Annotated in this window: 52 protein-coding genes and 1 tRNA gene (1 of these 53 only partly in view); 22 read left to right on the top strand and 31 right to left on the bottom strand. The window is 65.5% G+C overall.

Going from position 1 to position 56,859, the window contains the following annotated elements:
• From mlaE to VJ673_RS06670, 3 genes are all read right to left on the bottom strand, one after another.
• Positions 1-733, bottom strand: the 5' portion of a protein-coding gene (mlaE, locus tag VJ673_RS06680; RefSeq protein ID WP_324125274.1) for a lipid asymmetry maintenance ABC transporter permease subunit MlaE. 62 nt of this gene lie to the left of the window's left edge; only the first 733 of its 795 coding nucleotides appear in the window; the start codon lies at positions 731-733; its stop codon lies beyond the left edge, outside the window.
• The gene (locus VJ673_RS06675) at positions 730-1,548 is read right to left on the bottom strand and encodes an ABC transporter ATP-binding protein (protein WP_324125273.1); all 819 of its coding nucleotides are present in this window, start codon (positions 1,546-1,548) and stop codon (positions 730-732) included. Before VJ673_RS06675 ends, mlaE begins: the two co-directional genes overlap by 4 nt.
• 131 nt (positions 1,549-1,679) lie before the next feature.
• Positions 1,680-3,644, bottom strand: a complete 1,965-nt coding sequence (locus VJ673_RS06670) for a monovalent cation:proton antiporter-2 (CPA2) family protein (protein ID WP_324125272.1) — start codon at positions 3,642-3,644, stop codon at positions 1,680-1,682.
• Between the two features lie 152 nt (positions 3,645-3,796).
• Between VJ673_RS06670 and VJ673_RS06665 the strand changes: the two genes are divergently transcribed.
• The 5 genes from VJ673_RS06665 (at position 3,797) to VJ673_RS06645 (ending at position 7,818) form a co-directional block, all read left to right on the top strand.
• Positions 3,797-4,792 carry a KpsF/GutQ family sugar-phosphate isomerase gene (locus VJ673_RS06665; RefSeq protein ID WP_324125271.1) on the top strand — a complete coding sequence of 332 codons (996 nt, stop codon included), beginning with the start codon at positions 3,797-3,799 and terminating at the stop codon, positions 4,790-4,792.
• A gap of 79 nt (positions 4,793-4,871) precedes the next feature.
• On the top strand, positions 4,872-5,453 hold the full coding sequence (gene lptC / locus VJ673_RS06660) for an LPS export ABC transporter periplasmic protein LptC (RefSeq protein WP_324125270.1): 582 nt from the start codon (positions 4,872-4,874) through the stop codon (positions 5,451-5,453).
• Positions 5,450-6,043: a lipopolysaccharide transport periplasmic protein LptA gene (gene lptA, locus VJ673_RS06655; RefSeq protein WP_414635636.1), complete on the top strand. Its 594-nt coding sequence runs from the start codon at positions 5,450-5,452 to the stop codon at positions 6,041-6,043. Before lptC ends, lptA begins: the two co-directional genes overlap by 4 nt.
• A 24-nt stretch (positions 6,044-6,067) precedes the next feature.
• Positions 6,068-6,844 carry an enoyl-CoA hydratase gene (locus VJ673_RS06650; protein ID WP_324125269.1) on the top strand — a complete coding sequence of 259 codons (777 nt, stop codon included), beginning with the start codon at positions 6,068-6,070 and terminating at the stop codon, positions 6,842-6,844.
• Between the two features lie 410 nt (positions 6,845-7,254).
• Positions 7,255-7,818, top strand: a complete 564-nt coding sequence (locus VJ673_RS06645) for a phasin family protein (protein WP_324125268.1) — start codon at positions 7,255-7,257, stop codon at positions 7,816-7,818.
• A gap of 147 nt (positions 7,819-7,965) precedes the next feature.
• Here the strand turns inward: VJ673_RS06645 and VJ673_RS06640 are convergent, their stop codons facing one another.
• The 11 genes from VJ673_RS06640 to miaB all read right to left on the bottom strand — a co-directional run bounded on the left by VJ673_RS06640 (position 7,966) and on the right by miaB (position 20,683).
• Positions 7,966-9,165 carry a PilT/PilU family type 4a pilus ATPase gene (locus VJ673_RS06640; protein WP_324125267.1) on the bottom strand — a complete coding sequence of 400 codons (1,200 nt, stop codon included), beginning with the start codon at positions 9,163-9,165 and terminating at the stop codon, positions 7,966-7,968.
• A gap of 107 nt (positions 9,166-9,272) precedes the next feature.
• A complete protein-coding gene (locus tag VJ673_RS06635; protein WP_324125266.1) occupies positions 9,273-10,961 on the bottom strand; it encodes a sensor histidine kinase in 1,689 nt (562 codons plus the stop codon).
• Positions 10,962-11,016: 55 nt separating this feature from the next.
• A complete protein-coding gene (locus VJ673_RS06630) occupies positions 11,017-11,784 on the bottom strand; it encodes a lysophospholipid acyltransferase family protein (protein WP_324125265.1) in 768 nt (255 codons plus the stop codon).
• Positions 11,785-11,792: 8 nt separating this feature from the next.
• Positions 11,793-12,332, bottom strand: a complete 540-nt coding sequence (gmhB, locus tag VJ673_RS06625; RefSeq protein WP_324125264.1) for a D-glycero-beta-D-manno-heptose 1,7-bisphosphate 7-phosphatase — start codon at positions 12,330-12,332, stop codon at positions 11,793-11,795.
• A 12-nt stretch (positions 12,333-12,344) separates the two neighbouring features.
• Entirely contained in the window at positions 12,345-14,429 is a 2,085-nt protein-coding gene (gene glyS, locus VJ673_RS06620; protein WP_324125263.1) for a glycine--tRNA ligase subunit beta, read from the bottom strand.
• A complete protein-coding gene (gene glyQ, locus VJ673_RS06615; protein ID WP_324125261.1) occupies positions 14,429-15,352 on the bottom strand; it encodes a glycine--tRNA ligase subunit alpha in 924 nt (307 codons plus the stop codon). The genes glyS and glyQ overlap by 1 nt, the downstream gene beginning before the upstream one ends.
• A 133-nt stretch (positions 15,353-15,485) precedes the next feature.
• Positions 15,486-16,943: an apolipoprotein N-acyltransferase gene (lnt, locus tag VJ673_RS06610; RefSeq protein WP_324125315.1), complete on the bottom strand. Its 1,458-nt coding sequence runs from the start codon at positions 16,941-16,943 to the stop codon at positions 15,486-15,488.
• Between the two features lie 74 nt (positions 16,944-17,017).
• Positions 17,018-17,863: a CorC family transporter gene (locus VJ673_RS06605; RefSeq protein WP_324125260.1), complete on the bottom strand. Its 846-nt coding sequence runs from the start codon at positions 17,861-17,863 to the stop codon at positions 17,018-17,020.
• 25 nt (positions 17,864-17,888) lie between these two features.
• On the bottom strand, positions 17,889-18,368 hold the full coding sequence (ybeY, locus tag VJ673_RS06600) for an rRNA maturation RNase YbeY (RefSeq protein WP_324125259.1): 480 nt from the start codon (positions 18,366-18,368) through the stop codon (positions 17,889-17,891).
• Positions 18,365-19,345: a PhoH family protein gene (locus VJ673_RS06595; RefSeq protein ID WP_324125258.1), complete on the bottom strand. Its 981-nt coding sequence runs from the start codon at positions 19,343-19,345 to the stop codon at positions 18,365-18,367. The genes ybeY and VJ673_RS06595 overlap by 4 nt, the downstream gene beginning before the upstream one ends.
• Positions 19,346-20,683: a tRNA (N6-isopentenyl adenosine(37)-C2)-methylthiotransferase MiaB gene (miaB, locus tag VJ673_RS06590; protein ID WP_324125257.1), complete on the bottom strand. Its 1,338-nt coding sequence runs from the start codon at positions 20,681-20,683 to the stop codon at positions 19,346-19,348.
• Between the two features lie 53 nt (positions 20,684-20,736).
• Between miaB and VJ673_RS06585 the strand changes: the two genes are divergently transcribed.
• The 3 genes from VJ673_RS06585 (at position 20,737) to VJ673_RS06575 (ending at position 22,110) form a co-directional block, all read left to right on the top strand.
• A tRNA-Met gene (locus tag VJ673_RS06585) sits at positions 20,737-20,813 on the top strand.
• 260 nt (positions 20,814-21,073) lie between these two features.
• On the top strand, positions 21,074-21,661 hold the full coding sequence (locus VJ673_RS06580; RefSeq protein ID WP_324125256.1) for a Panacea domain-containing protein: 588 nt from the start codon (positions 21,074-21,076) through the stop codon (positions 21,659-21,661).
• Entirely contained in the window at positions 21,661-22,110 is a 450-nt protein-coding gene (locus VJ673_RS06575; protein WP_324125255.1) for a hypothetical protein, read from the top strand. Before VJ673_RS06580 ends, VJ673_RS06575 begins: the two co-directional genes overlap by 1 nt.
• A gap of 185 nt (positions 22,111-22,295) precedes the next feature.
• Here VJ673_RS06575 and VJ673_RS06570 read toward each other — a convergent pair whose 3' ends face one another.
• Positions 22,296-25,739 carry a class I SAM-dependent DNA methyltransferase gene (locus tag VJ673_RS06570; protein WP_324125254.1) on the bottom strand — a complete coding sequence of 1,148 codons (3,444 nt, stop codon included), beginning with the start codon at positions 25,737-25,739 and terminating at the stop codon, positions 22,296-22,298.
• Between the two features lie 571 nt (positions 25,740-26,310).
• Between VJ673_RS06570 and VJ673_RS06565 the strand changes: the two genes are divergently transcribed.
• Positions 26,311-26,676 (top strand): hypothetical protein, encoded by a 366-nt coding sequence (locus tag VJ673_RS06565; RefSeq protein WP_324125253.1) that lies wholly within the window; start codon positions 26,311-26,313, stop codon positions 26,674-26,676.
• Positions 26,677-27,355: 679 nt separating this feature from the next.
• Here VJ673_RS06565 and VJ673_RS06560 read toward each other — a convergent pair.
• From VJ673_RS06560 to VJ673_RS06540, 5 genes are all read right to left on the bottom strand, one after another.
• Positions 27,356-27,640 carry a hypothetical protein gene (locus tag VJ673_RS06560; RefSeq protein ID WP_324125252.1) on the bottom strand — a complete coding sequence of 95 codons (285 nt, stop codon included), beginning with the start codon at positions 27,638-27,640 and terminating at the stop codon, positions 27,356-27,358.
• Positions 27,640-30,381: a hypothetical protein gene (locus VJ673_RS06555; protein ID WP_324125251.1), complete on the bottom strand. Its 2,742-nt coding sequence runs from the start codon at positions 30,379-30,381 to the stop codon at positions 27,640-27,642. The genes VJ673_RS06560 and VJ673_RS06555 overlap by 1 nt, the downstream gene beginning before the upstream one ends.
• Before the next feature lie 15 nt (positions 30,382-30,396).
• Positions 30,397-30,624: a helix-turn-helix domain-containing protein gene (locus tag VJ673_RS06550; RefSeq protein ID WP_324125250.1), complete on the bottom strand. Its 228-nt coding sequence runs from the start codon at positions 30,622-30,624 to the stop codon at positions 30,397-30,399.
• A gap of 102 nt (positions 30,625-30,726) precedes the next feature.
• Entirely contained in the window at positions 30,727-31,668 is a 942-nt protein-coding gene (locus VJ673_RS06545) for a hypothetical protein (protein WP_324125249.1), read from the bottom strand.
• A complete protein-coding gene (locus VJ673_RS06540; RefSeq protein WP_324125248.1) occupies positions 31,665-32,891 on the bottom strand; it encodes a tyrosine-type recombinase/integrase in 1,227 nt (408 codons plus the stop codon). The genes VJ673_RS06545 and VJ673_RS06540 overlap by 4 nt, the downstream gene beginning before the upstream one ends.
• Before the next feature lie 343 nt (positions 32,892-33,234).
• On the opposite strand from VJ673_RS06540, the gene VJ673_RS06535 reads away from it, so the two are divergent.
• From VJ673_RS06535 to VJ673_RS06515, 5 genes are all read left to right on the top strand, one after another.
• Entirely contained in the window at positions 33,235-34,440 is a 1,206-nt protein-coding gene (locus VJ673_RS06535; protein WP_324125247.1) for a CaiB/BaiF CoA transferase family protein, read from the top strand.
• Positions 34,441-34,977 (top strand): peptide deformylase, encoded by a 537-nt coding sequence (gene def, locus VJ673_RS06530; RefSeq protein ID WP_324125246.1) that lies wholly within the window; start codon positions 34,441-34,443, stop codon positions 34,975-34,977.
• Between the two features lie 119 nt (positions 34,978-35,096).
• Positions 35,097-35,792: a translesion DNA synthesis-associated protein ImuA gene (gene imuA, locus VJ673_RS06525; protein WP_324125245.1), complete on the top strand. Its 696-nt coding sequence runs from the start codon at positions 35,097-35,099 to the stop codon at positions 35,790-35,792.
• A 2-nt stretch (positions 35,793-35,794) separates the two neighbouring features.
• A complete protein-coding gene (locus VJ673_RS06520) occupies positions 35,795-37,222 on the top strand; it encodes a Y-family DNA polymerase (protein ID WP_324125244.1) in 1,428 nt (475 codons plus the stop codon).
• A gap of 2 nt (positions 37,223-37,224) precedes the next feature.
• On the top strand, positions 37,225-40,389 hold the full coding sequence (locus VJ673_RS06515) for an error-prone DNA polymerase (protein WP_324125314.1): 3,165 nt from the start codon (positions 37,225-37,227) through the stop codon (positions 40,387-40,389).
• 49 nt (positions 40,390-40,438) lie between these two features.
• Here the strand turns inward: VJ673_RS06515 and otnI are convergent, their stop codons facing one another.
• Complete coding sequence (otnI, locus tag VJ673_RS06510; protein WP_324125243.1) at positions 40,439-41,218, bottom strand: 2-oxo-tetronate isomerase; 780 nt, start codon at positions 41,216-41,218, stop codon at positions 40,439-40,441.
• Positions 41,219-41,427: 209 nt separating this feature from the next.
• Between otnI and VJ673_RS06505 the strand changes: the two genes are divergently transcribed.
• The 3 genes from VJ673_RS06505 to VJ673_RS06495 all read left to right on the top strand — a co-directional run bounded on the left by VJ673_RS06505 (position 41,428) and on the right by VJ673_RS06495 (position 43,774).
• Positions 41,428-41,913: a bacteriohemerythrin gene (locus VJ673_RS06505; protein WP_324125242.1), complete on the top strand. Its 486-nt coding sequence runs from the start codon at positions 41,428-41,430 to the stop codon at positions 41,911-41,913.
• Positions 41,914-42,036: 123 nt separating this feature from the next.
• Positions 42,037-42,528: an acyl-CoA thioesterase gene (locus tag VJ673_RS06500; protein ID WP_324125241.1), complete on the top strand. Its 492-nt coding sequence runs from the start codon at positions 42,037-42,039 to the stop codon at positions 42,526-42,528.
• 94 nt (positions 42,529-42,622) lie between these two features.
• Positions 42,623-43,774 (top strand): class I SAM-dependent methyltransferase, encoded by a 1,152-nt coding sequence (locus tag VJ673_RS06495; protein ID WP_324125240.1) that lies wholly within the window; start codon positions 42,623-42,625, stop codon positions 43,772-43,774.
• Positions 43,775-43,853: 79 nt separating this feature from the next.
• On the opposite strand, the gene VJ673_RS06490 is transcribed toward VJ673_RS06495, so the two are convergent.
• The 5 genes from VJ673_RS06490 to VJ673_RS06470 form a co-directional block, all read right to left on the bottom strand.
• Positions 43,854-44,276, bottom strand: coding sequence for a VOC family protein (locus VJ673_RS06490; RefSeq protein ID WP_324125239.1), 423 nt, complete (start codon positions 44,274-44,276; stop codon positions 43,854-43,856).
• Between the two features lie 82 nt (positions 44,277-44,358).
• Positions 44,359-44,733: a hypothetical protein gene (locus VJ673_RS06485; protein ID WP_324125238.1), complete on the bottom strand. Its 375-nt coding sequence runs from the start codon at positions 44,731-44,733 to the stop codon at positions 44,359-44,361.
• Between the two features lie 47 nt (positions 44,734-44,780).
• Entirely contained in the window at positions 44,781-45,008 is a 228-nt protein-coding gene (locus VJ673_RS06480; protein ID WP_324125237.1) for a hypothetical protein, read from the bottom strand.
• A gap of 88 nt (positions 45,009-45,096) precedes the next feature.
• The gene (locus VJ673_RS06475; RefSeq protein WP_324125236.1) at positions 45,097-45,396 is read right to left on the bottom strand and encodes a hypothetical protein; all 300 of its coding nucleotides are present in this window, start codon (positions 45,394-45,396) and stop codon (positions 45,097-45,099) included.
• A 416-nt stretch (positions 45,397-45,812) separates the two neighbouring features.
• Positions 45,813-46,820, bottom strand: coding sequence for a nucleoid-associated protein (locus VJ673_RS06470; protein WP_324125235.1), 1,008 nt, complete (start codon positions 46,818-46,820; stop codon positions 45,813-45,815).
• A gap of 283 nt (positions 46,821-47,103) precedes the next feature.
• On the opposite strand from VJ673_RS06470, the gene VJ673_RS06465 reads away from it, so the two are divergent.
• A complete protein-coding gene (locus VJ673_RS06465; protein WP_324125234.1) occupies positions 47,104-48,810 on the top strand; it encodes a PAS domain-containing hybrid sensor histidine kinase/response regulator in 1,707 nt (568 codons plus the stop codon).
• A gap of 7 nt (positions 48,811-48,817) precedes the next feature.
• Here VJ673_RS06465 and VJ673_RS06460 read toward each other — a convergent pair whose 3' ends face one another.
• From VJ673_RS06460 to VJ673_RS06440, 5 genes are all read right to left on the bottom strand, one after another.
• The gene (locus VJ673_RS06460) at positions 48,818-49,948 is read right to left on the bottom strand and encodes a radical SAM/SPASM domain-containing protein (protein ID WP_324125233.1); all 1,131 of its coding nucleotides are present in this window, start codon (positions 49,946-49,948) and stop codon (positions 48,818-48,820) included.
• Positions 49,949-50,281: 333 nt separating this feature from the next.
• Positions 50,282-51,184 (bottom strand): permease-like cell division protein FtsX, encoded by a 903-nt coding sequence (ftsX, locus tag VJ673_RS06455; protein ID WP_324125232.1) that lies wholly within the window; start codon positions 51,182-51,184, stop codon positions 50,282-50,284.
• Positions 51,181-51,843, bottom strand: coding sequence for a cell division ATP-binding protein FtsE (locus VJ673_RS06450; RefSeq protein WP_324125231.1), 663 nt, complete (start codon positions 51,841-51,843; stop codon positions 51,181-51,183). Before VJ673_RS06450 ends, ftsX begins: the two co-directional genes overlap by 4 nt.
• On the bottom strand, positions 51,840-52,934 hold the full coding sequence (gene ftsY / locus VJ673_RS06445) for a signal recognition particle-docking protein FtsY (protein WP_324125230.1): 1,095 nt from the start codon (positions 52,932-52,934) through the stop codon (positions 51,840-51,842). Before ftsY ends, VJ673_RS06450 begins: the two co-directional genes overlap by 4 nt.
• Positions 52,876-53,091, bottom strand: coding sequence for a hypothetical protein (locus VJ673_RS06440; RefSeq protein WP_324125318.1), 216 nt, complete (start codon positions 53,089-53,091; stop codon positions 52,876-52,878). The genes ftsY and VJ673_RS06440 overlap by 59 nt, the downstream gene beginning before the upstream one ends.
• On the opposite strand from VJ673_RS06440, the gene VJ673_RS06435 reads away from it, so the two are divergent.
• The 4 genes from VJ673_RS06435 to coaD all read left to right on the top strand — a co-directional run.
• Positions 53,080-54,453 carry a M16 family metallopeptidase gene (locus VJ673_RS06435; RefSeq protein WP_324125229.1) on the top strand — a complete coding sequence of 458 codons (1,374 nt, stop codon included), beginning with the start codon at positions 53,080-53,082 and terminating at the stop codon, positions 54,451-54,453. The two genes, VJ673_RS06440 and VJ673_RS06435, sit on opposite strands and share 12 nt — an antisense overlap.
• A gap of 84 nt (positions 54,454-54,537) precedes the next feature.
• Positions 54,538-55,938: a M16 family metallopeptidase gene (locus VJ673_RS06430; protein ID WP_324125228.1), complete on the top strand. Its 1,401-nt coding sequence runs from the start codon at positions 54,538-54,540 to the stop codon at positions 55,936-55,938.
• Positions 55,935-56,474: a 16S rRNA (guanine(966)-N(2))-methyltransferase RsmD gene (gene rsmD, locus VJ673_RS06425; RefSeq protein WP_324125227.1), complete on the top strand. Its 540-nt coding sequence runs from the start codon at positions 55,935-55,937 to the stop codon at positions 56,472-56,474. The genes VJ673_RS06430 and rsmD overlap by 4 nt, the downstream gene beginning before the upstream one ends.
• On the top strand, positions 56,471-56,859 hold a 389-nt coding region (coaD, locus tag VJ673_RS06420), incomplete at its 3' end, for a pantetheine-phosphate adenylyltransferase (protein ID WP_324125226.1). The genes rsmD and coaD, both read left to right, overlap by 4 nt.

Raw genomic sequence — 56,859 nt, 5'->3', positions numbered from 1 at the left:
CGGAACTCACGACGGTACGGGTGATCGCGCGCGAGACGCCTTCCGCGGTCGGCGCGCAGTCGTAGCCCTCGAACACGGAAATCAGCGCGACGGCGACGCCGAAGACGACGCTCTTGATCACGCCGTTCATCACGTCGAAGCGGAAGTCGACGGCCGCCTGCATCTGCGACCAGAAGGAACCCTCATCGACACCGATGAACACGACACCGATGAGCCAACCGCCGAGCACACCCATCGTCGAGAACAGCGCCGCCAGGAAAGGCATCGAGATGACACCGCCCCAGAAGCGCGGCGCGACGACGCGGGCGATCGGATTGACTGCCATCATGTCCATCGCCTTGAGCTGCTCGGTGGCCTTCATCAGGCCGATCTCGGCGGTGACGGCAGAACCTGCACGGCTCGCAAACAGCAGCGCCGCGACGACGGGGCCCAATTCGCGCGTCAGCGACAGTGCGACGAGCACGCCCAGCGCATCGCCGGAGCCGAAACGTTGCAGCGTCTCATAGCCCTGGAGCCCAAGCACCATGCCGACGAAGAGGCCGGACACGATGATGATCAGCAGCGACAGGACGCCGCTGAAGTAGATCTCGCGGATGGTCAGGTGCAAGCGACGCACCGACTGGCCGGAATAGGCTAGCAGCAACATGAAGAAGCGGGCCGCGAAACCGAGGCGCCACACGCCTTCGACGACCGCACTGCCGAGGCGGCGTACGAGGCTCAGGACGGCGTTCATGTGCGCTCCTGCCCGAGCAGGCTCTCGCCAATTGGCGGCGCGGGATAATGGAAAGGCACCGGACCGTCCGCTTCGGCGTTGATGAACTGATGCACGAAGGGATCCTTGGAGGCGCGGATTTGGTCCGGCGTCCCCTGCGCGACGATCCGCCCCTCGGAAACGAAATAGACGTAATCGACGATCAGCAACGACTCCATGACGTCGTGCGTCACCATGATCGTGCTCGCCCCCAGCGCGTCGTTGAGCCGACGGATCAACTGCCCGATCACCCCCAGTGAGATCGGATCGAGGCCCGCGAAGGGCTCGTCGTACATGATCAGCATCGGATCGAGGGCGACCGCGCGCGCGAGCGCCACGCGCCGCGCCATGCCGCCGGACAGCTCGGATGGCTTCAGCTTCGCAGCGCCGCGCAGACCGACGGCGTTGAGCTTCATCAGCACCAGGTCGTGGACCAGCTCAGGCGGCAGCCGGGTATGCTCGCGCAAGGGGAAGGCCACGTTATCGAACACCGACATGTCGGTGAACAAGGCGCCGAACTGGAACAGCATGCCCATGCGCCGTCGCAGCGCATACATCTCGGCCGTCGTGAGGCGCGACAGATCCTGACCGGCGACGTCGACGGTGCCCGAGCTCGCCTGCAGCTGACCGCCGATCAGGCGCAGCAGCGTGGTCTTGCCGGAGCCGCTGCCGCCCATGATTCCGATCACCTTGCCACGCGGCACCTCCAGGTCGACGCCGCTCAGGATTTCCCGTTCGCCGTACGCGAAGCGGACATCCTTGAGGCTGACGAGCGGTTTGTCGGTTCCGGAAGCCAAAGCGGCGCCCTCTCTTGTGAAAATTCAAAAGTGAAGGATTTTAGCAGACGCGGTGCAGCATACCGTCACGCATCGACGAATGTCGCCGAACCGGTATGCAAGACACGCAATCGATCACGGTCGATGCGGTGCTAGCCTTTCAGCAGCCTCGCCTCGGCCCGCTCCAGATTTTCCGGCACGCCCAGCAGCACCACGACGTCGCCTTCCATCATCTGCGTCTCATGGCCGGGCGAAACACCGCGGATGTTGCGCCGCCGCACGGCAGATACTGCGACCTCGAACTCGTCGAATGCGAGCATGCCGATGGTCTTTCCGACAGCATACGCGCCGGCGGGCAAGGTCACCGTATGCAGTCGCATCTGGCCGGAATCCGGTTCGTCGGCATCGGAAGCACCGTGGAAGAAGCCACGCATTAGTGCGTAGCGCTGGTTTCTGACGTCGCGGATTCGGCGTACCACGCGATTGAGCGGAACACCGATCAGCGCCAACGCGTGCGAGGCGAGCATGATGCTCCCTTCAAAAGCCTCTGGCACAACTTCGGCCGCCCCGCCCTGCTCTAGGCGCGCCATGTCCTTCTCGTCGCCGGCACGTGCGACGATCGGCAGGTCCGGTCGCAGGGAAAGCGCGCGGTGGAGCACCCGCAGCGCTGCGTCGACGTCGGAAAACGAAATTACGAGCGCACTGGCACGCATGATGCCTGCCGCCATCAAGGTTTCGTGGCGCGACGCGTCACCGTAGACGACCGTATCGCCCGCCGCCCCCGCCTCTGACACGCGTTCCGGATCGAGGTCGAGCGCAACGTAGCCGATGCCTTCCTGCTCGAGGAAGCGCGCCATGTACTGTCCGCTGCGCCCGTAGCCGCAGACGATAATATGGCGCGACGTATTCATCGACTGCGCAGCAACGCGCGTCAGTTCCATCGAGCGCAAAAGCCACTCGGACGCAACGAAGCGCATCACGATGCGATCGCTCGCCTGCACGACGAAGGGCGCGAGCAGCATCGACAGTACCAGCGTCGCGACAGTGACCTGTAGCAATTCGGGCGGCAGCAGCGCGAGGCCATCGACATACGACACCAGCACGAAGCCGAATTCCCCGCCGGCGCACAGCCACAGCCCGGTGCGGAGCGCGGTTCCGGCCGAGGAGCCGAACGCCCGCGAGGCCGCGACCACGATGGCACACTTGACTAGCAGCAGGCCCGCGACCATGCCGAGTACCGCCGGCAGGTTGGCGACGATGAGCCGAAAATCGAGAAACATGCCGACGGTGACAAAAAAGAGGCCGAGCAATACGTCGCGGAACGGCTTGATATCCTCTTCCACCTGATAGCGGAATTCCGTCTCGGAGATCAACATGCCCGCGAGAAACGCGCCGAGCGCGAGCGACAGTCCCACCTCCTCGGACAGCCACGCGAGCCCGAGGGTAATGAGCAGCACGTTCAGCATGAAGAGTTCGCCGGAACGACGCCGTGCAACGACCGTCACCCATATCCGCATCAGGCGCTGCCCGAAGACCAGCACGAGAGTCAGCAAGCCTGCCGCTTTCAGGCCGGCCAGCCCGAGGGTACTCGCCATCTCCTGCGCGGGACGCGACAAGGCGGGGATCAGGATGAGCAGCGGCACCACCGCGATGTCCTGGAACAGCAGCACGCCGATGGTCTCGCGGCCGTGCCGGCTATCGAGTTCCATGCGATCCGCGAGCAGCTTCGACAGAATCGCCGTCGACGACATCGCAAGGGCGCCGCCGAGCGCGAGACTTCCGCCCCACCCTAGCCCGAAGGTCCTGCCCACCAGCATCACCAGTCCGATGCAGCCCAGCACCTGAACCGATCCGAGCCCGAACACGATCCGCTTCATCGCGATCAAACGTGGCAGCGAGAACTCCAAGCCGATCGAGAACATCAGGAAGACGACGCCAAATTCGGCGAGATGCCTTGCCCCTTCCGATGCCGGCACGAGGCCGAGCGCATGGGGGCCGACGACGGCACCGACCAGCAGGTAACCGATCACCGGCGGCAGGTTCAAGCTGCGGAAGATCGCCACTATGACGACCGCCGCCGCCAGCAACAGGAGGACCAATTCCAGGGTATTCGGCATGAGGCTCCGGGCGTGGGTTGCGGCGCGCTCAGAACCGGGCGGGCGCACCCGTCTGATATACTCGTCCGACTTCGCCGGCGGCATTATCCCTGCCATATTCAGGGTTCATGGCGCACGGCACGACACCGCACAGTTTAACCGCATCGAACGCCATGAACGCATCGCAGCCGAAACCTGCATCCAAGACCGACGCCGTCGCGATGGCGCGTCGGGTGCTCCGCATCGAGGCCGACGCCGTCGCCGCCCTCGCCGAGCGCATCGGCGGCGAATTCGAAGCTGCGGTGGGTATGATCCTCGGACGACACGGACGCGTCATCGTCACTGGCATCGGGAAAACCGGTCACATCGGACGCAAACTCGCCGCAACGCTCGCGAGCACCGGCACCCCGGCCTATTTCGTGCACGCGGCCGAAGCGGCCCACGGCGACCTTGGCATGATCACGCCCGAAGACGTCGTGATCGCGGTGTCGAACTCTGGCGCGAGCGAGGAACTGCTCACCATCGTCCCGCTCGTGAAGCGCCAAGGCGCAAAGCTGATCGCGATGACGGGCAATCCAGAGTCCCCGCTCGGACGCGAAGCGGACCTCCACCTCGACTCCGGCGTCAGCGAGGAAGCCTGCCCGCTCAACTTGGCGCCCACCGCGAGCACTACTGCCGCCCTCGCCCTCGGCGACGCGCTCGCCGTCGCGCTGCTCGACGCCCGCGGCTTCGGCGCCGAGGACTTCGCTCGCTCACACCCTGGCGGCAGCCTGGGTCGCCGCCTGCTCACCCACGTCAGCGACGTCATGCGCGCCGCCGGCCGCGTGCCTCGCATCCGCGAAGACGCGCCCCTCACGGGTGGCCTGCTCGAAATGTCGCGCGGCGGCATGGGCATGACCGCTGTCGTCGACGCCGCGGACCGGCTCGTTGGCATCTTCACCGACGGCGACCTGCGGCGCGCACTGGAGCGCGGATGCGACGCCCGCACGGCGAAGCTGGGCGAAGTGATGACGCGCGGCCCGCGCAGCATCGGACCCGACGCGCTCGCCGTCGAGGCGGCCGAAGTGATGGAGCGCCAGCGCATCAGCCAGTTGCTCGTGATCGACGACGAAGGCAGGCTGGTCGGCGCCCTGACCACGCACGATCTGATGCTCGCGAAGGTGATCTGATGCCCAAACTGCCGGCATTCGCTGTGGCACCCGATCGCCTGCAGCGCCTATTGAACCTCCAGCCCGCCTAAGCTGCGCCGTGCGACAGTCATTCCACAAGCTCTATCCGATCATCGCCCTGCTCGTCGTTGCCGGGGCGACCCTGTGGCTCGAACGCATCACCGGTGGCGACGAGACGCGTTCCGCCGCCCAGGTGCGCACCCAACCCGACTTCACGGCCGAGCAGGTGCGAATGGTCAACTTCGACAAGACCGGCCGCCAGCATTTCGAACTCTTCGCCGATCGCGTCATCCATCATCCGCAGACGAGCGTGACCGAACTCGACAACCCGCGCCTGCGCTACGATGTATCGGGCCGCGAGTTGAACATCGCCGCGCAACATGCGGACGTGCTCAATGAAGGCAACGAAGTGCGGATGTCCGGCAATGTCCGTGCGCGCCGCGCCGCCATCCCCGGCAGTCCCGAACTCACGCTCGCCTCGTCCACGCTCACCGTTTGGCCCGACGACGAGAAAGCACAGACCAACGACCCGGTCACCCTCACCCAAGGCAACAGCACCGCCCAGGGCGACGCGATGAAGGCCGATAACCTCTATGGCACCCTGAATCTGATCGGCAACGCCCGCATGAACATCGCACGCTCAACCCGGACCACACCATGAAGCGCACTCTTCTCCTGAACCTTCCGCTACTGGCTGTCTTCGGTTTCGCCATGCAGACGGCGCACGCTGAACGGGCCGATCGCCAACAACCCGTCAATATCGAAGCCAGCCGCGGGTCGGTCGACGATCGCAACAAGGTCCACGTCTTCGAAGGCAATGTAGTCCTGACCCAAGGCACGCTCGTCATCAAGGGCCAGAAGCTCGTCGTGACGCAAGGCGCCGACGGCTTCCAGTCCGGGGTGGCGACGGGGACGGAGAAACAGCCGGCGACCTTCCGGCAGAAACGCGACAACAGCGACGAATACATCGAAGGCGAAGCCGAACGCATCGAGTACGACAGTCGCGCCGAGCGTGCGCGGCTGTACAACCGTGCCTGGGTCAAGTCGGGTGGCGACGAGGTCCGCGGTCAATACATCGAATACGACTCGATGACCGAGAACTACTTCGTGACGAACCAGCCCGGCACCGCGACAAACGCGCGCGGCGCGTCGCCCGAGGGCCGCGTGCGCGCCGTGATCCAGCCGAAGAACTCGGGTGACGACAAGAACGAAGCCAGCGGCGAGAAATCGAAGAATCCCGGCAAGCAATAGCCGGTCACTGCAAGAGGAGAACGCATGGAATACTCAAACATCCTGGTCGAGACGCGTGGACGGGTCGGTCTGATCACCCTCAACCGGCCCAAGGCGTTGAACGCGCTGAACGACCAGCTGGTGGACGAACTCTGGGATGCACTCGATCACTTCGAGGCCGACGAAAACGTTGGCGCGATCGTCATCACCGGCTCAGAGAAGGCCTTTGCCGCAGGTGCCGACATTGGCGCGATGGCCAATTTCTCCCACATGGACGCCTACAAGGGCGACTACATCACGCGCAACTGGGAACGGATCAAGACCTGCCGCAAGCCGGTGATCGCAGCGGTCGCCGGGTTCGCGCTGGGCGGTGGCTGTGAGCTGGCGATGATGTGCGACATGATCTTCGCTGCCGACACGGCGAAATTCGGCCAGCCCGAAGTCAAGCTCGGCATTCTTCCCGGCGCCGGCGGCACCCAGCGCCTGCCGCGCGCCGTCGGCAAGGCCAAGGCGATGGACATGTGTCTCACCGCGCGCATGATGGACGCCACCGAAGCGGAACGCGCCGGCCTGGTCGCGCGCGTCGTCCCGGCCGAGCGCCTGCTGGACGAGGCCATCGAGGCCGCGGCGGCAATCGCCAGCTACTCCCTGCCGGTCGTCATGATGATCAAGGAATCGGTCAGTCGCGCGTTCGAAGGCAGCCTCAACGAGGGCCTGCTTTTCGAGCGCCGCGTCTTCCACTCGGCCTTCGGCCTTGAAGACCAGCGCGAAGGCATGGCAGCCTTCGTCGAGAAGCGCAAGCCGCAATTCAAGCACCGCTGACCCGCGCCGCGCCATCCCCGAGGCGGCTGCGGACCGCCTCGGCGCCGCCGCCCCAATAGGCGCAGCAACATTCTGCTGCAGAGCCGCAAAATGGGGATCGAAGTCCTTCCCGTTGTAATTCTCGCGTAATCAGCGTCTGGCAGCATGACGGCCGCTGAACATGCATTTCGCAAAATCCACCCGGTCCCGAATCGCATTTCGTTGCATTCGGAAACACAACAAAAACAGGCCGGTAAGGAATACTTCACGGCACTACTCCGTTTGGGCAATCGGATTGCTGCAGCGCACAAGGATAGGCCTTGACAAGCAGTCCGGCCCACCTATAATCGAGCTCATGTTGCGACGCATCATGCAAGATGAGCATAGCGAAGCAAAGCATCTTTGCCACACCATTCATCAGGAGATGAAATATGTTTGCTACCCCTGAGCAGTTCGCCGCAGCCAACAAGACCAATGTCGAAACCCTGCTGACCCTGGCCAACAACGCTTTCGCCAGCGCCGAGCGTTTTGCTGCCCTGAACCTGAACACGGCCCGTTCGCTGCTGGAAGACGGCCTGGCCAACTCCAAGGCCCTGCTGGGTGCCAAGGACGTCCAGGAACTGCTGAGCCTCCAGACCGCGCTGGTCCAGCCGCTGGTCGAGAAGGCCGTTGCCTACAACCGCAGCGTCTACGAAATCGCTTCGCAGAGCCAGGAAGAAGTGTCGAAGGTTGTTGAAGCTCAAGTCGCTGAGCTGAACAAGGCCGTCGCCTCCGCTCTCGACAAGGCTGCCAAGTCGGCTCCCGCCGGGTCGGACGTCGCCGTCGCTGCCGTCAAGTCGGCCATCGCCGCCGCCAACAGCGCCTACGACAGCGTCAGCAAGGCTGCCAAGCAAGTCGCCGAAATTGCCGAAGCCAACGTCGCTGCCGCGACCAACGCGACCGTCAAGGCCGTGACCGCGTCGACCAAGGCTGCTGGTGGCAAGAAGGCTGCCTAATTGATGTGACCTGCCGGTTCCCGTAACCGGCGGCCGCAGCAATAAAAAGCCCCACAGGATCACCTGTGGGGCTTTTTGATTTTGCGGGGGCCGAATGGCGCATGCAGTCCCCTTTTTCGTCTCCTCGCGCCCTTATTTCCTCATATTCTAGACCGTCGCCTTGCCCGGCGCACCCTCCTCGTCTTCGTCCGGCTTCTCTTCCTCGATCGAAAGACTCAGCCCCCCGGACGACTCGAGGCCCGGTTGCGCGCGGTCGGCCTTGAGCTTGATCTGCAGTCGCAGCTCGTTGGCCGAATCGGCATTGCGGATCGCCTCCTCGTAGCTGATGAATCCCGCGTTGTAGAGGTCGAAGAGCGCCTGATCGAAGGTGCACATGCCAAGTTCGCGCGACTTGGCCATGATCTCCTTGATCGACTGGAACTGGCCCTTGAAGATCATCTCGGAGATCGTCGGGGTATTGAGCAGCACCTCGATCGCGGCCTTGCGGCCGTTGCCGTCCTCGGTCCGGATCAGGCGCTGCGACACGATCGCCCGCAGGTTGGAGGAGAGGTCCATCAGCAGCTGGTTACGGCGCTCCTCGGGGAAGAAATTGACGATGCGGTCGATCGTCTGATTGGCGTTGTTGGCATGTAGCGTCCCGAGGCACAGGTGACCGGTTTCGGCGAAGGCGATCGCGTGCTCCATCGTTTCGCGGTCGCGGATCTCGCCGATCAGGATCACGTCCGGCGCCTGGCGCAACGTGTTCTTCAGCGCATGCTCCCACGAGTGCGTGTCGACGCCGACTTCGCGGTGGGTGATCAGGCACTGCTTGTTCTTGTGCACGTACTCGACGGGATCCTCGACCGTGATGATGTGGCCGGGCGAGCTGCTGTTGCGGTGATCGATCATCGCCGCGAGCGTCGTCGACTTGCCCGAGCCGGTGCCACCGACCACCAACACCAGCCCGCGCTTGGTCATGATGATCTCGCGCAGCACGTTCGGCAGGGCGAGCTTGTCGATGCTCGGAATCTCCGAAGCGATCGTGCGGATCACCATGCCCACGTTCTGTTGCTGGACGAACACATTGACGCGAAAGCGACAGACATCCGGGAGCGAGATCGCGAAGTTGCATTCGAACTCCGCGTCGAATTCGGTGCGCTGACGTTCGTTCATCAGGCTGTAGGCGAGCGAGCGCGTCACGTCGGACGTCAGGCGTTGCTGACTGAGTGCCTTCATGGTGCCATGCGCCTTCATGCTGGGCGGGAAATCGACCGAGATGAAGAGGTCCGAACCGCCCATCTGGTGCATCGCCTTGAGCAGTTTGTGCATGTAGTTGCGAGCGTCTTCGTTGCTCAGTCCGGACGACATCTCTCAGTTCCTTGATCACAGACGCGCTGGGTGGAAAAGCCCAGCGCTAACGGCAAAACGGTGATTTTACGGCAGGCGCGGCGGCGCGCGGAAACCGGGCGCCGCGATCAGGTCGGCGCCGTGCAGGATGAGGCGAAGGGAAGCGTGATTTCGACCGAGGCGCCGACTTGCGCGACGCTGCCCCCCATTCCCCCGACGCGCCGACGCACGATCTCGAAGCGCGTGTCCTGGAAGGGATCGTGTTCGGCGCACACGCCGGGCTGCGTGCATTCGCAGCTGATGCGGATCACGGCGGAGTCGTTCCGCGCCAAGGTTTCGACCAGTATTCGGCCAGCGCGTGCGGTGGGACCGGCCGGACATTCAGTGCAGGCCTGCAGCACATTCATGAGGACTTCGTTGAGATAGTCGGGAATGACGCTCAGCGCCGGAAGGTCCTCGGCGGCACGGAATTCGACCTCGATCGAGCGGAAGCGGCGGTCGAAGCTGAGGAAGTCCAGGACCGCCTTGACCATCTGGTTGATGTCGACGAGCTCGCGGTTTTCGCGATGGGCGGCGGCGAAATCGGAGATATGGCGCGTCATGCCGGCAATGCGGCGTGTCTGTTCGAGAATCTCCGCCGGCTTGCATGTCACGCACTCGTTCTTGTCCCTCTGCCGCTGAATCTCCTGGGCCATCATCGAGATCGTCGCGAGTGGGTTGCCGACTTCATGTGACACGTTGGCCGCCATCGTCGCGAGCGCAGCCATCTTCTCGCGGTGCCACCGATCCTCGCGTTCGGTCGCGCGTTCTTGCGCATGCACCTGCAGGTCGATGACGCGCTGACCGTAGCGCACGATCAGCAGCAGAGCGGCGTAAAGCAGTACGAGCAGGCCGCCGACGATCACCAGGAAGCGATCGGAACTCGTCGAAACCTTCTCCTCGTTCTCGGCCGCTTGCGCGGCAAGATTCTTCTGGTTGTCGGCGGCGAGCTGGGCGATCTCGCCGGACGCGGTCTTGATCCGGTCGAGGAAGGCGGTGGCGTCCGAGTAGATCTCGAAGACGCCGACGACCTTGTGGCTGTCCGCCTCGCGCACGGGGACGTAGCTGGAGATCAGGTCGCGGTTCTCGACCACGCCTTCGAAAGAACTGAAGCGGTCGCGGTGCGTGAGCTCACTGGCCGGCTGACCGGACATTGCGAGCTGCCAGCCACGGTTGTCGGCCTTGTCTTCGCCGACCTGGGCGCGTTCGGACGAATAGATCGTGATGCCGCGCAGGTCGAAGACCTTGATCTTGAAGACGTTGCTCGCGTGCATTGCCACGAAGGCCTTGGTATCGAGTTCGGCAAAGCCGGGCAAGGCGGCGATCCGTTGGCCGAGCTCGACGAAGCATTGGCGGCGTGCGACGCCATCACCTTCCGCACCGGCCTGAGGCTGGCTGCGGCAGCCGTCGATCGGAAGTTCCCGGACCCGCGCCATGAGTGGCCCGATGTCGGACTTCCAGAGCACGTTGGCGACGATGCGCGTCAGCGCAACGTGGCTCCCTTCATGCACTGCAAGCAGGTTCTCGCGCGCGCTCCGCTCCTGCTTGTCGGCGAGATCGGTCTGCGCATGGGCAAGGAAAACAGCCTGCTCGCGCTGGACGTCGGCGAAGAACGATTCCTCGCCCCGCTGAAGGAAGAACAGGACGAGGCCGACGATGGCGAAGGCGACGAGGCTCGCCAGCGTGAAGTAGCGCAGCAGGCGAAAGCGGCCGGCGCGGGAAGCCTGTATCTGGGCTTCCTGCGCCTGCCGTGAAATCCTGCCCCTGCGGTCCATCATCTGCGAGCCCTCCGATGACACGTTCCTTTCGCCGACCGGCCCGCAGGGCGGGCCGTCAGACGCTTTCCTGGCTACCGTTCGGCGCCTCGGCGACGTCCGGCGCTCCGACATAATGCTGCGGGAAGAGCCGGCGCATCTCGCCTTCGATCCACTGCGACGCCTGCGAATTGATCGCGCTGGAGCTCAGGCCCGCGGTGTCGATCGCCGGCCCGATGCTTACTGTAATCTCGCCGGGATACTTCAGGAAGGCATTGCGGCGCCAGAATTCGCCGGCGTTGTGGGCGACGGGCACGGCCGGCACGCCGGCCTGCTTGGCGAGCACCGCACCGCCGGGCTTGTAGCGCCGCGAGGTGCCCGGCGCCGTCCGTGTCCCTTCGGGGAACACGACGACCCAGAAGCCTTCGGACAGGCGCGCCTTGCCCTGCTTGACCACCGTCGACAGGGCATCCTTGCCGGCAGTGCGATCGATCGCGATACCGGGGATCTGGGCCAGCGCCCAGCCGAAGAACGGCACTCGCAGCAGTTCGCGCTTGAGCACGAAACACAGCGGCGGAAAGATGACCTGCAGCGCCATGGTTTCCCACGCCGACTGGTGCTTGGAGAGGATCACCGAGGGCACGGCGGGAATGTTCTCGCGTCCGATAACCTTGAAGCGGATACCGAGCAGGTGCCACACGAACCACATCACGAGCGGCACCCAGGAGGTGATGATCCGGTGGCGCACACGGGGCGGGAACGGGAAGGCGAGCCAGCCGAAGATCGCGTAGGGCGGCGTGACGATCGCGAGGACGATCGCGAACAGCAGGGAACGCAGGAGGACCACGATATCCTTCAGGCAGTGAGATCGGCGACAACGGCCGCGAGATCGGGATAGATGAGCGTACCTTCGGGCAGCGCTGGGTCATCGCGGGTCTTCTGCCCCTTGCCGGTGAGGACCAGATAAGGCTTGCAGCCGACTGCGACACCCGCCTGCAAGTCACGCAGGCTGTCGCCGACGCAGGGGACGTTCTCGAGCACGACGTTGAAACGCTCGGCGATCTGCAGGAACAGCCCCGGCTTGGGCTTGCGGCAGTCGCAGGTCGAGTCCGCGGCGTGCGGGCAGAAGAAGATCGCGTCGAGCCGGCCGCCGACCTGGGCGAGGCTTTTCACCATCTTCTCGTTGATGGCGTTGAGGGTGTCCATGCCGAAGAGGCCGCGACCGACGCCCGATTGGTTCGATGCGACGACGACGCGCCAGCCCCACTGGTTGAGGCGAGCGATCGCTTCGAGCGAGCCGGGGATCGGCTTCCACTCGTCGGGCGACTTGATGAACTGGTCGGAGTCCAGGTTGATGACTCCGTCGCGGTCCAGGATGATCAGCTTCTGCGGCATGGGACGGCTCCGTCAGGCGGACAGGCGCGAGAGGTCCGCGACCTGGTTCATCAGGCCGGCGAGCTGGCGCAGCAGCGCCAGGCGGTTCTGACGCGTCAGCGGTTCCTCGGCCATCACCATCACGCCGTCGAAGAAGGCATCGACCTCGGCACGCAGACCGGCGAGCACACACAGCGCGTCGGTGTAATCCTCGTTCGCGGTGTGCGAGCGCACGAGCGGCGCGACCTCGACAACGCGGTGGAACAGCGCCTTCTCGGCGTCTTCCTGGAGCAGCGCGACATCCGGTTCGGGCAGTTCGCCTTCGACCTTTTTGAGGATGTTGACGATGCGCTTGTTGGCGGCGGCAAGCGCTTCGGCTTCGGGCAGCGCGCGGAAAGTGCGCACGGCGTCGAGCTTCGCGGGGACGAGGTCCATGCGCGTCGGGCGCAGCGCGAGCACCGCGTCGACGACGTCGACCGTATGGCCGGCGTCGCGCAGCAGGTTCTTGAGGCGCTCGAACATGAAGTCGAGGAGCTGCGCTTCGAAGCCTTGCGCGGTGAGGAGACCGGGCTTGAAGCCGGCGACGGCATCGCCGATGAGTTCGGCCAAGTCGAGCGGCAGCGGGCTTTCGATCAGGATGCGCAGCACGCCGAGCGCAGCACGGCGCAGGCCGAATGGGTCCTTGTCGCCGGTCGGCAACTGGCCGATGCCGAAGAAGCCGACGAGCGCATCGAGCTTGTCGGCCAGCGCGACGGCGCAGGCGACGTTGCCCGCGGGCAGCGCATCGCCGGCGAAACGCGGCTGGTAGTGCGACTGAATCGCGTCGGCGACGACTTCGCCTTCCTTGTCGTTGAGCGCGTAGTAGCGCCCCATGATGCCTTGCAGCTCGGGGAACTCTCCGACCATATCGGTGACGAGGTCGGCCTTGGCGAGGCGAGCGGCGCGGGCGGCGGCGGTCGCGTCGCCATGCAGGCGGGTCGCAATGGCCGCGGCGAGACGCTCAAGACGCTCGACGCGCTCCAACTGGCTACCGAGCTTGTTGTGGTAGACGACGGGCGCGAGGCGCGGCAGGCGGCTGTCGAGCGTGTGCTTGCGGTCCTGCTCGAAGAAGAAGCGTGCGTCGGACAGGCGCGGGCGCACGACGCGCTGGTTGCCGGTGATGATGTTCGACGCATCGGACATGCGCATGTTCGACACGATCAGGAAGCGGTTCAGCAGCTTGCCGGCGGCGTCGAAGAGCGGGAAGTACTTCTGGTTCGCGCGCATCGTCAGGATCAGGCATTCCTGCGGCACGGCGAGGAATTCGGCTTCGAATTCGCCGACGTAGACGGTCGGGTGCTCGACGAGCGCGGTGACTTCGTCGAGGAGGTCGGCGTATTCGCCGAGGCTCGCGCCCTGCTCGGCCGCCGTCGCGACGAGCTGGCGCTCGATGTCGGCGCGGCGTTCAGCGAAGTGCGGGATCACCTTGCCTTCGGCGAGCAGCGTCGGTTCGTAGGCTTCGGCGGTCGCAAGCGCGATGTCGCCACGGCTCATGAAGCGGTGGCCGCGCGTGACGCGATCGGAGTCCAGGTCGAGCACGCGGCCCGGCACGACGCGTTCGCCGTGCAGCATCGAGAGCTTATGCACGGGACGCACGAACTGCGCGTCGCCCGCACCCCAGCGCATCAGCTTGGGGATCGGCAGCGCCTTGACGGCGTCCTGGACGATGGCTGCGAGCACTTCGTCGAGCGTCGCGCCCGCTTCGTTGCGGGTGTAGAACAGCGCTTCGGCCTTGCCGTCCATGCGACGTTCGAAGCTTGCGACGGCCTCGGCGGCGATGCCCTTGGCTTCGAGTTTCTTCAAGAGCGCGGGGGTCGGGCGGCCTTCGGCGTCGAGCGCGACCTGCACCGGCATGATCTTCTCGGTGACTTCGCGTGCGGGCGCGGCGGCACGGACGTGCGGCACGGTGATCGCGATGCGGCGCGGCGCGGCGAACCAGCGGAAGCCCTGGTCTTCGGCGAGGAGATCGCGCGCCTTGAGGCCGTCGAAGATCTTCGCGGCGAAGGTTTCGCCCAGGCGCGGCAGCGCTTTCGGCGGAAGTTCTTCGGTCAGCAGTTCAACGAGCAGGGAGGCGTTCATCACACGGCCTCCGTCTTGTTTGCAGCGGTGTTGAGCATCGGGAAGCCCAGGCTCTCACGGGAGTCGTAGTAGGCCTGTGCGACGGCGCGCGACAGGTTGCGGATGCGGCCGATGTAGGCGGCGCGTTCGGTGACGGAGATCGCACCGCGCGCATCGAGCATGTTGAAGCTGTGCGCGGCCTTCAGGACCATTTCATAGGCAGGCAGTGCGAGGCCGATTTCGATCAGGCGCTTAGCTTCAGATTCGTAGTTGCCGAAGAGCGAGAAGAAGAAGTCGACGTTCGCATGCTCGAAGTTGTAGGTCGACTGCTCGACTTCGTTCTGGTGGTAGACGTCGCCGTAGGTGACTTTGCGGCCGTCCGGATAGACCGCCCAGACGAGGTCATAGACGTTCTCGACCCCTTGCAGGTACATCGCGAGACGCTCGAGACCGTAGGTGATTTCGCCGAGCACCGGCTTGCAGTCGATGCCGCCGACCTGCTGGAAGTAGGTGAACTGGGTGACTTCCATACCGTCGAGCCACACTTCCCAGCCGAGGCCCCAGGCGCCGAGCGTCGGGTTCTCCCAGTCATCCTCGACGAAACGCACGTCGTGCGCGTTGGTGTCGATGCCGAGCGCTCGCAGCGAGTCGAGGTAGAGCTCCTGGATGTTCAGCGGCGAGGGCTTGAGCACGACCTGGAACTGGTAGTAGTGCTGCAGGCGGTTCGGGTTCTCGCCGTAGCGGCCGTCCTTGGGACGGCGCGAGGGCTGGACGTAGGCGGCGTTCCAGGGCTCGGGGCCGATTGCGCGCAGGAAGGTCGCGGTGTGCGAGGTGCCGGCGCCGACTTCGAGGTCGTAGGGCTGCAGCAGCACGCAGCCGCGATCGCCCCAGAATTGCTGGAGCGTCAGGATGACTTGCTGGAAGGTGGGTTTTTGCAGGGACATGGTCTCTCGACAGCTTTAGGCGACGGCAAGAGCGCCGGCGGCGGACGCAAAGCGTCGATTTTACTGGCATTCTGGGAAGGCGCGAAGTTTGCGCCGGAAATTGCGACGAAAACGGGGGAGCCTTACCCCCGCTCTAGCCGTTTTTACGCCGACGCAATGCAGGCAGGACCGACGCGGCGACCGACGCAAGCGCGATCGCCAGCGCGCCGACGTCGCCCCAGCGGGCGTAAGGCGTGAGGCCCTGGTATCCGCGCACAGAGGTGGTCAGGATGCCCTGCTCGAAAGCGGGCAGCACTTCACTGACGCTGCCGTCAGGCTGCACGACCGCGGTCATGCCGGTGTTGGTCGAGCGCAGCATCGGGCGACCGGTCTCGAGCGCCCGCACGCGTGCGATCTGCAGGTGCTGGGGCTGCGCGAAAGAGTCGCCGTACCATGCGAGGTTCGACATGTTGAGCATCAGCGTCGCCTCGGGGAGGCTGCGGATCAGTTCGCGCCCGAAGAGGTCCTCGTAGCAGATGTTGATCGCGACGCGCTGGTCGCCGAGCCGCAGCGGAGGTTGATCGGACTTGCCGCGGGTCTGGTCGGACATCGGGATGTCGGCGAGGCGGTAGAACCAGCCGAAGAGCGGCGGGGAGTATTCGCCGAAGGGCACGAGGTGCTGCTTGGCGTAGGTCTGCGAGGGCGAGCGGCCGACGTTGAGGGCCCCATTGTAGATATGGCCCGCGGCGTCGCGCAGGAATACGCCCAACACGAGATCGCCCGCGCGGGCGCGCATCTCGGCGGCCAGCTCCTCCAGGTAGCCGTTGGGCAGGCGGTCCGCAAGCAGGGGCAGCGTCGTTTCCGGCATCACGACGAGATCGGCCCGTTGCGCCAGCGCAAGCCGCGCGTTGCTTTCGAGCTGCTCGGCGAGCGTCTCGGGTCGCCACTTGAGGCCTTGTTCGACGTTGGTCTGGATGAGCGCAACCTGGATCGGCTCACCCGCCGGCTCAGTCCAATGAAGGGGGCGCAGAACTGCGCCGACGCCTAGGACAAGCGTGACGGCAACGAGGCTCAGCGCGGCGGCGCGGCCATTGCGCCAATGCGTGAGCCCGAGCATCGCGGCGCAAAAGGCGAGCAACGCGCCGACTCCGTACACGCCAAGAATCGGGAGGAAGCCCGCCATCGGGCTCGGGGCGGATTGCGAATAGCCGATCGCAAGCCACGGGAAACCGGTGAAGAGCCAGCCGCGCAGGAGTTCGCTGGCACACCACAGTCCGGCGAAAAGTGCAGCGCGCTTGAGGATGCCGCCAGCGGCGAAACGGGCGTAAACCCCGAGCACGAGCGCGGGGAAAAGCGCGAGGTAGGCGCTCAAGAGCAGGATCGCGAAGGCCGCGAAGGGCATCGGCATACCGCCGTAGCGGTTGAGCGCGATGTAGAGCCAGGACACGCCCGCGAGGAAAGCGCCGAGGCCCCAGGCGAAGCCGAGCATCGCCGTCGCACGCTTGCCCTGCGTCCGGCTCGCCATGCCGACGAGGATGGCGATGCTGACGAGCGCGAGAGGATAGAGTTCGAACGGTGCGTACGCGAAGACGCTGCCGGCTCCCAACAGCATCGCCGACACCAAGCGCCCCACGCACACCCGCGACGACGCGCCGGCGTGGCCGGACGACAACACGGTCGAGCCCGTCACTCTTCGACCGCCTCGTATTGCTGCCCCACCGGCTGCACGAGCAAGGTTTGCAGACGACGGCCGTCGACACGTACCGCCGTCACGCGCAGGCCGTCGAGCAGGACGATCTCGCCGCGACGCGGCACGCGGCCGAGCTCACGCATGACGAGCCCGCCGACGGTATCGACTTCGGCGTCGCTGAAGACCGTCCCGAAGGCGGCGTTGAACTCGGAGATCTCGGTGACCGCCTGGACGCGGTAGCGGCCGTCAGGATCGAGCTGGATGTTGCCGCTGGGCTCGAAGTCGTCATATTCGTCCTCGATGTCGCCGACGATCTGTTCGAGGACGTCCTCGATGGTCGCGAGGCCGGCGATGCTGCCGTATTCGTCGACGACGATCGCCATGTGGTTGCGACTGATGCGGAATTCGCGCAGCAGGACGTTCAGGCGCTTGGTCTCGGGCACGAAGACCGCAGGGCGCAGCGCCGAACGCAGGTCAAAGGCGTGGCCGGCGAAGTAGCGCAGCAGATCCTTCGCGAGGAAGATGCCGACGATGTCGTCCTTGCCGTCGCCGATCACCGGGAAACGCGAATGGCCGGTATCGATCACGTGGCGGACGATGCTTTCGATCGGATCGTCGAGCCGGATCACGTCCATCTGCGGGCGCGGGATCATGACGTCGCCGACTTGCAGCTCGGACATTTGGAGGGCGCCCTCCATGATGGACATCGCGTCGGCGTCGAGCAGTTGGCGCTCGAAGGCCGAATGCAGCAGGGCGACGAGTTCTTCGCGGTCGTCCGGGGCGCGTGTCAGCAGGGCGGAAAGTCGTTCGAGCAGACTAGGTCGGGGTGAGGAGGAATCCATGGACTCGATGATCGAAAGGCGGCGGTCAGGCGTAAGGGTCAGGATAACCGAGAGCGGCGAGGATATGCGTTTCGAGCGCTTCCATCTCCTCGGCCTCGTCGGCGACCTCGTGATCATAGCCTTGCAAGTGCAACATCCCGTGCACGACGAGATGGGCAAAGTGCGCATCCAGCGGCTTGCCCTGCTCGGTGGCTTCACGCACGACGACCGGCACGCACAGCACGAGGTCGCCCATCAGCGGCATCTCGGCCTCCTGCGGCAGCGCCTCACCCTCACCATAGACGAAGGTCAGCACGTTGGTGGCGTAATCCTTGCCGCGGAAGTCGCGGTTGAGTTCGCGTCCCTCAGTGGCGCCGACGAGGCGCACCGTGACTTCCGCGTCGCCCTGCAGCGCGGCGAGCGCCCAGCGACGGATGTCGTGCGAGGATGGTGCTTGCTCGCGGTTGGCCTTGCCGATGGCCTTCTGGATCGTGAGGTCGAGATGCGGCGGTGTTGCGATGCTCAAGCGCCCTGCTCCTTCTTGGCCGCGAGGGCCTGCGCGGCGCGGGCCGCCTGGTTGTCGTAGGCTTCGACGATGCGCGCGACCAGCGGGTGGCGCACGACGTCTTCCTTCTGGAATTCGGTGAACGCGATGCCGCGCACGGCCGCGAGCACTTCGCGCGCTTCGAGCAGCCCGCTGCGGTGGCCGCGCGGCAGGTCGACCTGCGTGAGGTCGCCCGTGACGACCGCTTTTGCGCCGATGCCGATGCGGGTGAGGAACATCTTCATCTGCTCGGGCGTCGTGTTCTGCGCCTCGTCGAGGATGATGAAGGCGTGGTTCAGCGTCCGGCCGCGCATGAAGGCGAGCGGCGCGATCTCGATGCTGCCGCGCTCGAAAAGCTTGGCGACGCGGTCGAAGCCCATCAGGTCGTAGAGCGCGTCGTAGAGCGGGCGCAGGTAGGGATCGACCTTCTGCGCGAGGTCGCCCGGCAGAAAGCCCAGCCGCTCGCCCGCTTCGACCGCGGGGCGCGTCAGGATGATGCGTTCGACCAACTGGCGCTCGAAGGCGTCGACCGCGCTGGCGACCGCGAGGTAGGTCTTGCCGGTGCCGGCCGGGCCGATGCCGAAGGTGATGTCGTGCGCTTGGATGTTCTTCAGGTAGTCGACCTGGCGCGGCGTGCGGCCGTGGAGCTCGGTCTTGCGCGTCATTAGCGCCGGCGCCCGCGCATCCGACGCGCGACGGTTGGCGAGCTCGATCAGGCCGAGCTGGATGTCGTCGACGGACAGATGCTCGCCCGCCTGCTCGTAGAACTCGCGCAGCGCCTTCGCCGCGAGCTGCGTCTGGGCCGTCTCGCCCTGCACCGTGAAGCGTTCGCCACGCCGCGCGATCGTCACGTCGTAAGCGGTTTCGATCTGGCGCAGGTTGTCGTCCAACGCGCCGCACAGGTTCGCCAGCCGCTCGTTGTCGAGCGGCTCCAGCACCACTTCAGTGGGTCGCCCCATTCAGATCTCCCGGGTCACGATTTCGCCGCGCAAGCTGTGCGGCAGCGCGCCAGTGATCGTGACGTCGACGAATTGGCCGATCAAGCGAGAATTGCCGGCGAAATTGACGACGCGGTTGTTGTCCGTACGTCCGGCGAGCTCGTTCTCGTCCTTGCGCGAGGTGCCTTCGATGAGCACGCGCTCGACACGCCCGACCATCGCCCGGCTGATCGCCTGCGCCTGCTCGTCGATGCGCTTTTGCAGCCGCGCGAGCCAGCGCAGCTTGGTTTCCTGCGGCACGGGGTCTTCGAGATCGGCGGCGGGCGTACCCGGGCGCGGGCTGAAGACGAAGCTGAAGGAGGCGTCGAAACCGACTTCCTCGATGAGCTTCATGGTCTTCTCGAAATCCTCCTCGGTCTCGCCGGGGAAGCCGACGATGAAGTCTGAGGACAGCGAGAGGTCAGGCCGCGCCGCGCGGAGCTTACGCACCACGGACTTGAATTCGAGGATCGAGTAGCCGCGCTTCATCGCCGCCAGGATGCGGTCGGAACCGGACTGGACCGGCAGATGCAGGTGGCTGACGAGTTTCGGCAGCTTCGCGTAGGCCTCGAACATCCGCGGCGTCATCTCGCGCGGGTGCGAAGTCGTGTAGCGGATGCGCTCGATGCCGGGCACTTCGGAGACGCATTCGAGCAGGAAGGCGAAGTCGCCGATGTCCGAGCCGTCGCGCGTGTAGGGGCCGCGCCAGGCATTGACGTTCTGCCCGAGCAGCGTCACTTCCTTAACGCCTTGGTCGGCGAGGCCGGCGACCTCGGTAAGGACGTCCTCGAGCGGGCGCGACACCTCCTCGCCACGCGTATAAGGCACGACGCAGTAGGTGCAGTACTTCGAGCAGCCTTCCATGATCGACACGAAGGCGCTCGCCCCTTCGACGCGCGCGGGCGGCAGGTTGTCGAACTTCTCGATCTCAGGGAAGGAGATGTCGACCTGCGACTTGCCGCTGTAGCGCCGCTCGGCGATCAGCTGCGGCAGGCGGTGCAGCGTCTGCGGGCCGAACACGACGTCGACGTAAGGGGCGCGCGCAACGATCGCCGCACCTTCCTGGCTCGCGACGCAGCCGCCGACGCCGATGATCAGGTTCGGGTTGGTCTGCTTGAGATGCTTGACCCGGCCCAGATCGTGGAACACCCGCTCCTGCGCCTTCTCGCGCACCGAGCAGGTATTGAAGAGGATCACGTCCGCTTCTTCCGGGTTGTCGGTCTTGACCAGTTCCTCGGTCGCCCCGAGCACGTCCGCCATCTTGTCGGAGTCGTACTCGTTCATTTGGCAGCCGAAAGTGCGGATGTAAAGTTTCTTCATCGTTGCATGTTGACGCAGAGTTTCCTGAGCCGTTATATTAGCAGGCTCTAGGCGGTGATGTAGCTCAGACGGTTAGAGCGATGGATTCATAACCCATAGGTCGGCAGTTCGATTCTGCCCATCACCACCAACGAATTCAGGGGCTTGCAGCGATGCAGGCCCCTTTTCATTTTTGTCGGGCTAGCGCCGGGCTAGCAGGCCGCCTCTTCAACACCTACGACACTGGTTCGGCTCGGTCAGTTTCCGACGGCTTGTCGCCCACAGTCATACGGCGTGTTTTCAGCGCGAGGCACACGGCCTACACTGAATTGACGCCCCGCTTGCTTTCGCCATACCATCGCCCCGAGCCGGCCGCCGGGTCACAACCGTATTCAATTGGTGTTGCGCACCATGACAAATCTGAACCGCAACCGCCTGATTAACGCAGTCGTGTTCTTCGCGGCGAACGTGCGCCATTGCGGCAAGATAAAGCTATTCAAGCTGCTCTACCTCCTCGACTTCGAGCACTTCCGCCAGACCGGGAAAAGCGTTACCGGCGTCGAGTATCAGGCTTGGAAGTTCGGCCCTGTACCCATCGAGCTGATGGAGGAATGGGACGAAATGAGCGAAGACTTGTGTCGCGTCGTGCATATCGAACCAGAGAAGGTCATCGACTACATGCGGGAAACGGTCAAGGTCAACGAGGGCGTGACATTCGACGCCGAAGACTTTACGCCTCGGCAGCTCCGCATCATGAATGGCCTTGCGGATCGCTTCCGCGCCGAGTTCTCGCCGAAAATGATCGATGTGACTCACGAGCAAAACGGAGCGTGGGACAAGGTCTGGAGGCAAGGGCAAGGCGCCCACCAAGTCATTCCGTACAAGCTCGCCGTCGGTGACGATGTAGCAGAACGGGAAGAGCTGCTGACCGTGGCGCATGAACGGGCCATGTACCTCGCGGCACTCAAAGCTGCCCGCAGCGCTGCCCTACCAGGCTAATGGCGAAAGCCCCCGCAGCCCCTGGCCAGATTTGGCAGGACGACTGCTATTACCTCGACCAGCAGACAGGGGAATGCCGTCGAAAGTTCGTCGTGGTGCTTGCGGTGGACGGTTGCGGCGACGCTTTGACCGCCGTATTTACATCCAAGCCGAACGGCTTGACGGAAAACCCCGCCTGCTCGCTTGGCCCTCCACGCGCTGGTTATTTCGTCGGCGTGCCGGGGGGGCAATTCCCAAAGCCCACCTGGGTGGATTTCAGCAGCCTGGAGATGCTTGACGTCGCCGATCTGGAATTGCATGTCGCGACCGGTCGCACTCGACTGCTCAACCAGAAAGTCCAGCCACCGACGCTGTGCGCCATCTTGCGGTGCCTGCTCCAATCCGACGACATTACCGGCCGGGAAGCGCGCTTGCTCGGCGATATCGCCGCCGCGCTCAAATGCCCTTAGCGGCCGAAATCTCAGGGACTGCCTTGGGCTCGCTCCATTAACAGTCGCCGAATAGCCGCACCCGTTCGTCGAATGCCCCCCAGCGCTACAGCCCACTTTCGGTCGCTTTGGCGAACACAGGGTGCATCCCCGCCCCGACACGCGACCGCCCGGACTCCTACAACCGTGACCAGCGTCACAGCTTCCTAGCCTTGGAGACCGTACGCCTCACCTTCGCGCCGCACCATGCCGAGCTCTTCCAGGGCCTCTAGCACGGCGAGCACAGCGGCCTTCGGAGAGCGCTTGAACTGACCGGCGATCGCCTCCAGCGGTAGTCTCTGTCGGACGAGCATGGCACGCACGACGGCGACCTGCTGACGCATGTTCTTCGGCCATGCTAGTTTGCCGGCGGGCACGGCAGGAGTGACCTCGACCTCGTCCATCTCACCAAGCTCAACCTCGAACTGTTGCGGCACGGCAGCGCCGGAGTTCTGGTATTCGGGGCGCTGCCAGCGCACTAGACCGCGCGCTTCCTCGGCGGCGCGTTGGGCATTGAGTTCGAAGAGGCGGCGCAGCAACTCTCCCTCTGCGTCGGCCAGTGCCTCCGGCTTGTCTGGCAGCGGGGTGGTCGCGCCGGGGCGGCCGACCAGGGCGGTGGCGAGGTCGTTCCAACCGTAGGCGTCGAACACCGCGGCGTCGAGCGCGTCATGCAGCTCCCGTAACACCGACACCAGCCCGTGCTCGTGGATCGCCTTGTCCTTCGCCGACAGCACCTCGCCGCTCCGCAGCTTTTCGAGCACGTTGTACATAGCGGTCAGCGTGAGGTCCGGGTGCTGCGCTTGTTGGCGCTTTCGATGGGCGTCAAGCTGTTCGGCGAGGTCGCGGATACGAGCTTGCTGGTCGAGGGTCGCATCGGGGAAGGGGAAGGTCTCGAAGCAGACGTTCTTGTTGTAACGCGGCCGATCTTCAAGGGTTCCCCCTGCCGCTAGCGCCCAACAGACGTGAATGCGGCTCGAAAGTGTGCCGAGATCGTCCATGGCAAACATCACCGTCGTGCTGTCGCAGATAGTATCGGCAGGGACTTTGACAAAGACTCGATGTTTCGCTGTCAGCGATGTCACAGCGATAGACGAGACGTCAAGAAGAGCGGGTCTAAACGTGCTTCGGGCTTCTCCGAATATCCACCAACGCGCTCGCAGCGCCGTCCGGTTATTGTGATCCCGCTCAGGCTTCACCCATTCGACAACCCATTGGTAAACGCTGGGGTAACGGCGCAAAAGGTCAGCTTCGCTCAGGCCAAAAAGATCGATTGCGTACAGCCCCCGGGATCGTTGTGTGATGTCGCGGCCAGTCATTAATGGACGCACGATACCGTGAAGGTTGCCGCCGTCTTCCAACTTCTTGGCCTGCTCCTCAGTGACCACAAAACCTTGCCCCGTCAGCTGGTATCCGACGCACGCCATCGACCGGTTGGCTTTCAATGCTCGCGCCTGACCCGGATCTACCCCGATGGTCAGATTCGGAGTGATATGCCCGGATTCGAATGTGAGATCGACCTCGATTTCCCCGTCACCCGCAGGGCGCTCCCGCACAACACGCGCGACGACCCCGGGCGACGAGTCCGCGCTAACTGTTGTCAGCGCGACCCTTACTGCGGCGCCATCTGAGCTGTCTACCCAAGGATGATCGGGTACCACGAATCTGATTCCCAAGGCCGGATTGCGCTCGAATGAGGTTTCAATAACTTTCCTCGAGAAGCTCTGCCTCAGACTGTTCGTTGTAATCAAGCCGAAACTCTGGGCGGCGCGTGCTCCGACAGCGTCCGAGGCGATCGCCCACCAATACATGACTAAATCGGCATGCTCGGGAACTTCCGCGTAGGTACTCCGTAGGGCTGAGAGATACCCATCTCCGAGCGCCTGACGGATGCGACGAGCACCGATGTAAGGAGGATTCCCCACGATGAAATCCGCTTGCGGCCACTCCGCCTTGCGGGGATTCGCGTAGCGCACCTGCACGATCTGCGCGCGCTCGTCCGGAATCGGCTCGCCGGTGACGGGACTGGGTTTGTAGGTGACGCCATCCCAACGCGTGACCGGGCGGCCCGCCGCGTCGGTCACGATTTCCTCGCAGTCATATTCGATCAGCGCGTCGCGGTGCTGGATGTTTCGGAAGTCGCGCAGCACAGGCTCGGGCGGGCTCACCGAGCCGTGGGTGCGGAAGTGCCATTGCAGGTAGCCGATCCACAGCACCATCTCGGCGATCTTCGCGGCGCGCGGGTTGATTTCTAGCCCGAGGAACTGGTGCGGGTCGACGGTGACGCCTTCGAGCTCCAGCAGACCTTGCGATTCGCCGAGGTCATGCAGCACGTTGAGCACCTCGCCTTCGAGACGCTTCAGGTGTTCCAGTGTGACGTACAGGAAATTGCCGCTGCCGCAGGCCGGGTCAAGCACGCGCACGTCGCACAGGTGGCGGTGGAAGGCACGAATCTCGGCGACGGCTTCCTTGTGCTTGCCCTGCTGCTCGAAGGCGAGCGCGGCGGTCTGGACTTCCTTCCATTCGCTGCGCAGCGGCTCGATGACGGTGGGCAGCACGAGACGTTCGACGTAGGCGCGCGGCGTGTAGTGCGCGCCGAGCTTGTGGCGTTCGCGCGAATCAAGCGCCCGTTCGAGCAGAGTGCCGAAGATCGCCGGCTCGACGTAGCGCCAGTCAGCCTGCGAGGCTTTCAGCAGGAGTTCGAGCTGGTCGCGGTCGAGCGGGATCGCGGTGGCGTCTGAAAACAGCCCGCCGTTGAAGCGCAGCACGTTGCCGCGCAGGATGGGCGAGAAGCCGCCGACGTTCATGTTCTGCCACAGGTGTTCGAGCATCGGCGCGAAGGTGAGCGGCGAATCCTTCAGGCTCAGCAGCAGGTCGGTGAAGCTGCGAACCGGCAGCAGGCCGACGTCCTCGGCGAACATCGTGAACAGCGCTCGCATCAGGAAGCCGGCCACCTTCTGCGGCGCGTGCCCGGCGGCTTCGAGCGACTTGGCAAGGGTCGCGAGGCGGTCGGCGATCTCGCGCGTGACGCGTGCCGAGCGCCGTGCCGGATCGAGCGCGAGCGGGTCGAGCCACACCGTTCGCAAGCGCTCGCGGATGTCCTCGCGGCGCAGGTCTTCGAGGCGGATGCGGTGGTTGCGTGGGTCGGGGAAGGGCGTGTAGGTCGCGCCGGAGCGACTGAACTCGGCGTACAGCTCAATGTTGCGGCCGACATCCGTGACCAGAATGAAGGGCGGGCGGCCTTCGTCAGCGGGCAGTGCGCGCGCGTACTGGTCGGCCTGGTTGTGGGCGCGCAGCATCGCCTTGTCCCATCCGGAAGAATCGAGCGTCTTGCCGGTCTGTTTGGCCTCCAGCACGAAGGCGCCGCGCCGGTAGAGGTCGATGAAGCCGTTGTTGCTGCTGCCGTCGGGCCGGCGCATCACGACGCGGCGCTCGAACACGTAGGCGTTGTCGCGGGTGTCGTCGCCGGCCGGTTCGGGTTGCGGGAGGTCGAGTAGCGCGCAGAGCTCAGTGAGGAAGAGTTGGTAGTTCGCGCGTTCGCTACCGCCGGCTTTCTGCCAGCGCAGGATGAAGGGATCGACCGCTGTGGTCACGGCGCTAGACCTCAGTCTCATTCAAAGAGCGGGATTGTACCTGCGGGAAGCGGGCGGAACGGCAAGACAACGCCCTATGACAAACGCCGCGCTACCGGTTCACGCGCGCGTAAGGGGTGCGTACCGAGTGCGTACCACGATCGGCTCCATGCCATTCCTGGCAATCCCGAGCCCCTCGTATTCGACGCTGCCGATGCTCCCCTTCATCGCCAATTGGGTGGCGCCCTGAGCGCCGACGACGTGATGGTGGAGCCCTCGCCGTGTGGGCCGAAATGGCGTGCAACACGATGAACGGCGCCAAGCGCATCGAGCAGGCATTGAAGCGCCTCGCCCCCCGCGGGCGGCTGGCGGCGATCGTCGGCGAAGGCATGGCCGCCGGCCGCCCCGCCTTCAAAGCGTGGTGGGACAAGATCGGCGCCGACTACAATGTGAGAGCGAACATCGGCATCAGCGGCAAGGAGTACGCCAAGTACGGCACGTACCTTCGACAATCAGATCCTCGTCATCGACAAGGTCAAGCCCGACGGCTCGCCGGTGATGACGGGCAAGGTCGATCACGTCGCCGACCTGCCGCACCTACTGGAGATCATCCGTGCCAACCGACCGAGCGCAACTGTCAGCGACCGAGCAGGCCAATCAGCACCCGCTCAACCAGGCCGCAGCGAGCTTCCTGCGCAAGACGGATTGGGGCGCGAGCCCGCACGCCCTGTATTGCCTGAGCCTGATGCGCTGGGGGCTGGACAACGGTCTGCGCGTGAAGACGATCGTGGAGCCGGCCTACCTCTTGCTGCAACTGGAGGACGCGATGGGGCCGCTGCGCCTGACGCGGCTCGCGTCCGGGGAAGCGCTGGGCGAGGAGAATCTGACCGCGGAGCACCTGCTGCAGGAAACGGACCCGCTGGACGCGGCATCGCTGCTGCTGGAGTCGCTGCTGGACAACCGCGCAGCGATGCCGTAACCCCGCCGCCGCCCCCCTCGCCGGACGCCCCCTATGCCCACCTCGACACCCAACCCGACACCCAACCCGACACCACCGAACACCAACGCGACCTTGGACGAACGGCTCTTGCGGACCTCGCGCAACGGTACCTTGGTGTTCGTGCTGGACGACTCGCCGCCTCCGTACTCGGATCGCGCCTCTACAACGGCTTCGTCGCCCTCGGCGGAAACCAGCTCACCGACCAACGCATCGACACCCCCCGCGACCTAGCGCCCCTTGCGCAGGTTTATCGCGACCTTCCGCCTCATCTACGTCAAGGCCGGCCAGATTGTCGGCGAGGGCAGTTATTCGTCGCGCCTGCCGGGCTCGGTGATGCTGCTCGTCGACCTGCCGGACCGGATTACTCAGGACATGGCGCGCTTCGGCGCCGATGGTTACGGGACGCAGCACAATCACCCGAGCGGCCGCGCCTCGCGGCGCTGGTACTGGCGAACTCGGACAAAAGGTACAGTTGCTGGCCCGTATGCCGATCGCCGCACGCTACAAGTCGAGCCCGAGGGGCCTCGCGCGCGCGAAGGGGGTGCGTACTGCGTGCGTACCAGAGCGCTCTTGCGAACCACTCCCCCCGTGTAGCCGCCCTGTGCACAAGAAAGAGGGAGCGGACCGCCCCCCCAGTCCGCTCGTCGAGCTACGGCCCTCAAACGCCCCGTCGCGGCTGCGCATCGAGGGCGGTCGGATAGTGCTGCAGCACCTCCGCGCGCGTCATTCCTTGCGGCACCGTGAACAGGATCGTTCTATCGGGCAACGCGACCATCCAGTGGCGATGCGCAACCAGACCCAGCATTTGGGCCTTGAAGCACGTGATCTGCTCGCGCAGGCCGTCCGTAAGACGATCACGTGGCCCGACCCACAGGTGGTCGCCGTCGCCCACAACCACAAGACCTTCGGCATTGAGCTGGTCCAGGAACTCCGGGGCGCCCATTAGAACGTCTCCATCATCGCCGGATTGCTCCAACGTGCTGCGCCCTCAGGCTGGCCGCCAATGGCCGTCACTGTCGATGCTGCTTGATCAGTCACGCTGACAGTTTTCTGCAGAGGCTCCTGAGAAACCTGCGAAACCTGCGAAACCTGCACAACGCGCCAGGACTCTGCTCCACGTGCTCTGCCGCAGCGCTCAAACTTGCGCCCCGCGATGATGCGTCCGACGTTGCGCTTGAGCCACCATCCCAGACGACGCCGGTTTATCAGGCCCCGCTCCTCCGCTACATCGCGCAACGCCTCCAGAAAGTCCGGGTGACCGCTGCACTCGGCATGGCGAACGACATCGCGCAGCAACATCGGCGTATTGCCGTGCGCCTCCTGCCAGCCAATCAGGACGCGGCCGAGAAGCTCCGCATCTGGGTCATGCGCAAGCTGCTCGAAGAGACGCGACGCGGGATCGGGCTGCCCCAGCCACAAGAGCGGCTGCCGACACCACTCGGACCAGCGCTGATACGAGGCCAACGGCTTGACGGGCGACATCGGGCAACCGGCCTGAAACCAGGCGCGGCTGATCGTCAAAGCGGCTGCCACGTACTTCGGGCGGTCGTCGCGAAGCTCAGCATCGAGATGCGGGCGTTTGAAGGCGCGCGCCACCGGGTTTTCGCAACGAGGATCGAGACGAATCGTCAGCACGCGCCGGGCCATGTCGCGCACCGGTGCCACGTTGTTGCCGGAGAAGAGCATCAGCGTGCGCGTCGACGCCGTCACGTCCTTACTCACGCCGAGGAGTCGCCCGCCAATGAACTCTTCGGTCAGGGTCGTCTTGAGCGCCTCGCTCGGCAAGATGTCGCCATTCAGGTCATCAAAGTTGATGACGGCCGGGCTCTTGATGAGCAGCGCGATCAGGGTCTTGCGCATTTCGTCCGCGTCGCCGGGGAACGCGATGCCCGGCACGTTCTGCGGCGTCGCCATCGCGCTGATGATGCGCGCCAAGAACGACTTTCCGCTACCGATCGCGTGTGCCGCGACAAGAAAGGCCGGCGCCGTCGGGAGACTGGCGCGAACGGACGCCGTCAGCATGGCCGAGAGTGCGGCTGCACGATCGATGTCGGCGTCGAAGGCGACCTCGGTCAATGCGTCTTCAAGCACGGCGAGCGCGCTGAGCGCGTCGTCACGCGTCGGATGATCCGGAATGTTGTACTGGCGGGCCTCAAAAGCACCAAAAAAGCCGGTCGCGGGGTCGTATCCCGCTGCGGTAACAATGGCGCCGTCGTTGCGCAGGTAGGGCTGGCGCGCGAGCCCACGCAGTACCGGCAGGTGCGGGTAGTCCGTCATGTCGAACAGGACCGCGTTGTGCTTTTCCGGCGGATCGATGAACTTCCATGCGTCGGAGCGCGCGTCGTAACGCTGCCAGTCCGCGACACGCGCCAACGCGCGCAGCAGAGCCCGCTGGGTGACCGGCACGACCGCAGTTTCGCCATTCGCCGGATTGGTTTGAACCGTCACGATCAGGCCGGCCGACTGATAGTGACGACCGGTCTGGGCCAGCAGATGCTCGGCGCGATCGACCACGAGATCGAGGGCCCCCGCCTGGACACGAAGGATGGGCTTCATCCTCGCGAAAATCGGGTCGATGCCCAGATACGCGAGCAGTTCGTGAATATGGAGGCGATCGCCGTGCGAGTGCAGGCACCGGAAGCCGCCAACGGGAAAGCCGTCACCCGGCTCGAAATACGCCGTCCCGCCGTCAACCTCGGCAGTATGTTCCGAGCACCAAGGACAAGTGACGTCATGCTTACCATTGCCGAGCGCCTTCTTGTACAGCCCCTGCGCGCGGAGCTCCACGAGAACGGGGTTGTCGTTGGGCACGGCGACAAACACCTCATCGGGGCTCGAATGCGGCGCGTGGCTACCGACGACCTTATTGCGGGCCGGCAGACGGTCAAGCGGCATGGGGGCGACGCCCAGGCAGCCGAGAATGGTCTTTACCGAATAGCGACGCTCGGGCGCCCACTCGATGAGGCGGCACGAGAAGACAGGGTCGAGCTTGCCGTTGATGCCGACAGGCAAACGCGCCAGACGTGCAGTCGGTCCGCCCGCACCCGGATCGCACAAACCGGCCACGATGATGGCCTTCATCAGGCGGTCAGCCGCTTCCGCATCCCGCAGCGGCTCGTCGAGGATCAGCCCCCCTTGGAAATTGCCGGGCGAGGTCTCGATGAGCCACGACAGCGCGAGGGTAACGCGCGCGCGATCGACCTTGCTGCCCAGATCGTCGAGCATGATCGCGTGCAGCCCTGCAAACGCCTTCTTGGTGCGGCGAAAATGTCCCGCCTCATCGTCGTAGAAGCTGCTCAGGGTGAAGTAGTTGTTGTGCGTGCCAACGAGTTCGTCACTAGCCGGACGCGCGCCCCAGGACTGCGGCGGTACCGTCGCGGGGTGCCCGGCGAAACTGACCACGCGCGAGCGGGCCGCCTCGACCTGTGCGTGGAAAACGGCATCGAGGAAATCGGCATTCGAGACAGCGGCACAGGTTTCGCCGGTTTTGCAGGTTTTCGTCTGGCCGTCGGCGAAAACTTCCGGCACAAACGCGGACGGCGCTGACTGGTGCGCGTCGTGCGCAGGAGAGACTAGGTTAAGATTGGCGTCGGAACTTTGCTGTCGGCCTTCATCGTTCGCGATGTGGGCCGATTCTTTTTGGGCGAGCGGATCCTCGCAGTGGGAGAGGTGATCGACGGACATGCTGTCGCCCTCCCGTTACGCCGTGGCGCCGTTGCCGCGCGTACGCGCCTCCAGCCACGCGAGGAGATCCGCGCGACGATAGCGAACCTTGCGTCCGACCTTCACGAACGGCAAACGGTAACGGCCCGTCGAACGCCACACCGACAGCGTGCCCGGGGAAACGTTGAGCAGCATCGCCGCGGATGTTTCATTGAGCAGGTCTGCGCCTGCCGCGATAAGGTTTGCGAGATTTTGCGTCGTCATTATTCGCCTCCGAGGGTTCCGGCCAAGCGCCGTATCGGGGGCGAAGTTTTGAATAAGTGACGAAGTCTGAAACGGGAAGAAACTCGCCGGTTCTCGTCGACTTTATTCCCGTGTGGTCGCTAAGTAGCCCCGAATATCGTCCCTCGTCAGAGGCGTTTTCAGATCGAGGACCGCCGTGGCAATCCGCGCGACGGTGTCGTGCAGCGGCTGGGAAAAATATTTGTGCATGAACCAGTCAAGGAGCTTGATTAGAAGAGGCCGCAGTGCGTCTTCGCCGCGTCCCGGCTGCTTGATCCGGGGTTCCCTCTCGGCCTCCACCTGAATCATTTCCATGAAGAACTGCAGGTGATCCTGCAGGCTCACTTCTCCCGCTCTGCTCGCCCAGAACTCCAGACGCCGAGGCAGGGCCCGTTCCGACCAGCGGGAAATCCTTTCATCCTCCAGTTCGTCTTCCCATGACTCGCAGCGAAACTCAGCGCAATCAGCGTCGCGCGTGACTCCTGGGCTCGCCGTCTCTTCCCATCCGATACGCTCGCCGCGAGCCTCCCGAAATTGCCAGTTTTGTCGGTCGAGGTAGCGAGCTGGCACATCGCGCGCGACTACCGCCACTTCACGCGCTGCGCCAATGACCTCAAGCAGTTTTTTTGCCTGCCCCTCCGCTGCCTTCAAATTCTTTCGCCTGACAGCCGCAGTATTTGCACCGTCAATCTGCTCGTAAAAAGACTCGAGCTCCTTTTCGACGAGAAACCACAGCATCCAGGGCACGTCCATGCCATTCCGACGAACGAAGGGGTCGTTCGACTCAAGGGGGCGCCCCAACGCCTTCCAGGCCGCCTCCATATCCGGTGACGCGAGCAGGCGCTCCAATGCCCCAAAAACCTTGTCATCGACCTTGGCCTGCCTTGCTATCCCATGGGGGCAGAAACCGCGGTCGTCGAGCTCTCCCATCTCGTCATTCATTTGCTGCCGAAGCGCACGCGAGTCCAACATTTGATCGCGCCGGCTCACCAACGATGTCGGAGCCCACTCGGGGAAACGCGTCATTGCCCACTCCGTTTGATAAGTAACGGCAGAATTTCTGCCCCATCTTTCAGGCCGCCGGCTTCCCACATCGCTGCAGTCGCCGTATTGACGGCCGCGCGCACCGGATCTAGGTCGAGCCGCGCATAGATCGCCGTCGCTTGCTGGCTCTTATGGTTCAGGCTCTTGCCGATGATCGCCAAGCTGGCCCCCGTCCTCGCCTGCCAGCTTCCGAAGGTGCGCCGCAGGTCATGGAGCGTTACTCCGTTCTCGACGTCGCGACCATAGGGGATACCTGCTCGCGCCATGACGCGCATTACCCCTTTTTTCGGCTCAACGAGATGGCCACTAGCGCTGTCACCAGGAAAGACAAAACCACCGCCTATCGTGGGCTGTCTCGTTTCAAGAATCGCCACCGCCTCTGGCGACAGGGTCACCGTCTGCGGCTCGTCGTTCTTGGTGCGAGGGATCCGCCACACCCCAGCCCGCAGGTCGATCTCCCTCCAGTGCATCGCGCACAGGTTTGCCCGGCGAGCACCGGTGAGCAGCGCCAGGAGAATGAAGTCACGCAAGGTGTCGTTTGGCTCTTCGGCGAGCGCCGCAAAGAACCGCGGCAGTTCGTCGGCCTGTAAGAATCGATCGCGGCTCACCTTCTTCCCGCTTACCTTCACCCCTTGCGCCGGATTCCGGTCGAGGAAGCCCCATTCCACTGCCTTTGCGAAAAGGCCCGACGCGAGTGCGCGAATGTTGCGCACCGTTGCCACCGACTTGCCGGCCTTCTCCGCGTCCAGGAGAACGCGTGCGATCATGTCTCGCGTGACTACAGACAGTTTCTTAGCCCCAAGAGGCTTCAGCAGGTAATCTCGGAACCGCTGCTGATCGGCGCACCACGCGCGCTTCTTCTCGCCATGCCGAGTCCCATATTCAGCGAAGAACCCGGACACCGTGAGTTCAGCCTTGAACGCGCGACGGGCTTCTGCGGGATTCGTGCCACTCGCGAACTCGGCGAGCAACTTCACAGCCTCCCCGCGTGCCCGCTCGACCGTCATCTCGGGGAAAGTGCCCAGCTTCACCCACACCATACTCGTGCCGGCCCGCTTCACCACGTAGAAGGTTCGGGTGCCGGCATGGGTCACGCGAAGGGCGAGTTTCGGCACTTCAGTGTCGTAGACGGTCAGCCGGATGCCGACCGGCGGGGATTCCAGGGCTTGAATTGCGCCCTTCGTGAACTTGAACTTGTTCGCCACAACTCACCTCGCATCCGGCGGGCTATCACCGGGCTAGCATGAGCCAGCAAATTACGTCATATTCCGTGCTAGCCCGTTAAGGTGAGTATCACCGAAAACCATTGCCCTGTATAGACTTGCTAAGATTCGTTAATCTACATGAGCTATCTGGAACACGGATTCATAACCCATAGGTCGGCAGTTCGATTCTGCCCATCACCACCACGATTTCGAAAGCCGCTGATCCGCAAGGTTCAGCGGCTTTTTCATTTGCGGCGTCGGTTTTGAGACGTCTGTCGGGCTGGAAATGGCGGTACCCTTCGTGCTCCCGGGCAAGTCGGCCCGCCAACGCATCCGGAGCGCCATGGCAACGAGCGCCACTCTCAAACCCCTTTCCGGCATCAAGGTCGTCGAGCTCGGCACGCTGATCGCCGGCCCCTTCGCGGCGCGAATTCTCGGCGAGTTCGGCGCAGAGGTGATCAAGATCGAATCGCCGGACGGCGGCGACCCGCTCCGGAAGTGGCGCAAGCTGTACGAAGGCACGTCGCTCTGGTGGTACCTGCAGTCGCGCAACAAGAAGTCGGTGACGGTGAATCTGAAGCATCCGGACGGCATCGAAGTCGTTCGAAAACTCGTGGCGCAGGCGGACATTGTGGTCGAGAACTTTCGCCCGGGCGTGCTCGAGAAGCTTGGCCTCGGCTGGGAGGCGCTGTCGGCGATCAATCCGGGCCTCGTCATGCTGCGCTTGTCGGGTTTCGGTCAGACCGGACCGATGGCCCGGCAGCCGGGATTCGGTGCGATCGGAGAGTCGATGGGCGGGCTGCGTTACGTGACGGGCTTTCCGGACCGGCCGCCGGTCAAGACCGGCATCTCGATCGGCGATTCGATTGCCGCCTTGTGGGGCGCGCTCGGTGCGCTGATGGCGCTGCGCCACAAGGAGGTCAATGGCGGTCGCGGGCAGGTGGTGGACGTGGCACTTTACGAAGCGGTATTCGCGATGATGGAATCGCTGGTGCCGGAGTTCGACGTGTTCGGCTTCGTGCGCGAGCGCACCGGCAACATCATGCCCGGGATCACGCCCTCCAACACGCACACCACAAAGGATGGCAAGCACGTGGCAATCGGGGCGAACGGCGATGCGATCTTCCGTCGGCTGATGCAGACCATGGGCCGCGACGATCTCGCCGAAGACCCATCACTCGCGGACAACGCAGGGCGAGACGCGCGACGCGAGGAGATCTACGCGCTGATCGATGCCTGGGTCGCCGATCACGACGAGGCCGCGGTGCTGGAGGCGCTCGCCGCGGCCGAGGTACCGGCATCCCGTATCTATTCGGTCCCGGACATGTTCGCGGATCCGCAATTCCTCGCGCGGGAAATGTTGCAGACGGTGAGCTTGCCCGACGGACGCTCATGCCGCATGCCGGGCATCGTACCGAAGCTCTCGCTCACGCCCGGCGAGGCGGAGTCGCTCGGGCCGGCGCTGGGCGAGCATACGGATGCAGTGCTCGGCGCGCTCGGGTACGACGCGACGGCGATCCGGGCGCTCAGGGAAGGCGGAGCGATCTGAATGGCGATCAGAACACTGCTCAAGATGGGCGATCCGCGTCTGCTGCAGCCAGCGGCGCCGGTCGACGAGTTCGCCACCGCGGCGCTCAACGCGCTGATCGGAGACATGTTCGACACGATGGCCGCGGCAGGTGGCGTGGGCCTCGCCGCGCCGCAGATCGGCGTGGGGCTGCAGGTCGTGATCTTCGGCTTCGAGCGCAGCGAGCGCTATCCGGACGCGCCGCCGGTGCCGCGCACCGTCCTCGTCAATCCGGTCATCACCGTGCTCGACGCGACGGAAGAGGAAGGCTGGGAGGGCTGCCTCTCGGTGCCGGGGCTGCGCGGCGTCGTGCCGCGCCATCGCCGCATCCGTTACCAGGGCTTCGACCCGGCGGGCAATCCGATCGACCGCGAGGCGGAAGGCTTTCACGCGCGGGTCGTACAGCACGAGTGCGATCACCTGAACGGCGTGCTGTTCCCGATGCGAGTGCGGGACTTTACGCGTTTCGGTTTCACGGACGTGCTGTTTCCGGAAATGGCGGATCAGGGCGACGACTGAGCGGGCAATTGGCTCGCATTAAATGACAATAACATCACTCCATTCCTGCGGGCTCGTCTTGCGCGGACTTAAATACTGTATAAAATTACAGTTACTAACCACCCGCGTCGCCTCTTGGAATGTCCCTGTCCGCCTCTGCCCTACTGCAAAGTCTTCAGCGCTCGGACCTCTGGTCGGGGGCACGGCTGGCCACTTCTTCGGTGTCGGGCGTGGCAAGCGGCTTTCCGGCACTGGATGCGGTGCTGCCCGGCGGTGGATGGCCCTGCGGTGAGCTGACTGAGGTTTTCCAGGCCCGCCAGGGCATCGGCGAGCTCACGCTGTTGCTGCCCGCGCTGGCGGGACTGGTCGCCGAGGATGGCTGGATCGCAGCGGTGGCGCCGCCGTGGCCGCTGCACGCCCCGGCTTGGCAGGCGAACGGTCTGCCGCTGGAGCGCCTGCTGGTGATCCGGGCCGAGGGCCAGGAGACGGCATGGGCCTGCGAGCAACTTCTCGCGAGCGGTGCGCTGTCGGGGCTGCTCGCCTGGCTACCCGAGATTGACACCCGGCAACTGCGACGTCTGCAGCTCGCAAGCGAATCCCACCCCGGGCCGGTGTACCTGTTCCGCCCGGCGGCTCAGGCCGGCATGGCTTCGCCGGCGCCGCTGCGCCTGACGCTCGATGCCGCCCCCGACGGGCTCGCCGTCACGCTGTTCAAGCGCCGCGGCCCGCCCTTGGCCGCCCCGCTGATCCTGAAGGTGAAGCGACCGGTGAGAACGGTACGTCGCACGGCACGTCGGATGACACCGATCGCACTCCACCCTGTTCCGGTTTCGTGACCATGCTGTGGCTCGCCCTGCGCTTTCCCCGCCTCGCGGTGGAAACCCTCTCCCTCCCGCCCCCGGCCGTGGCATTGCACCGCGGCCGGGTGGCGGTGGCGGACGAGGCCGCGACCGTCGCCGGGGTGCGTTCGGGGATGCGGCTGGCGGGCGCACTGGGCCTCGTCCCCGGCCTGATCGGACGCGAACGCGATCTCGCCGGGGAAACCGACGCGCTACACCGACTTGCCTGCGCGGCCGGGGAATTCACCCCCCAAGTGAGCATCGCCTCGCCGGACGAGCTGCTGCTCGAGATCGGCGGCTGCCTGCGCCTCTTCGGCGGCCTGCCGCCCCTACTCGCGCGGATCGCCGCGAGCTATGCCGAACAGGGCTTCGCCCGTCAGTGGGGACTCGCGCCCACGCCGCTCGCGGCGCAGTGGCTCGCCCGCTGCGCGCCGGTCGATGGCCCGCCGCCAGCCCTCGTCGATGACGCCAAGCTGCGCGCCGCCGTCGCCCCCCTGCCGGTCGGCGTACTGGCTGTGCCGGAGCGCACCGCGGGCCGACTCACCACGCTCGGCGTATGGCGGCTCGCAGACCTGATGGTGCTGCCCCGCGCGGGCCTCGCCCACCGTTTCGGCCCCGAACTGCCCGGCCTGCTGGCCCGGGCCCTCGGAGAGGTCCCTGACCTGCGCCCGCCTTTCGTCTTTCCCGAACACTTCCGGGACGGACTGGAACTGCCGGCACGGGTCGAGGACGCGGCCCGCCTGCTGTTCGCCGCGAGCCGCCTGCTCGCCGCACTGGCGGGATGGCTCGCGGTGCGCTGCGCCGGCATCCAGTCCTGTCACCTGATGCTGTTTCACGAGGGGCGGCCGCCTTCCCGGGTCGAACTCGGCTTCGCCAGCCCCACGCGCGACCCGGAGCGCCTGCAGCGGGTGCTGCGCGAACGCCTCGACCGTCTGGAACTCGTCGCCCCGGTAGTCAGCCTGGGGCTGGAAGCGCCGGAGCCTCATGCTCTGCCCGGCACGAACGCCGTGCTCTTCGGCCATGGCGGCACGACGCGTCTCGCACCGGTGGTGGAGCGCCTGCGCGCACGGCTCGGTCCGGAGGCCGTGCATGGCCTGACTGCGGTCGCCGATCATCGCCCCGAACAGGCGAGCCGCCCGGTGGCCGAACCGGCTGCCGCCCGGTCCAGCGAAGCACCCTCAGGCCCCCGCCCGCTGTGGCTGCTGCCCGAGCCGCGGCCGCTCGCGGAAGAGAACGGCGCACCTTGTCATGAGGGACGATTGCGCCTGCTAACACGCGCAGAGCGCATCGAAAGCGGCTGGTGGGACGGCGGCGAAGGCCTCGGCGACGTGCAGCGGGACTACTTCGTCGCGCTGAGCCCGCAAGGGGAATGGCTGTGGATCTTCCGCGACGGGCAGTCGTGGTGGCTGCACGGGCTCTTTGCGTGAGCATGCAGGACGGAATTCGCCATGCCCCCCCCCTGCCCGCCTACGCGGAACTGCACTGCCTTTCGAACTACAGCTTTTTGCGCGGCGCTTCGCATCCCGAGGAACTGGTCGCCCAGGCGTATGAGCTGGGCTATGCCGCGCTGGCCTTGACCGACGAATGTTCGATGGCGGGGGCGGTGCGGGCCTTCGACGCGTGGCGCCAACTCGACGAGGCGGCGCACCAGGCCGGCTCGGACTTCACGCTGAAACTCATCCACGGTGCCGAGTTCCGGCTCGCCTGCGGCCTGCGCCTGGTGCTGCTCGCCTGCAATCGGGCGGGCTACGGCAATCTCTCGGCACTGATCACGCTGGCACGGCGTCGCTCGGAAAAGGGCAGCTACCGCCTACTGCGGGGGGACCTTGAATCGCCGTCGCCTGGCGGCGCGGTGCCCGACTGCCTTGCTCTGTGGCTGCCGGAAGAGAACGCCGACGTCGACGACGGGCGCTGGATCGCGGATCGCTTCCCCGGCCGGGCTTGGCTCGCGGTGGAACTGCATGCCGGCCCCAACGACGGAGCGCGTCTCGATCGGCTGCTCGAGCTCGCTGCCGACTGCGGCCTACCCCCTGTCGCAAGTGGCGACGTCCATATGCATGCGCGCGGCCGCCGTCCGCTACAGGACATGCTCACTGCGCTGCGGATCGGGACCTCCGTGTTCGAAGCCGGCCATGCCCTCTTCCCGAACGGCGAGCGACATCTGCGCCATCCGCTGCGCCTCGCCCGCCTGTATCCGCCGGAACTCCTCGCGGAGACGATCGAGATCGCCCGCCACTGCGAATTTTCGTTGGCGGAGCTGCGCTACGAGTACCCGGAGGAGATCGTCCCACCGGGCCTCACCGCCGCCGCCTACCTGCGCCAGGAAACCCTCGCCGGGCTCGCCAGGCGCTATCCGAGCGGCGCACCGGAGGGCATACTGGCCGGCGTCGAGAAGGAGCTCGCGCTGATCGCCGAACTCGGCTACGAGCCCTTCTTCCTGACCGTGTACGACATCGTCTGCTTCGCGCGCAGCCAAGGCATCCTGTGCCAGGGCCGCGGCTCGGCGGCCAATTCGACGGTGTGCTACGCGCTGGGCGTCACCGAAGTCGACCCGACGCGCGCAAGCCTGCTCTTCGAACGCTTCATCTCGAAGGAGCGCAACGAACCGCCGGACATCGACGTCGATTTCGAGCATGAGCGGCGCGAAATCGTCATCCAGTACATTTACAAGAAATATTCTAGGGAACGCGCCGCACTCGCTGCGACCGTGATCCGCTACCGCACCCGCGGCGCGCTGCGCGACGCGGGCCGAGCGCTCGGCTTCGGCCGCGAAGAGATCGACGCGCTCGCCGGCTCGCTCGCGTGGTGGGACAAGCGCGAGGCGCTGCCGCAGCGGCTGCGGGAAATCGGCCTCGCGCCGGAGAGCCCGCGCGTCGCAAAGTGGATCGCGCTGACCGAGATGCTCGTCGGCTTTCCCCGCCACCTCTCACAGCACGTCGGCGGCTTCGTGATCTCGCGCGGACCCCTAGGGCGACTCGTGCCGGTCGAGAACGCCGCGATGGTCGACCGTTCGGTGATCCAGTGGGACAAGGAGGATATCGAAATCCTCGGTCTCCTCAAGGTCGACGTGCTGGCGCTCGGCATGCTGAGCGTGATCCGTCGCAGCCTCGAACTCGTGAGCCAGCGCCGCGGCCGCCCCTTCGGCCTGCCGGACATTCCCGCGAAGGACGAAGCCACTTTCGAAGCCCTGTGCCGCGCCGATTCGATCGGGGTGTTCCAGGTCGAGTCGCGCGCCCAGATGGCGATGCTGCCGCGGCTGCAGCCACGCCGCTTCTACGACCTCGTCGTGCAGGTGGCGATCGTGCGCCCCGGGCCGATCCAGGGCGACATGGTCCATCCCTACCTCGCCCGCCGCGCCGACCCGGAAGGCGCCCGGCGCGAGATGGCGCGCATGCCGGCAGAGATCCGCGCCGTGCTCGAACGCACCGAGGGTGTGCCGATCTTTCAGGAGCAGGTGATGGCGCTCGCCGTCGCCGCGGCCGGCTTCACGCCCGGCGAGGCCGACCAGCTACGGCGCGCGATGGCCTCGTGGCGACAGAAGGGCCATATCGCGCGCTTCCAGGAAAAACTACGCCAGGGGATGGCCGACAATATGCACGACCCCGCCTTCGCCGAGGCACTGTGCCGCCAGATCGAAGGCTTCGGCGAATACGGCTTTCCCGAGTCGCACGCCGCAAGCTTCGCGCTGCTCGCTTACAGCTCCGCCTGGCTCAAGCGCCACGAGCCGGAAGCCTTCCTGTGCGGGCTGCTAAACAGCCAGCCGATGGGCTTCTACGCGCCCAGCCAGCTGATCCAGGATGCGCGCCGCCACGACGTCACGGTGCTGCCGGTGGATGTCACCGCGAGCGACTGGGAGAGCGGCTTCGAATGGTTGCCCGAGCACGACCGCCCTGCCGTCCGGCTCGGCCTGCGCGAGATCAAGGGCTTCCCCGAGGCGCCTGCGCTGCGCATTGTCGCCGCCCGCGCCGCACGCCCCTTCCGCGACGTGCAGGACCTCGCCGCGCGCGCCAACCTCGACCGACGCGCGCTCGACCTCCTCGCCGCCGCCGACGCGCTGGCGCCGCTCGCCGGCCATCGTCGCGAGGCGGCGTGGCAAGCCGCCGGCGTGCGGCTGCAGGGTGACCTCTTCGACGACGTCCCGCTGGTGGAGGCGCCGCCCGTGCTGGCGGCTCCCCGCGAGTGCGAGGAACTCGTCGCCGACTATGCCGCAACCGGCCTCACGCTGCGCCGCCATCCCCTGGCACTGCTACGCGCGCGCCTCACCGAGCAGCGCTTCCTGCCCGCATCCCGCCTCGCCGGGATGGAGCACCGCGCGCTCGCCCGCGCCGCCGGCATCGTCACCGGCCGGCAGCGCCCGGGCACCGCTGGCGGGGTGATCTTCGTGACGCTGGAAGACGAGACCGGCATGACCAACGTCGTCGTCTATGCCGACCTCGCCGAGCGCCAGCGCCGCGAACTCCTCGGCGCGCGCCTGCTGGGCGTCTATGGCCAACTCCAGCGCGAAGGCCGCGTCGTGCATCTGCTCGCCAAGCGGCTCGTCGACCTCAGCCCCTGGCTGGGCCGGCTCGAAACGAGCAGCCGCGACTTCCACTAAACCTCTTGCGCCAACTTGTCCGGCACACGCCGCGAGCAGCCGCCAAAGCTCAGGCGCAAAGCGTCTTCAGCCAGCCCAGCCCGTCCTCGGTGCGACCGCGCGGGCGATACTCGCAGCCGACCCAACCGCCGTAGCCGAGCTCGTCGAGCAGCCGGAAGAGATAACGGTAATTGACTTCGCCGTCGTCCGGCTCGTTGCGCGCCGGCACGCTCGCGATCTGAATGTGGCCGACGTGTTCGACGTACCGCCTGAGCTTCGTCGCGATGTCGCCCTCGACGACCTGCACATGGTAGAAATCCATCTGCACCTTCAGGTTCGGCTCGCCGACCTCCTCGCGGATCGCATGCGCCTCGGCCTGCGTCGTCAGGAAGTAGCCCGGCATGTCGCGCGGGTTGATCGGTTCAATCGTGAGCGTGATGCCGTGCGGCGCCAGGGCGCGCGCCGCGTAACGCAGGTTCTCGACGTAGACGACCCGATGCGCCGCCCGATCGGCGCCTGCCGGCAGCAGGCCCGCCATCGCGTGCAGGCACGGCGTGCCCAGTGCCTTCGCATACTCCAGCGCGGTCGCCACGCCCGCACGAAATTCCTCCTCGCGCCCCGGCAGCGACGCGAGCCCGCGCTCTCCCGCCGCCCAGTCGCCCGGGGGCATGTTGAAGAGCGCATTGAAGAGCGCGTTGTCCTTCAGCCACCGCGCGACGTCCGCGGACCGATGCTCGTACGGAAAGAGGAACTCGACCGCCTCGAAGCCCGCGCGGGCGGCTGCGACGAAGCGCTCCGGGAACGAGGTTTCGTTGAACATCATCGTCAGGTTGGCAGCGAATTTCGGCATCGTCTTTCCTTGGTCGTCGGCCCGCGCACGATACCTCAGCGCGGGGAGCCGAGGGCAGCTGCGGGGCGGGCCATGCCGTTCGAAGCCCATATCCTGCCAGTCGGCACCCAAGTCGTTGCAATGCTCTACGAATCGCCGGACGATGTCCTGAATTGCACACGCATCACGCCGAATCCACGTTCCGACGCTCACTCTCCGGGAGAATGATCATGAGCGCAGTGCTCTTCGAATGGTCCGACAGTTTCAATGTCGGCATCCAGGAGATCGACGAACAACACCGCACGCTGGTTGATCTCCTCAACCAACTCCACGCCGCGATCCGCGACCACAAGGGCAGCCAGGCCTGCCGTGCGATCCTGGACCAGCTCGCCGAATACACGCGCACCCATTTCCTGCTCGAGGAAAGCCTGATGCGCGTATCGCACTACTCCGGCTTCGAGATCCACAAGCAGCAGCACGAGGAGCTGATCTCGCAGGTCAAGGCGCTGCAGGACAAGCTCGACACCGGCCAGGCGTCGATCAGCTTCGAGCTGCTGCACTTCCTGCAGGTGTGGCTGACGAAACACATCAACGAGAGCGACAAGCGTTTCGGCCAGCACTTCGCGAAGTCCACCAACCTGCAGGGCTACACGCAATGGTCGGAAGAAGTGAAGACGACGATGCAGAAGAAGAAGTGGTGGTGGAAGTTCTGGTGATTTGCCTCCGACGGGGCAATTGAGCAGAATCGATCCGACCGTCAGGGCGGCACAGACAGCCCGGCGAAAGCCCGGCCCGGTAAGGTCGGACGCTGCTCCCCAACTTTCCTCGGATCACCCCACATGGATCTCCCCGCCCATCAACTGACCATGACCGTGCTGATGACGCCGGACATGGCGAACTTTTCCGGCAAGGTGCATGGCGGCGCCGTGCTCAAGCTCCTCGACCAGGTTGCCTACGCCTGCGCGAGCCGCTACGCCGCGCGCTACGTTGTCACGCTGTCCGTCGACCAAGTGATGTTCCGCCAGCCGATCATGGTCGGCGAGCTCGTCACCTTCCTCGCCAGTGTCAACTACACCGGCAAGTCGTCGATGGAGGTCGGCATCAAGGTGGTCGCCGAGAACATCCGCACCCAGGAAGTGCGCCACGCCAACAGCTGCTTCTTCACCATGGTCGCCGTCGACGACGACGGCAAACCGGTTGCCGTGCCGCCCTTGCGCCCTTTCAGCCCGAAGGAAAAGCAGCGCTTCGAAGCGGCGGAGGCGCGCAAGGCGCTGCGCCTGGAGCTCGAAAAGCGCTTCGCCGAGACGCACAGCCAGGCCGATAAGGACTGACGGCTGCAGGCCCGGCACGGCGCGCGAATTCCCGCGGCTGGCACCAAGGGGCTATCATGCCGGCCCTTACCCTCCTCCGCAGGCAGGTTTCCCGATGAACGACTTCCCGCAGATCGTCTGGGACGAGGACGGCGCCAGCCGCACCGCACGCTGGCGCTCCGAGAGCGGCATGCCGCCGCCGAAGCGCGTCGTCGTCGCCGACGACCAGACGAGCGCCGACCAAGCCTACCGCCTCGCATGCGAAGGCACGGCGCTCCTCTATCGGGGCGACTTCCAGAACGCGAAGCAACTCCTGCAGGCGATAGCGCGTCGCATCGACCGCAAGCCGCGGCGACCGGGCAAGCAGGCGGCACCCAAAAGTCCGACGGAAGCCTTCCACCTGCACCGCCAGGCCCAGGCGCAACGCGCCCGCACCCTCGGCATGCTGCTCCTGCCCTTCGACGCCGGGCACGCGCTGCCGCTACGCCGCGCGCCCGACGTCCGTCAAGCCTGTCTCGAAGCCTACGGCCCCGCCGAGGAAGCCTACGTGGCGTCGCTACGCGAACTGCAGGGTCTGATCGGCGCGCACGAATGGCGCAAGAAAGGCGTGCCGATCCCGGCGCTGGGCGCCTCGATCCATCCGCATTACGGCGTCTTCTCGCCGGTGCGCGGGGAATACATCGATCTCGTCGCGAAGGCGCCCTTGCCCGCAGCCCTCTCGAAGGGAGCCGCCTTCGACATCGGCACCGGCACCGGCGTCCTCGCGGCGCTGCTCGCGCGGCGTGGCGTCGCGCGCATCGTCGCGACCGACCAGGATCCGCGGGCACTCGCCTGCGCGCGCGAAAACCTTGCCCGGCTGGGCTGCGCGAAGCGCGTGCAAGTGGTGGAGGCCGACATGTTCCCGGAAGGGCACGCGGGGCTCGTCGTGTGCAATCCGCCATGGGTGCCCGCGCGCCCGAGCTCTCCGCTCGAATACGCGGTCTACGACCCCGACAGCCGCATGCTGCGCGCCTTCCTCGACGGTCTTGCCGCACATCTCCTGCCCGGCGGCGAAGGCTGGCTGATCCTGTCGGACCTCGCCGAGCATCTTGGTCTGCGCTCCCGCGACGAACTCGTCGCGATGATCGAAGCGGCTGGCTTGCAGGTGCTAGACCGTCTCGGCGCCCGCCCGACGCATTCCAAGACGAGCGACGTCGACGATCCGTTGCATGCCGCCCGTGCAGCCGAAATCACGTCGCTATGGCGGCTCGGCGCGAAACAGAAATAGATAGTCAGTCGTATCCAGCTATGGCAAGGAAGGCGTCCGCTACCTTGTGGGACGTCGCCGAAACCTCATACCGGCGACTTCACTCCGGCAAGGTCCACGCCGGATTCCACGCCACTTCCCACAGGTGCCCGTCCGGGTCCTGGAAATAGCCCGCGTAGCCACCCCAGAAGGTGTCGTGCGCCGGTTTCACGATTATCGCCCCGGCGCGGCGCGCCTCCTCCATTATCGCGTCGACCTCGGAGCGCGAGGCCACGTTGTGCCCCAGGCTCAGCTCCGTCGCGCTCGGCTTTGCGAGCGGTAGGCCGCTATCGTGCGCGAGACTTGCTCGCGGCCACAGTGCCAGCCGCAAGCCGCCGTGAAGCTCGAAAAACACCACCGCGCCGTGTTCGAACTCGGTTCCGACGATGCCGTCCGTCTTCAATCCCAAACCGTCACGATAGAAACGCAAGGACCGCTCGAGATCGTCGACTCCGAGCGTGACGAGCGAAATTCTCGGCAACATGGAAGCTTCCTCCATATCCTGGGCCAAACTCCGCGCCCTCTTCCGGTATAGAGAACGCGACCGCCGACACAAGCCCACGCGGTCAGCGACGATCCGGATTCCGGTCCTTTTCGAACTGCCTCTCGGCTTCGCCCAGATGCCGGATCAGGACATGCGAAACCACATTCACGCCGATGCCGGCAAACAGCACCGGCAGCAAGTACAAACCCAGCGTCAGCTCGGACACGAAGACCGCATCGTCCGCAAGCGACGCGGTCGCCTTCGCCATCTGCACCAGGCTCTGCAGCAGGTAGGTATCGAATCCCGCGATCAGGATCAGCGCCAGCCCAAGCGCCAACACCGTCATCGGCGACACCGCGCGCGTGACGAGCAGCAACACGTAGATCGCGACCGGCACGACCAGCGAAAACAGTACGAGCAGCCAGAACTTCAGCTCGGCGAACACAGTGAGGCTCATTCTTCCTTCGACTCGCAGCAGGGCCCGGAAATCAACCGCGTTTCCGATCAGGCGCCAGCGACGAGCACCCGGATGAGTTCGTAGACGGCGGCCATCGTTAAAAAAATCACGACGGTCATTATCGCCAAGATGATTTCGCCGAATTGTGAGAGCGTGTAGCGCCAGATTCGGTCGGTAAAACGATGCTCGAGCCCAACACGGTCCAGTATTCGGCGAGCGAGCGCATATCCCAGTATTGCGACAAGAATCCCGCCGATGAATTTCAGGACTGCCACGGCGCCTCTCACTCAATGGGAACACACGACGTAGACGACAAAACCGGCGTGGCCGTGTCCAGCGACGCCGGTTTCAACGTTCAAACCCTTACTTCTTTGCACTCTTGTTCGCAGCTGGAACCGCCGGCGTCAGCTTGTAGCCGACGACCTCGTCGTTGTCGCCGCGGACTGCGTTCACCTGCACGCTGCCGCCAAAGTGCTCGGCTGCCCCGGGGAAGACGAAGTTCTGCTGTCCCGTGGGTGTGACGAAGCGGACGGCGTTGAGAGCCGACTCGGTGTTGCGCGGCACCTTTGGAGCCGGGGCGGGCTCGGGCGCCGGAGTCGGCACGGACGTCGGGACGGGCTCGGATTCCGGCGTCGGCGTGCTGGTCGGGATCAGGCCGGCCACGCCGTTCGCGACGCCCGGACGCGTCGCGTAGCTGCTGCTGGGCGGACCGCGGAGGCGTTCACCGTGACCGGAGCCGGAGCGACGGCGTTGGGCACGACAAGCATCGAACGGATTTCCTGGGCGCTGCAGTAGCCGCTCGACGGGAAGACGTTGTCGCTCCAGAAGGTCACGTAGCGTCCGCCCGCACCGTATGCCCTTTGCGTTGGATAAAAAATCAAATGGATTTGGTCACAAATGCATTCAGGAAGCGCCGAAACCTGAAGGCATTTATTGGTGGGCATCTTCTGATTCGAGAAGACACGATTCGGCCGCCCACGCTGTCGGGTGGACGGGATGGTGCCCCGTCAGAACGCGGGCACTGGATTGCAATCCCCAATGGATTGCCGGGGGACAGCCTTGCACCGTCCCCCTTTGCCTCACTCGTCCTGCAGCATCTTCTTCAGATATTCCGGCAGCCCAGACAGCACCAGTGTGTCGCTCGTGCGGTCGTAATGGACCGCACCCGAATGCAGGCTGCTGCGGTCGAACTCGAGCTTCCATTGCTCGCCGGCGGCACGGAAGCGCACCAGCGGGCGGATCGCGCGGCGGTCTGGCACGAAGCCGCTCGCGAGCGGCGCCTCGCCGCCAGTCAATACAGCATCCAGCCGTTCCGGCTGCTCCGGCCAGATCTTGCGCGCGACCTCGTCAATCGCGAGTGGCGATCCGCTCTCGCCGAGCTCGTCGAGGTAGCCGTGCGCGCGTTCGAGCATCGCATCCCGCGAAGGCGGGTCGAGGCGCTGCGTCTCGGCGAAGTCGGACAGGCGCTGCACGAGCTTCTTCGTCTCCTTCAGCGCGATCACGATGTCGCTGCAACCGAGGAAACGCTTGAACCACGGCGCGACGTCGCCGCGGCCCTTGAGGAAGCTGATGTAGCGCTCGTCGCCGCGCTGCCATCCCGAAAGGTCGATGCGGCCCGCGGCCGGCAGCGCCGAAAAGTCGAGATGCAGGCAGTCGATGACGTCGAAGGCGCCCGTGACGGCACTGCCCACCGCCTCGCCGACGACCGCGACCCACAGGCAGTCAGATGCGCCTTCCATGATCCGCGCGACCACCACGTAGCCGGAGATATCGGCCCCCTCCTCGTCCGCGCACAGGCACATCGCGTCCATCATCCGCTTCGACAGGGCTGCGAAGTCGAGGCTCTTGTCGACGACGTGCTCGCGCACGAGACGCGGCAACGGAAAGGCATTCTCGTCGTCCTCGAAGCGGCCATAGCCCTTGCTGCTGCGATCCGCGTAATGGCTGCACAGACGCTCGACCATGCGCACCGCGGCATCGTCGACGCGACAGGCGGCCTCGCGCAATTCCGCGCTCGCAGGGCTTTCGCCGGAGCGATGGAGCTTGTGGACGACGAGGTGGGTGATGGTGTGCTGGATCTGGCTCATGGCGGCGACTCGGGCGAACGGGGCGCGATTCTCGCACGCCTGGGCGCCTTCGTAGCGCCACACAAATTAACAAGCCGCAAAATCGAACGTGATCCATTCCCGTACTACCGACCCTCGAATCGGACTACGATATTCGTAGTAGGTCGGAGCAGGAGGCTCGAACATCGAACGAGGCTCCCTGCATATGCAACGAACGGACCATGCGCTCCGCTCGACGTCGCCATACCCCGTCTCTCTACTCAAAAAGAACAATCAATCCGCTCGCCCCGCAGAGGTATTTTCGATGGATCAACTCGACGATTCGTCCGGCGCGCAAATTGCCCGCCTGACCGCGCAGCTGTCGACCAGCCGCTCACTCGAGCAACGCGCCCGCGAACTGCTCGACGCCGCGCCCGACGCGATCGTCGTCGTCGATCAGGCCGGCCAGATCGTGCTGGTCAACGCACAGACCGAGAAGCTCTTCGGCTACACGCGCGCCGAACTCATCGGCCACTCGATCGAACTGCTCGTCCCGCAAAATCTGCGCTCAGGCCATGTCGGCAAGCGCAGCCAGTTCGCCGGCTGCCCCTCGGTGCGCCCGATGGGCACGGGGCTGGATCTCAGCGGCCAGCGCAAGGACGGCACGCAGGTACCGGTCGAGATCAGCCTCAGCCCGCTACGCACCGATCACGGCGTACTCATTTCGGCCGCGATCCGCGACACGACCGAGCGCCGTCTCGCACAGGAAGCCCTGCGCCAGGCCCACGACGAGCTCGAACGCCGCGTCAGCGAGCGCACCGCCGAACTGGAAGACGCCAACCGCGCGCTGCAATCCGAAATCGAAGACCGCGCGGCGGCCGAGCGCGCCCTGCATCAGGCGCAGAAAATGGAAGCCGTCGGCCAGCTCACGGGCGGTATCGCGCACGACTTCAACAACCTGCTCACCGTGGTGATGGGCAACCTGCAACTGCTCGCCCGCCGCGTGCAGAGCGACCCCCTCGCGAACGACCTCATCAAGAGCGCCCTCAATGCCGCATGGCGCGGCGCCGAACTCAACCGTCGGCTGCTCGCCTTCTCGCGCAAGCAGCGGCTCGCGCCGATTGCGCTGGACCTCAACGACATGATCGGCGGCATGACGACGCTGCTCACGCGCAGCCTCGGCGAACAGGTCCGGATCAGCGTGCACGTCACACCGGACCTGCCGCCGGCGCTCGCCGATGTCACCCAGCTCGAATCGGCGCTGCTCAACCTCGCCGTCAATTCACGCGACGCCATGCCCGACGGCGGCACGCTGACCATCGAAACCGCCGCCGTCAACCTCGACGAACACTACGCCGCGCTCGAAGGCGACGTGAAACCCGGCTCCTACGTCATGCTCGCGGTCTCCGATACCGGCACCGGAATGCCGCCGGAAGTCGTGCAGAAGGCTTTCGAACCCTTCTTCACGACCAAGGAAACCGGCAAGGGCAGCGGCCTCGGGCTCGCGATGGTGTATGGCTTCGTCAAGCAGTCGGGCGGCCACGTGAAGATCTACAGCGAACCGGGCACCGGCACCACGGTCAAGCTCTTCCTGCCGATCATCGCCCGGCCCGCTCCGGTCGAGGAAGCTCCGGCCGAAGCCGAGCAGCGCCCGGAGGCCAACGGCACCGAAACCATCCTCGTCGTCGAAGATGAGGACGACGTGCGCGAACTCGTCTGCCGCCTGCTCGGGGCGCTCGGCTACCGCATCCTGCAGGCTTCCGAAGGCAAGACGGCGCTGGAGATCATCGAACAGGAACCCAGTATCAAACTGCTCTTCACCGACGTCGTGCTGCCGGGCGGCATGAACGGCCCCGAGATCGCGCGCCGCGCCCAACTGCTGCGCCCCGATCTGAAACTGCTCTACACGTCCGGCTACACCGGCAACGCGCTGCAGCAGCTCGAAGCGCTGGAGGGACCGTTCAAGATGATCAGCAAGCCCTACGTGATCGACGACCTCGCCCAGATCGTGCGCGAGGTCCTCGACAACTGAGCCACGCTCAGGGCATCACTTCGACGTACTCGTAGATCTCGCAGTCGGAGATCTCGCGCCGCACCGGGATCGAGGCCTTCGCGTACCACGCATGCGGATCCCGCCGGTCGATCTCGGCACCCATGAACTTCACCAGCTCGCAGATCGGCTCGACGACCTGCTCGCGGTAGGGCGCGTCGTCCAGCACGTAGCCCACGTAGAGGTTCTTCATGCAGTTGCGGCGGCAGAAGGACAGCGCCTCGCACCCTTCGCAGGGCATCTCCGGCGCGGGCTGCAGCGGGCTCGCCTTCAGCCAGTTCGCGTTGAGGTCGCCGCTCTGCAGCTCCGGCAGATGCGTCAGATCCGGGCACGGGAAGATGCGGCCGTCGGGCAGGATGTTCAGGATGTGCGTCGACGAGCGGCACTGCGTCTGCCCGCTGCAGGCTTCGCGCGCCCGCGACGGCAGCACCTTGTTCCGAACCGTGCCCATCAGCGGAATGAAGGGATACAAGCCGTCGACCGCGAAGAACTTGTCGATCAGCTGCGTTAGCGCCACCTTCTTGCGCCGCATGTTCTCCGCGTCGTAAAAACCCTCCGCCTGCGCGAACTGCCAGTACACGTAGTCGAAGGTCGGCAGCAGGCTGTCGAGCTCCTCGAAACTGATGTCCTCATGTCCCCAGGTGACGCGCGCCGTCAGCTTGCCGCCAAGCTTCGGACGGATCTTCTCGATGTTCGACGTCACCTTGCGATACACGCCACGGCCCCGATAGTGGTCCGTCGTGTGCTCCGCGCCGTCGACCGAGACCAGCACGTTCGACAGCTTCGCGAGCACCGTATCCGGCAGCCGGTGCAATAGTGTGCCGTTGGTCTGCAACTGGTAGCGCCAGGTCGGATGGCGCTCCATCAACCCGACGATGAAGGGAATATTCAGCGTCGGCTCGCCGCCATAGAAGGTGACGTAGATCTCCTTGTCCGCAAGATGGGTCGCGACAAAGGTATCCAGCGTATCGAGCGAATACTCGGCCTTGCCCTGCGAGCCGACGACGTCGCCGACTGCGATCGAGCAATAAGAGCACTTCAGGTTGCAGGTGAGCGTCGTGAAGATATTCAGTTCGACGCGATTGCCGACGATCGGCGAACGCAGTTCCGGCGCATTCATGGTGCGGTAGGTGATCCGAAATGATTTGACCCCACTTGGGGCGCGGGATTATAGCGGGCCGGCAGCGTAGAAGGGAGCAATCCGGAACGAAGCCTCAGAAGGTTCAGCCCTGATGAAGCGTGGCGGAGCGTGCTTCTCCGCGGGCTGTCCGGGAGCGCCGGACCGGGGCGGGTTGCGGGGGAAACAAGGCGACGCATGTCTGAGGGCGCGCAGCGCCCGAGTTTGCGTCGCCGCCCCCGCAGCGCGACATGGGACGGGAAGCCGAAGGCCGCGAGCGCCTGCCCGCGGAGAAGCACGCTCCGCCACGCTTCCCCCCGGAGAGCTGGACCCGAATCAGCTCAAACGCTCAGCCAAATGCCGCCGTACCGAAATCGCGCTACCCAGCCACCCCAGAAAAGCCGCGAACCCCAGGATCGCCGCCGCTTCCCGCAGCCCCGGCCCCGTCAGCGCGAACACCGCCCCATAAGTCTCGGCAAGACTCGCAACCGGTCCGCCCAGCGCCTCGACCGTCGCCCACACCGTCGCCAACGCAACGCAGCCGCCGAGCAGCCCCTGCAAGCTGCCGAACCAGTAGAACGGGCGACGAATGAACGGATCGGTCGCGCCCAACAGACGACTGACATCGATCTCATGCCGCTGCGTCAAGATCTGCAAGCGGATCGTGTTGAACGTGACGATCACCAGCGCAAAGCCCAACAAGCCCGCCAGCAACAACACCGCCAAGCGCCCGAGCCCCAGCAACGCATGCAAACGCTTGACCCAAGCCGAATCAAGCTGCACGTGCGCAACCCCCGGCCAAGCCGCGAAGCGCGCACTCAGCGTGTCATACACCGCTGGATCCTCGCCACGTGGCGTCACAATGAAAGCATCCGGCAAAGGATTCGCCGTCAGCCCGCCCAGCACATCCCCCAGCCCGTTGCGCTCCAACTGACGCAGCGCCTCATCCTTCGCCACGTAACGGTAGCCCGCGACCTGCGCGTCACCGCGCAGCTGCTTCTCGGCGGCTGCAACGTCCGACGCCGAAGCATCCTGCCCCATGAACACGCTGATCTCGGGCGTCCCCGACACTCCACGCGCCAACGACGCCACATTGTCGAGCAGCAGATAGCCCGCCGCCGGCAGCGACAACGCGATTCCGACAACCAAGGCCGACAACAGCGTGCCCAACGGCTGGGCAGCCAGACGCCGCAAAGCCTGCATCAGCGCGCGGCCGTGCAGATAGAACCAATGATTCATGCCGCCTCTCCCAACAGCATCCCCTTGCCGAGCACCAGCCGCCGCGGGTTGTGCTGCGCGAAGAGTCGCTCGTCGTGCGTCGATACCAGCACCGTGACGCCGGCGGAATTGAAGGACTTGAAGAGATTCGCGATCTCGTCCGCGTAGGCCGTGTCGAGGTGCGCGGTCGGCTCGTCGGCAATCAGGATCGACGGCTTGTTCACGATCGCCCGCGCGATCGCGACGCGCTGCTGCTCCCCGCCCGACAGCCCCGCGGGCATCTCGCGCTCACGGCCCGCCAGCCCGACGCGCTCCAGCGCCGCCGCCACCCGCTTCGCCGCATCGCGCGGCGGATGCCCGGTAATCACCAACGGCAGCATCACGTTGTCGAACACCTTGCGGTCGTACAGCAACCGATGCTCTTGCAGCACGAGTCCGAGGTTGCGCCGCAGGTAAGGAATTGCACGCGGACGCAGACCGGAGATGTCCTGACCGTTGATCTTCACGCTGCCGGAGCTCGGCCGCTCGATCGCCGCGATCAGCTTCAGCAGCGTGCTCTTGCCCGCGCCCGAATGCCCGGACAGCACCGCCAGCGCACCGTGGCGGATCTCGAAGCTCACACCCCCGAGCGCCGTATAGCCGCCCGGATAGCGCTTCACCACATTCTCGAAGACGATCATGCCGCGGCGCCTGCTCCCGGGACCGGTTCGAACAGCGCGTCGACGAATTCCTTCACATGGAAAGGCTGCAGGTCGTCGATGCCCTCGCCCACGCCGATAAAGCGCAGCGGACGCGGATACTGCCGCGCGATCGCCGCCACCACGCCGCCCTTCGCCGTGCCGTCGAGCTTGGTCACGACCAGCCCCGTCACGCCGATCGCCGCATCGAAAGCCTTCACCTGCGCCAGCGCGTTCTGGCCGATGTTCGCATCGAGGACCAGCAGCACCTCGTGCGGCCCGCTCGGATCCGCCTTCCCGATCACGCGGCGCACCTTCGCGATCTCTTCCATCAAGTGCAGCTGAGTCGGCAGGCGTCCGGCGGTGTCGGCCAGCACGACGTCGATGCGGCGTGCCTTCGCAGCATTGATCGCATCGAAGATCACCGCGGCCGAGTCACCGCCGTCCTGCGCGATCACCGTGACGTTGTTGCGCTCGCCCCAGGTCATCAGCTGCTCGCGCGCCGCGGCGCGGAACGTATCGCCCGCCGCCAGCAGCACGCTCTTGCCCTGCGACTGGAAGTACTTCGCGAGCTTACCGATCGAGGTCGTCTTGCCCGAGCCGTTCACGCCCGCGATCATGATGATGTAGGGCGAATGCGTCGACACGTCGAGCGGCTGCTCGAGCGGCGCGAGAATCGCCTGCAGCTCCTCGGCCAGGGCCTTCTGCAACTGGTCGGCCGTCTCGAGCTTGTCGCGTTTCCAGCGCTTGCGCAGTTCGGTGAGCAGATGCTCGGTCGCCTCGACGCCGCAATCGGCCATCAGCAGCGTCGTCTCAAGCTCTTCGAGCAGATCCTCGTCGATCTTGCGCAGGCCGAAGAGGTTCGCGAGCCCGCCACCGATCTGCTGACGCGTGCGGCTCAGGCCGGCCTTCAGGCGCTCGGCCCACGAACGCTTGACGGCCGGCTCGGCCGCCGCCTCTTGCACCGGGGCAGGAGCAGGGGTGGCTACAAGGGCTGTCTCCGGAGGCGAAGCCGCATCCGGGGCCGAAGTCACCTCAGGGGCTTTCGGTGCCGCCGGATCGGGCTTCGGTGATCTTTTCAGGAAACCAAACATGGATATTCGGGTCTTTTGTGACGTTTTGAACTTCAGGCGGCGCCGGATTCCCAATAACGCTAAGATGCGGCTGCACGTTGAACGCGGCGCGCCCGAAAAAAAGGCCGCCGCAAGCCGCGAATTCTACCAGATGCAGGACATCTCCATGTTTCGCCACATCTTTCCCCGCAGCACCGTGCTGGCCGCGGCACTCGCCCTCGCGGCAGGCCCTCTGCACGCCAATCCGTTCGAGACCACGCTTCCGAATGGCATGCAAATCATCGTCAAGGAAGACCGTCGCGCGCCGTCCGTCGTCCACATGGTGTGGTACGGCGCGGGCTCGATGGACGAGGCCGCGGGCGTCTCGGGCGTCGCGCACATCCTTGAACACATGATGTTCAAGGGGACGGACAAGGTCGGCCCCGGTGAATTCAACAAGCGAGTCGCAGCGATCGGCGGGCGCGACAACGCCTTCACCGGGCAGGACTACACGGCCTACTTCCAGCAGGTGCCGTCCTCGCGCCTGGGCGACGTCATGGCGCTCGAAGCCGACCGCATGGAGCATCTGAAGATCACCGACAAGGAGTTCAAGCCCGAACTCGAGGTCGTCAAGGAAGAACGGCGCCTGCGCACCGACGACGAGCCGCGCTCGCTCGTCAATGAGCAACTGATGGCAACGGCCTTCGAGGCCCATCCCTACCACCGCCCCGTCATCGGCTGGATGACCGATCTCGACACCACCGGCGCCGAAGACGCGCGGCGCTGGTACCGCACCTGGTACGTGCCGAACAACGCGCGCCTCGTCGTCGTCGGCGACGTCGACCACCGCCAGGTGTTCGAGATGGCGCGCAAGTACTACGGCGCGGCCAAGGCGCGCCCGCTGCCGGAGCGGCGCATCACCACCGAGCCCGAACAGCAGGGCATGCGCTCGGTCGTCGTGCGCGCGCCCGCCGAGCTGCCGTACCTGGAACTCGCGTGGAAAGCGCCGACGATGCGTGACGCCGAGCAGGATCGCGACGTCTACGCGCTGAAGGTGCTCGCCGCGGTGCTCGACGGCTACGAAGGCGCCCGCCTCAATCGCCGCCTCGTCCGCGAAGATCGTGTCGCCGTCTCGGCAGGCGCCGGCTACGACGGCAGCGGCCGCGGCCCGCAACTCTTCACGCTCGACGGCTCCCCGGCACCCGGCAAGACCGTCGCCGACGTCGAAAGCGCCCTGCGCGCGGAAATCAAGCGCATCCAGGACGAAGGCATCGGCGAGGACGAGCTGCACCGCGTCAAGACGCAAAGCGTCGCCGGCCAGGTCTACAAGCGCGACTCGCTGATGGGCCAGGCGATGGAGATCGGCTTCCTCGAATCGACGGGCCTCTCCTGGCGCGACGACGACAAGCTCCTCGAAGGCGTCCGGCGCGTCACGGCCGACGAAGTGCAGGCCGTCGCCCGCAAATACTTCAGCGACGACACGCTGACCCGCGCCCAGCTCGACCCGCTGCCGGTCGGCGACGCCAAACCCAAAGCCCACAAGCCCGGAATGCGGCACTGAGATGGCAAAGCCCCCACGCTCCCTGCGGTCGCTGCCCCCCCGAGGGGGCCGCAGTATGCTTGGGGCGGCCCTGTGCACACTGACATGCGAATTCACATCATGATCCGTCACCTGAACCGTAGCTTCGTCGCGCTCGCCGCACTGGCCGCGCTCCTGTCCCCGCTCGCGAGCACCAGCGCGACCGCGGCCGGCCCCGACATCAAGCACTGGACCGCGCCGAACGGCGCACGCGTCTATTACGTCGAAAGCCACGCCCTGCCCCTCGTCGACATCCAGGTCGGCTTCCCCGCCGGCAGCGCCCTCGATCCCGAAGGCAGCGCCGGCCTCGCGGGCCTCACGCGCGGCATGCTCGATGCGGGCAGCGAAGGACTCGATGAGCAGCAGATCGCCGAACGCATCGCCGACACCGGCGCCCGCATCGGCGGCAGCGCCGACTCCGACCAGGCGGGCCTGTCGATTCGCACGCTGTCGAGCGAGGCCGAACGCAACGCCGCGATCGACCTCGCCGCACGCCTGCTCGCGAAGCCGACCTTCCCCGCCGACGTGCTGGAACGCGAACGCGCACGGGCCGTCGCCGAGTTGCGCGACGCGCTGACGCGCCCTGACACCCTTGCATCGCGTCGCTTCATGGCGGCGGTCTACGGGTCGCATCCCTACGGCCGCAGCACGACGGTCGAATCGCTGCAAAGCATCACGCGCGACCAGCTTGTCCAGTTTCACCGCAACTACTACACGGCCAATACCGCTGTCGTCGCGATCGTCGGCGACGTCACCCGCGAGCAAGCCGACGACATCGCGCGCCGCCTGACGGCCGACCTGCCCGCCGGCACCGCCAAGCCCACGCTGCCCACGCCGCAGCAGCCCGCAGCAACCGTCGAACGCATCGCCCACCCCTCGGCCCAGGCCCATATCCTGATCGGCCTGCCCGGCATGAGCCGCGACGACCCGGACTACTTCCCGCTGCTCGTCGGCAACTACGTGCTGGGCGGCGGCGGCTTCGTGTCGCGGCTGACGAAGGAGGTCCGCGAGAAGCGCGGCTTCGCCTACAGCGTGTACAGCTACTTCATGCCGCTGCGTGTCGCCGGCCCCTTCCAGATCGGACTCCAGACCCGCGGCAGCCAGTCAGAGGAAGCGCTGCGCGTGACGCGAGCCGTGGTCGACGACTTCATCGCCAAAGGCCCCACCGCCGCCGAGATCAAGGCTGCCCGCGACAACATCGTCAACGGTTTCGGCCTGCGCCTCGATTCCAACCGCAAGATTCTCGACCACGTCGCGATGATCGGTTTCTACCAGCTGCCGCTCGACTGGCTCGAAACCTATCCGAAGCGCGTCGAGGCCGTGACCCCCGAAGCGGTGCGCGATGCCTTCGCGCGGCGCGTCCATGACGCCAACCTCGTCACCGTGATCGCAGGCGGCGACGGTGACAGCGGCGGCGGAAGCGCCCCGGCCGCGGCGACGCCGAAGAAGGCGGGACACGGGAAGTGAGTCGCGTCCGCATCGTCGGCGGCCAGTGGCGCTCGCGCCTGCTCGACGTCGCCCACGTCCCCGGGCTGCGCCCCACGCCCGACCGCGTCCGCGAGACGCTGTTCAACTGGCTGGGGCAGGGCCTGACGGGAATGACCTGCCTTGATCTCTTCGGCGGCACCGGCATCCTCGGCTTCGAAGCCGCCTCGCGCGGCGCCGAACGCGTCGTCATCGTCGAATCCGATGCGCGGGCGCATGCCGCGCTGCGTCAATCGGTCACGGCGCTCGATGCCATGCAGGTGGAGGTGATCCGCGCCGATGCGTTAAGATTCGTGCAGACTGCCACCGAGAAGTTCGACGTGGTGTTCCTCGATCCGCCCTATCACAAGGGCTGGCTCGAGCGGCTGGAACCCTGGCTCGACCGGCTGCTGAAGCCGGACGGCTGGCTTTACGCCGAAGCCGAAACGGCGATCGGAGAACTGGCCGGGTTGAGCACGATCAAGGCAGGCCGCGCCGGCCTGGTGCATTTTCATCTCTTGCAAGGGAGTCAGGAATGAAGGAAGGGGTAGCGGTTTATCCGGGTACCTTCGATCCATTCACGCGGGGACACGAGGATCTGGTTCGCCGGGCGTCGCTGCTGTTCGACAAGGTCATCGTCGCGGTGGCCGAGAGCCGCGGCAAGAGCCCGATCTTCACGCTCGAAGAGCGCGTCGAGATCGCGCGCGAAATCGTGACCCCATTCGGGAACGTCGAAGTGACCGGATTCGACGGCCTGCTGATGGATTTCCTGCGCGCGCGCAACGCACGCCTTATACTGCGCGGTCTGCGGGCGGTTTCCGACTTCGAATACGAATTCCAGCTCGCAGGGATGAACCGAAAGCTCTTCCCCGACGTCGAAACAGTGTTCCTGACGCCGGCGGACGAATATATGTTCATCTCCGC

Source organism: Aromatoleum sp., assembly GCF_035254505.1.
Taxonomy (GTDB): domain Bacteria; phylum Pseudomonadota; class Gammaproteobacteria; order Burkholderiales; family Rhodocyclaceae; genus Aromatoleum.
The sequence above is the reverse complement of the archived record's forward strand: the minus strand, read 5'-3'. Positions and strand labels throughout refer to the sequence as shown.

Coding starts and splice junctions, on each gene's coding strand:
- VJ673_RS06635 (WP_324125266.1), bottom strand. CDS start 10,961: ATGATGGACCGCAGGGGCAGGATTTCACGGCAGGCGCAGGAAGCCCAG.
- VJ673_RS06430 (WP_324125228.1), top strand. CDS start 54,538: ATGCGAATTCACATCATGATCCGTCACCTGAACCGTAGCTTCGTCGCG.
- VJ673_RS06595 (WP_324125258.1), bottom strand. CDS start 19,345: ATGGGGCGACCCACTGAAGTGGTGCTGGAGCCGCTCGACAACGAGCGG.
- imuA (WP_324125245.1), top strand. CDS start 35,097: ATGTCCCTGTCCGCCTCTGCCCTACTGCAAAGTCTTCAGCGCTCGGAC.
- miaB (WP_324125257.1), bottom strand. CDS start 20,683: ATGAAGAAACTTTACATCCGCACTTTCGGCTGCCAAATGAACGAGTAC.
- ftsY (WP_324125230.1), bottom strand. CDS start 52,934: ATGTTTGGTTTCCTGAAAAGATCACCGAAGCCCGATCCGGCGGCACCG.
- VJ673_RS06580 (WP_324125256.1), top strand. CDS start 21,074: ATGACAAATCTGAACCGCAACCGCCTGATTAACGCAGTCGTGTTCTTC.
- VJ673_RS06645 (WP_324125268.1), top strand. CDS start 7,255: ATGTTTGCTACCCCTGAGCAGTTCGCCGCAGCCAACAAGACCAATGTC.
- VJ673_RS06640 (WP_324125267.1), bottom strand. CDS start 9,165: ATGTCGTCCGGACTGAGCAACGAAGACGCTCGCAACTACATGCACAAA.
- VJ673_RS06665 (WP_324125271.1), top strand. CDS start 3,797: ATGAACGCATCGCAGCCGAAACCTGCATCCAAGACCGACGCCGTCGCG.
- VJ673_RS06550 (WP_324125250.1), bottom strand. CDS start 30,624: ATGACGACGCAAAATCTCGCAAACCTTATCGCGGCAGGCGCAGACCTG.
- VJ673_RS06570 (WP_324125254.1), bottom strand. CDS start 25,739: ATGAGACTGAGGTCTAGCGCCGTGACCACAGCGGTCGATCCCTTCATC.
- gmhB (WP_324125264.1), bottom strand. CDS start 12,332: ATGCCGCAGAAGCTGATCATCCTGGACCGCGACGGAGTCATCAACCTG.
- glyQ (WP_324125261.1), bottom strand. CDS start 15,352: ATGTCCCTGCAAAAACCCACCTTCCAGCAAGTCATCCTGACGCTCCAG.
- VJ673_RS06450 (WP_324125231.1), bottom strand. CDS start 51,843: ATGATCGTCTTCGAGAATGTGGTGAAGCGCTATCCGGGCGGCTATACG.
- VJ673_RS06465 (WP_324125234.1), top strand. CDS start 47,104: ATGGATCAACTCGACGATTCGTCCGGCGCGCAAATTGCCCGCCTGACC.
- glyS (WP_324125263.1), bottom strand. CDS start 14,429: ATGAACGCCTCCCTGCTCGTTGAACTGCTGACCGAAGAACTTCCGCCG.
- VJ673_RS06470 (WP_324125235.1), bottom strand. CDS start 46,820: ATGAGCCAGATCCAGCACACCATCACCCACCTCGTCGTCCACAAGCTC.
- VJ673_RS06560 (WP_324125252.1), bottom strand. CDS start 27,640: ATGGGCGCCCCGGAGTTCCTGGACCAGCTCAATGCCGAAGGTCTTGTG.
- VJ673_RS06555 (WP_324125251.1), bottom strand. CDS start 30,381: ATGTCCGTCGATCACCTCTCCCACTGCGAGGATCCGCTCGCCCAAAAA.
- VJ673_RS06495 (WP_324125240.1), top strand. CDS start 42,623: ATGAACGACTTCCCGCAGATCGTCTGGGACGAGGACGGCGCCAGCCGC.
- VJ673_RS06605 (WP_324125260.1), bottom strand. CDS start 17,863: ATGGATTCCTCCTCACCCCGACCTAGTCTGCTCGAACGACTTTCCGCC.
- VJ673_RS06670 (WP_324125272.1), bottom strand. CDS start 3,644: ATGCCGAATACCCTGGAATTGGTCCTCCTGTTGCTGGCGGCGGCGGTC.
- ftsX (WP_324125232.1), bottom strand. CDS start 51,184: ATGAATCATTGGTTCTATCTGCACGGCCGCGCGCTGATGCAGGCTTTG.
- VJ673_RS06515 (WP_324125314.1), top strand. CDS start 37,225: ATGCAGGACGGAATTCGCCATGCCCCCCCCCTGCCCGCCTACGCGGAA.
- def (WP_324125246.1), top strand. CDS start 34,441: ATGGCGATCAGAACACTGCTCAAGATGGGCGATCCGCGTCTGCTGCAG.
- VJ673_RS06545 (WP_324125249.1), bottom strand. CDS start 31,668: ATGACGCGTTTCCCCGAGTGGGCTCCGACATCGTTGGTGAGCCGGCGC.
- lptA (WP_414635636.1), top strand. CDS start 5,450: ATGAAGCGCACTCTTCTCCTGAACCTTCCGCTACTGGCTGTCTTCGGT.
- VJ673_RS06490 (WP_324125239.1), bottom strand. CDS start 44,276: ATGTTGCCGAGAATTTCGCTCGTCACGCTCGGAGTCGACGATCTCGAG.
- VJ673_RS06575 (WP_324125255.1), top strand. CDS start 21,661: ATGGCGAAAGCCCCCGCAGCCCCTGGCCAGATTTGGCAGGACGACTGC.
- VJ673_RS06505 (WP_324125242.1), top strand. CDS start 41,428: ATGAGCGCAGTGCTCTTCGAATGGTCCGACAGTTTCAATGTCGGCATC.
- VJ673_RS06520 (WP_324125244.1), top strand. CDS start 35,795: ATGCTGTGGCTCGCCCTGCGCTTTCCCCGCCTCGCGGTGGAAACCCTC.
- VJ673_RS06535 (WP_324125247.1), top strand. CDS start 33,235: ATGGCAACGAGCGCCACTCTCAAACCCCTTTCCGGCATCAAGGTCGTC.
- VJ673_RS06650 (WP_324125269.1), top strand. CDS start 6,068: ATGGAATACTCAAACATCCTGGTCGAGACGCGTGGACGGGTCGGTCTG.
- VJ673_RS06460 (WP_324125233.1), bottom strand. CDS start 49,948: ATGAATGCGCCGGAACTGCGTTCGCCGATCGTCGGCAATCGCGTCGAA.
- lnt (WP_324125315.1), bottom strand. CDS start 16,943: ATGCTGTTGGGAGCCGGCAGCGTCTTCGCGTACGCACCGTTCGAACTC.
- VJ673_RS06500 (WP_324125241.1), top strand. CDS start 42,037: ATGGATCTCCCCGCCCATCAACTGACCATGACCGTGCTGATGACGCCG.
- VJ673_RS06435 (WP_324125229.1), top strand. CDS start 53,080: ATGTTTCGCCACATCTTTCCCCGCAGCACCGTGCTGGCCGCGGCACTC.
- VJ673_RS06485 (WP_324125238.1), bottom strand. CDS start 44,733: ATGAGCCTCACTGTGTTCGCCGAGCTGAAGTTCTGGCTGCTCGTACTG.
- otnI (WP_324125243.1), bottom strand. CDS start 41,218: ATGCCGAAATTCGCTGCCAACCTGACGATGATGTTCAACGAAACCTCG.